The sequence below is a fragment of the Agrobacterium tumefaciens genome (assembly GCF_009649785.1).
GTDB classification, from domain to species: domain Bacteria; phylum Pseudomonadota; class Alphaproteobacteria; order Rhizobiales; family Rhizobiaceae; genus Agrobacterium; species Agrobacterium tumefaciens.
The window spans coordinates 112,189-166,949 of sequence record NZ_WJOK01000012.1; the positions used below are offsets into that span (position 1 = coordinate 112,189).

Sequence of the window (54,761 nt, forward strand, 5' to 3'; positions counted from 1 at the left end):
ATCGAGGCTCGGAATGAGATTGAACTGCTGGAAGATTAAGCCCACCTCCCGGCGTCGGAAGCTCGCTCGACCGGCCTCGTCGAGATCGGTTATTTTCCGACCCCTCACCGTGATGATGCCACTGTCGGGCAAATCAAGGCCGCCGGCCAGATGCAAAAGCGTACTCTTTCCGCTGCCGGATTCCCCCGTAAGGGCAAGACTTTCGCCGGCTTCAAGTGAAAGGTCGACGCCGTTCAGGACCGGGATATTGCCTTCGGCTGTCTGGTAGGATTTCTTGATGCCGGAAAGTGAAAGGACCATGGCTCTTCGATCTCTGCTTCGTCCTATATGGACCGATATGCTGGCGGATCTCAACCGGTTTAGATACCGATATTCCAAGCGCAGCCTTAACGATCGCACTGTTTCTGGCTGTAAAGTCGCCCTCCCCTCTGACGTCTCCCCCCTCCCGTTCCGAGCGTGAGATGGCACCCGACACAAAAAACACTCGTCGTAGCCTTCCGACAGTCATGGCGGCTCCAAGGGGCCGGATTGACCGACGAACTACATGATCAACGTGACGGTCTATGTCGCAGCGCCTTCGATCATTTCTGAGCCGGGCAAAAGTGAGCGGCGTGGCGCTGAAGGCTGCCGAGGCAAAATTTCCTCAAAACTTGGGAGTATCCATGTCAGTCACGGGCATCCGATCACGTTGGCTCACATGACAGGCGCATACAGGCTTCACCCTGTTGAAGAATTGTCCTATGCTGTGGAAACATGACAGGCGGTGTGCATCCGGACGGCGAGGGTCGCCAAGGCAGTGTCCGGCCACAAGCAACTTCTAAACTCGGCCGGACTCTCATTGGAGAGTCGTCATGTCGGAACAATCTTTTGCAACGCCGTCCTTGCCGTTCGTACGTGTAGAAACCTGCGACGGAATACACGCCGCTGTCGCCTTTGAGGTGATGCGTGACCACTATGGGGTTTATGCTGCGACAGCCGCGGCATGGTGCGCCATAGAAGCACGTGGCGACGGTAAGGATGACCATTATCGTTTCTGGTTTGGTCTTTTTTGCGATCTTCGCAAGGCGTCCCCGGTCTTCTCTCTTCAGTTGCCACCAGCCTTCAACATTCCAGGAATTTCTGAGTGCTCCGGAATTCCGTCCGCGGAGAACAGGTGTGACTGCCTCTCGGTGCTGCTCAAATCCCGGCATGTCGGAAACGCAATTATTCGCGAAATACGATCAATAATAAAAAACTAATATTGGATTTGGCGCGGCAGCGTAGCCAATGTCTGCCAGCAAATTGCGAAAAATCAATCCATTACGAGGGCGAACGATGAAACGTGGAATCCTGTTTGTTACATTTGTAGCAGCAACCGGCCTGGTCAGATCTGCAGACGCAGAGCAGTTGATCGTCAACAGCTACGGTGGACCTTACGAAGATATCATCCGGGATAGGATCATCGAGCCCTTCGAAAAAGAATTCGGCGTGAAGGTTATCTACGACGCGGTTGGATCCGCGTCGCAAGACTACGCGAAAATCAAGGCGACGCGTGGACGACCGGGCTTCGATGTCGTCGTCATGACTGCCTCGCAGTCTCTTGATGGCTGCCGCGATGGTCTTCTGGAGAAGTTTTCGCCGGAAACCGTACCCAACATTGCGAAACTCAACCCTGAAATCAGCAGGATCGCCGGCCCCTGCGGTGCTGTCCACGAAATTCAGTACCTGTCGCTTCTGTGGCGTAGTGACAAGCTCAAATCCACACCAACCTCCTGGTCGGCATTTTTCAGCGAGGAACTGAAGGGCAAGGTTATCCTTCCAACGTTCCAGAACATCATGGCTGCCTATCTCATGGAGATCATGTCGGTTGCGAACGGTGGCGATCTTATCGACAACGTCGATCCCGGCTTCGAGGCGATGGGCAAACTTGCAAAACAATCGATCGGCTTCGAACAGTCTTCCTCAATCATGGAGAATTACATGAAAGAAGGCCAAGTCTGGGCCATGCCATTCTGGAACGGGCGTGCGCAGTTGCTCGTCGACAGCGGTTTACCGGTTGATTACGTAAGGCCCACGGAAGGGACGATCCCGCTCGTTGCGACATTGAATGTGCCGATTGGCGCCCGCAATAAAGAAATGGCGAACAAATTCGTCAATTTCTTTCTCGAGAAATCCAGCCAGGAGGCGTGGGTCACGGGCTACAATGTCGGCAGCGCCCGCACTGATATCGATGTTCCCGATGATGTTCGCGCCCGTCAGATCACCACCGAGGACGATCTAAAGACCCTTCTTCTCCCTGATCTTTCCACCGTCGCAGCCAAACTGCCGGAATGGGGAGCTCGCTGGGAGCGTGAAGTGATCGCGGCAGCGAAATAAGGGAGGGCACAATGACAACGCTGGAACTCCTGTCGCCACTTGAACCTGCACGACGCCGGGCCTTTACGCTGCGGCCCTATCTTTCTCTAGTGCCACCTGCAACGGTACTTTTGATCTTCTTTGCTGTGCCAATGGGCATGATGGTCGGGATGAGCTTTCAAGGAGCCGATGATGAGGCGTGGACAACAGCCAACTATCAGCGGTTTTTTTCCGACGATCTGATGCTGGCTGGTCTTGGCCGGACGATGCTCATGTCCGGTCTGGTTGCCATTTGCGTGACCGTTATGGCCTATCCGCTCGCATATTACCTGGCACGTTCGACGTCACGCTGGCGCACAGTCGTGTTTGCACTTGCGATTGCGCCCGAACTTGCCGGTGTTGTGCTGCGCACTTACGGCTGGCTGGTAATCCTGGAGGACCACGGCTTTGTGAACTCGATGCTGATATGGGCAGGGTTGATCTCTGACCCACTGCCACTGTCGAGAAGCATGTTCGGCGTCGTCGCTGGTCTGACGCATGTCGTTCTGCCCTTCGGGGTTCTTTCCTTGCTGACAAGCCTGCAAGGCATCAATCCCAATCTCGAAAAGGCCGCGCAAGTCCTGGGGGCCTCGCGTCCGGCCGTGCTGCGCCATATCGTTTTGCCGCTTTCCATTCCAGGCATCGTCAGTTCGCTGCTCATCGCTTTCACGATGGCTGCTAGTGCCTATGCGACCCCGGCACTCCTCGGCGGTGCGGGCTTCAAGGTACTCGCAACGATGGTCTACGAGCAGGTCCTTTTCTACATCGACTGGCCGTTCGCTGCGGTGATGGCGAATGTGTTGCTGGCGGCAATGCTTGTCGCAGTCTTCATTGGCTCTCGCATTGAAGGGCGCCTCCATAACAAGCTGCATCTCTAGGAGAATGACGTGAACCGGTTTTTGTCGATTACCTTCAAGACTTCGCTGGCGCTCATCCTTGCATTCATCACGCTCCCGCTCCTGGTGGTGCTGGTGGCATCCGTGAGCCCGACCGCAAAGATCGTTTTTGCACCATCGCTCTGGACAACGCAGTGGTATGGCGCGCTCTTGACCAGCCGCTGGATCGACCCGTTTTTGCTCAGCGTCGAGCTCGCGCTGATTGTAACGGTTCTTAGCGGACTGTTCGGGCTTCTGGCAGCCTTCGCGGTCGCCTACGAGAAATGCCCGGGCCATGCCGCTATCATGTCCTTCCTATTGTCTCCGCTTTCCGTCCCGCAGATCGTCAAGGGGGTGGCAATCGTCCTGTTCCTTTCGTCGACCGGGTTTTATGGTCTTCTCGGAACGCCCGGCCTGATCATCGCACACGTCATACTCACCTTGCCATTCGTTGTGCGGATGATCGCAGGTGCAATGTTCAATTTCGACAAACGGCTTGATCTTGCGGCGCGTGTTCTGGGTGCAAGCAAGCTGCAAAGGATCCGCTATATCCTGCTGCCCTTGATCAAGCCCGGCCTTTTTTCAGGAATGACCTTCGCGTTCATTCTCTCCTTCAACAACATTCCCCTGTCGGTCTTCCTCGTCCGGCCTGGCGAAACGACACTTCCCATTACCGTTATCAATCACCTTGAATACAGCCTCGATCCGGTTCTGGCGGCAGTCAACGTCACCTCCCTCTTCTTTATCCTCGCGGCCGTCTTTCTCTTCGAGCGGATCGGCGGTTTTTCGACACAGATACATGGTGGAAGCAAATGAGCACAATGGACATAGAACTGATCGCGATTACCAAGAATTACGGTGCCAACCGCGTCGTCGACAATATTGATCTTTCGATCCCGGCAGGCGAATTCGTCAGCATCCTGGGTCCGTCCGGTTGCGGCAAGACAACGACCCTGAACATGATCGCGGGCTTCTCGGATCCTTCCAGCGGAGATATCCGGATCCGGGGGCAAAGCCAGCTGGGTGTCCCCCCGGAAAAGCGCGGGATCGGACTGGTTTTTCAGAACTACGCCTTGTTCCCGCATATGACGGTTGCCGAAAATGTCGCCTTTGGCCTGAAAATGAAAGGTTGCCCACGAGATAAAACCGAGGCCGAGGTGCAGTCGGCCTTGAAACGTGTGCATCTCGAGGGTCTCGAACAGCGATATCCCAAGGAATTATCCGGCGGTCAGCAACAACGCACTGCGCTTGCCCGAGCGATCGCGCCGAAACCGTCGCTCCTTCTTCTAGATGAGCCCTTGTCTAACCTGGACCTCAAACTGCGAGAGGCGATGCGTATTGAGCTCAAAGAAATCCAGGAGGAGCTCGGAATGACTTTCATTTATGTCACCCACGACCAGGACGAGGCAATGGCGATGTCTGACCGCATCGTGGTCATGCATGGTGGCCTTGTGGCGCAAGAGGGTAAGCCGGACGATATTTATGACCGTCCACAGTCGCGTTTTGTCGCTGATTTCATCGGGAAATCAAATCTGCTTCCGATCGTATCCCTGAGACGGGATGAAGCAGCGACGATTGCTGTTGTCGAGGGCGGTCTTGAACTGATCGTCGTGTCGCCGGAAAATCCCGATGTCGTCCGGTACTGTTGCCTGCGACCGGAAGCCGTCCGTCTCACGCCCCGGGGAACCGAATTACCCTCCCCTGCCAATACGTTCAATGGAACCGTAACCAGGATCGTCAACCTCGGGGCGTATCGTGATTGCTTCGTCACCCTGACGAACGGGACCGTTCTCAAGTCACTCGTGCGATCGACGCGGCTGCCCGATTTGAGGGTCGGTCATCCTGTCCGTCTCTCAATTGATCCCGAGGCTGTACAGCTACTTGAAGATTGAATTGATCGTGTATTCCTATCAATGCACTGAAATTGATATTGGAGATACGAAGGTCAGTAACGCTACTCTTCCCTTGCAGAGATGGAAATTTCCAAGGAAGGAACAGGAAATGCTCAACACTCAAAGAATATCGGCCGTACAGGACGGAAGCAACGTTTGTGCCGACATCGTCGGGTTCGACTTCAACAACTATGACGAAAGGGACATTGAAGAAGTTCGCAAATACTGGCTGCACTACGGCGTTCTTCGTTTCAAGGCCGCTAACATCACTGACGAGCAGCAAGTCGCTTTCTCCCGTCACTTCGGCGAGTTCGTCATTCACCCCAAGCAGTTGCAGGAGGGTGGACATCCGACACACAAGGAAATCCTTGTTATCGCCAATACCATGAAAGACGGCAAGCCTTCCGGTGCCATGGGCAACAGCGAGGCGACCTGGCACACGGATACCTGGTTTTACGAGCGCCCGCCAGCAGGTGCAATCTTGCGTGCGGTGGAGGTGCCGGCGGAAGGTGGGGACACCTACTTTCTCTCCACCTATCGCGCCTACGATGCATTGCCGGAAGAGTTTCGCAAGGCAATCGATGGCAGGCAGATATTCTTCCAGAACGTCTACGACAAAACCGGGAAATTGCGGCTTGGCAAGGTGAAGCCTGCCAGCAAGGATTTCCGGGAATGGAACGGTATTGTCCATCCGCTGGTGCGCACTCACGCGGAAACCGGTCGCAAGGCGCTTTATCTTGGTGGAACGGCTGAAGGTGCATGGATCGTCGGGATGCCACTTGATGAAAGCGATGACCTGCTGAAGCGCCTGTGGCAGCACACGACCGAAACAAGCGAGGTTTTTGTCCAGAAGTGGACGAGAGGCGACATCATGATGTGGGACAATCGTTGCACCATGCATCGCCGGGATTCTTTTGATCCCAACACGATCCGGATCATGCACCGGACCACGACCTCCGGCGAACGTCCGGTCTGATCGTCTCAAGCTTAAGAAAAGCGACCTTAATCATGCAAGAGTACCGGATAGAAAAGGGAGGGGCTCCCCTTCCAACGGACCTTTGTGTCCTGCTGCAGGATGTTGAAACTGCAACGATCGGACATACCGAGCATTTTGGCTTTCTCAACACAGGCATCCGTCCGGTCCTTCCTGCGAAGGTCATCGGGCAGGCATTGACCGTCGCGGCACCAGGCCGCGACGGAGTGATCATCTATAAGGCGATCGACCTCATCCGGCCCGGCGATATTCTCGTTATCGCGCGGGTTGATGGGGACGATATCGCCTGTGTCGGCGGCGGCGTCGCGACAGCAGCAAAAGCGCGTGGCGCTGCTGCAATTATCGTGGACGGACCATGCACTGATGTCGAGGAAATCGTCGCGTCAGGCCTGCCGGTCTGGTGTTGCGGAGTTTCGGCAAAAACGACGAACCGGGCATTCCGGACTGGTGGCTCCATCAATGTTCCCGTCGCCTGCGCCGGCACCGCGGTGCTTCCCGGTTTCGCGGTCCTCGCAGACACTTCCGGGATCTTCGTCGCAGACCGTTCACGGATGCGCAGCCTGGCTGAGGCGGCGCTGAAGCGTCAAGAACGGTCCGCTCGGCTGCGTGCCCATCTTGCGGCAGGCCATTCAATCTTCGCGTACGATGAGGGGCAATCCCAATGAAAATATCGCTCATTCAAATGAACTCCCAGCCGGACCGCAGGGCAAATTTGCGTCAGGCGCAGGCTTTGATGCTCAAGGCCGTCAAGGAGGAGGTGCCGGATCTGATAGTCCTGCCGGAACATTTCGATTGGTCAGGCGGTACCGCCGCGGAAAAGCTGGCGGCGGCAGACTACATGCCCGGTGGTGCAGCTTACCGGATGGCGCAGGAATTTGCTTGCCGGCACGGATTATGGCTCCATGCCGGCAGCATGCTCGAGCGTGTTCCCGGGGAAGAGCGAATATACAACACCACCGTTGTGTTCGATCCCGAAGGCAGGGAAGTCGGCCGCTATCGCAAGATTCATCTTTTCGACATTGTGGCTCCCGACGGCAAGGCCTATCGCGAGTCCGTCACGGTCGCACCAGGGCACGACCTTTTTGTCTACGAGGCTGGTGGCTTCCGGATCGGAGCCGCCATCTGCTACGACCTCCGGTTTTCCCGCCTGTTCGATCAACTTGCCGAGAACAAGGTCGATCTGGTCATTCTGCCGGCTGCCTTCACGATGCAGACCGGAAAGGATCATTGGGAGGTCCTTTGCAGGGCACGCGCCATCGAGTTCCAGGTCTATTTCGCCGCGTGCGGCCAATGGGGCAGTTACCTTGCCGCCGGCGGCGAGACCCGGCAGTGTTTCGGCAACTCTCTGGTTTGCGATCCGTGGGGACAAGTCATCGCCCGCGCCTCGGATGGAACCGGCATTGCAACGGCACGGCTGGACATCCAACGAATAAATGATGTGCGCCGGCTTATTCCGATGGAGCGCCATCGTCAGCAGTTTCCAAGCGCAGCATCCCGGGCAGGTCTTGCTGAAACGCCGTCACCAACAGCTCAACATCTAGTAGTCGAAAATGCTGCCTGCGACGGGCTATGTTCGACTTGCCGCAGCAAGACAGACCTGCCTGCCTCGTGTGAATAGTCGAGAGAGCGCCATGACGACCCCCGCAACGCAGACCCTTGCCGAATGCCTCGTGAATGCGTGTTTTGAGAACCTTCCGCCGGACGTGGTAGAGAAAGCAAAGCTCTGCCTGATGGACTCGGTCGGATGCTTTTTCGGCGGTCACCAAACCCCGGTCGCTCCGGGCCTGGAACAGCTTTCGGCGGACATCGCCGGAGGTTCCGCTAACCCTCCCGGTCCGGACCCCGCCTGGCACGCATTTCAGTACGCGACTCTGGCCAACGCCCTTGACCTCGATGACATCTACTGGAAGGGGCATCCCGGGGCGACAGTGGTTGCTGCCGCTCTCGCAGTTGCCAACCGGTCGCGCTCCACAGGGCGCGACCTGATTGCTGCAATCGTCGCCGGTTACGAGGTGGGATGCCGCATCGGCATGTCGCTCCGCCACAACAGACCGCGCAAGACCGTCCATGGCCATGGCACCTGGCAAATATTCGGCGCAGCCGCCGCGTCGGCGAAACTGCTGAAACTCGATCATAAGCAAGCGGCCCATGCCCTGGCAATCGCGGCTGTCAATGCACCTGTGGCGTCGGTCATGAAGACCGTTTACGGGGCCGCACCGACAATGGCGAAAAACAATTTTGCGACCGCAGCAATGGGTGGCGTCAACGCAGCCTTTCTTGCTCGTGCCGGATTTGAAGGGCCTCTTGACGTTTTCGAAGGAGACACCGGTTTCTGGCGGATGGCGGGAGCCGATGGCGTCGACCTGTCGCAGCTGAAAATCGGGCCCGGTATTCGCTACGAAATACAAGACGTCGGCTTCAAGGCGTTCAGTTGCTGCAGGATCATTCAAAGCAGCGTCGAAGCTGCTGTTGAGGCATTCGCCGTCGCGGCTGTTCACGGCAACGGTCATGACGTCAGGGAAGTCGAGGTCTTCGCTTCCGAGATCGTCTGCCGTCCCCCGTTCAATGATCCCCAACCCCGCGACATCTGGGCGGCCCAGTTCAGCGCACCTTTTTCAATCGCCATGGGCGTGCTCGGACACGCTGCCGGTCCGGAATGGTTCGAGCCTTCCCGTTTCCTGGATCAAACAGTGCGCGAGCTGACGTCAAAAATCCAGCTCTTTCCTCTGAGACCCACGGATCGATTGAGCCATCATCACGGGGCAAAGGTCCGTCTTCACCTGCTCGACGGCCGCGTGGTGGAGGCCAATGTCGAGGTTGCAAAGGGCGATGCTGCCAATCCACTTTCGCCTTCGTTTCTGGAGAAGAAGTTTTTGCGCCTGTCGGCGGGGCGTTTGCATGGGAACGCAAAACTGGAAATGCTGCAGTTCCTCAAGCAGCTCGAGTTGAAAGACGACCTGCTGTTTCTGCTGGACACGATCCGCACACCAAGAGGCGTGCCTCAGTCCATGGACAGCCCTATGTAACCGGAATGAATATTGTCGCATAAAAGATAGCTAATCTTGGCTTTATTTCCCGCTGATTCCTGCTGAAATCCTCTCGTTCGGATGTTCGAGGAGGAACTCGCATGAGTGGAGGAATTATCAGTCCAAGCCTGTCAGACATACCGTGTTACTGCGCGACAGATATCGCCGGGAACGAGGCTCTCCTTGATGGCAAGATCGTCCATGAGGTTGCCGGCAAAGCATGGGACGACATTGCGCGCGGTTCCGCGTACGGCACGAAATCCGTGCTGTCCATCACCCCCGGAGAGATTGACAGGCATCCCTTGATCAAGGATGCAGTATCGCTGGAGGAGCGTCTTGGCTGGAAGTTGTCCTGCCTTTCAAGCGTCAACAGCCGCTATGGGGCAGTGAAAATCGTGGGCGCGAACGCCCTCAATCGCCAGCTCGGTCTTCCACGGTCACGGTCCACGATTGTCCTCCTGGACAAATTCACCCTCCTTCCTCTTTGCCTGCTCGATGGAACCGACATCTCCGCCGCCAGGACGGCGAGTTATGCGACGCTTGTTCTTGAACGACTGCTCGCGCGCCGTCGAGATATGTCTATCTTCCTGTTCGGCGCCGGACCGATTGCTGAAAAAATCGTTCTGGCGCTTGATCGATGCCACGGGGAAAAGATTTGCGAAGTCTTTATCCGTAGCCGCACAGTTGACTCAGCCATACGGTTCGCGAGATCGCTGGAAAAGACGGTAACCTTCGACATGATTCCCGTTCGGGACAACGCCGATCTCGGTCGATGCGATTTTGTGATTACTGCATCAAACGCCAAAGCTCCCGTCTTCGAGGCCAGTGAGATAGGCGACGCTCCCGTGCTTCATCTGGGTGGAGATGAAACACCCACGGGACATTTGGAACGGGCGCTGCGGTGCGGTAGCGTTCTGTGTGACGACGTGGAGATGGTGTCGCGTCGTGGTTCGCAAAGCCTCGCGCTTCACTTCTCGCGGAAAGGAACGACGCTGGAGCAATTGGGACCACTTCTCGGCATCCGGTCAATTACGGCGGTTCTGGATCCGTCTGAGATCGCACAGGAAAAACCTGTCCACATCACCTGTGTCGGTTTGCCCATGCTGGACCTTTATGTGGCCGCACATGTCTATGAGGCTTTGTCAGGCGTCACTGATGATAACGCCGGCGGAGCGACGGTTGTTGAAGCGCCCCACTGAGAGATGCTCCCATGTATATGACGAAGCTCCTCGCCGAATGCATTGCTGACGGTGTTTTCCATACCGTGCCGGTAGAGGTGAGGAACAAGGCACTGTGCTGCCTGCTCGACGCCGCGACCTGCGCTCTCGCCGGCAAACATACCACCGGATCGACAAGCGCCAGACTTGTTGCCAGCCGAATTTTCGGTCTCGGAAACGCGGCCCTTTGGTTTTCGGAGCATCGCTTATCGACCATCGGCGCCGCCTTCGCCAACTCGGCTTCTGTTTGCGCCCTTGATTTTGATGATGGTCATCGTGCCGCGCGCGGACATCCAGGTGCTGCGGTGATCCCTGCTGTTCTGGCCACCTCCGCGGACGGGGCAATCGACGCGGACGAATTCGTCGCTGCGATCGTCGCCGGCTACGAGATCGCCATTCGGATCGCCGCCGCACAAAATCTTGAGACCATAAAAAGTCGCCAAAGCGGTCTCTGGGCCGGCTATGGTGCGGTCGCTGCAGCCGGCAGTATCAATCGCACACGCGCTGATCATCTTGCCCAAGCCTTGGCGATCAACGGTGTATGGGCCCCCAATCAGGCGGCAAATGGAAGTTCCGGCTATTCGAAGCTCACCGGGAATCATGCGAAAGAAGGAATCCCGTGGAGCGTCCTCACTGGCCTCACCGCACTCGAATTGGCCGAAACGGGGTTTACGGGCCCAGAAGATATTCTCGATCACGCTTCCCATTTTGACAGGGATCGTATCGAGAACGGGCTTGGTCTGACCTGGGAAATCCTGGGGACCTATTTCAAGCCGTATTCCTGTTGCCGCTATATCCATCCGGCCATCGATGCAACGCTGGACCTCATGCAAAGCCGGGGACTCGAGCCGGCAGACGTACTGTCAATCGAGGTCCACACATTCCAGTGGGCTCAGCGGCTGCAAAACAAAGTCATACCGAAAACTCTCGTGGAGGCTCAATACAGTTTGCCTTTTTGTCTGGCAGCGGCCGTCCGTCGTGGCGCCTCTGCGCTGGCGCCCATCGATGAGCGACTTCTCGATGACCGGGAAATCTGTTCCCTTGCCGGTGCCGTTACCCTGGCCCTCGATGAACAGATCGACGAAAAATTTCCGTCAGAAACGTTGGCTAGAGTGACATTAACCACTCCTTCGGGCGAAATAACCTCCACCACCGTTATGCCGCGTGGCGATGCGGGCCGACCGATGCTTTGGGACGACCTTGGGGAGAAGTTCCATGAGGTGTGCAAGGGCAAAATGAGTGCAGCGCGTGAGGACGTTTTCGACACGGCGATTGACCAGCTCAAGTATGGTGATCCTCTGCCGTTCCTGCGAGAGATTTCGGCCGACCTGTGATTATTGATCGCTTCGCTTGGCCGTAGAAGCGCCCGAACTATTGCCTTTGATCGTTCCATTCCAGACCACCACCTTGCCACGGATGATGACGTGACGGACGCGGCCCAGGTTGACACGATCGACGATCGCGAGATCGGCGCGCCTGCCCTTCTCGATCAAACCGCGATCGCTTGCCAATTGTGGAAAGGCGCGTGCGACGTTCCCGGTCGCCAATGCGACAGCTGCAGCCGGTGACATCTGCTTCTTGTTAACAATGCGCTGGATTGCCACGAGGATGCTGTCCCAATGGCCGCCGGCATAGTCAGTCGAGATCGTATCGACGCATCCGGCCTCGATCAGGGCGTCGAAATTCGCCGGATTATTGCGCCAACGAGTCTGGATGCTGTCAAGCGTTGAGACATCGATGGTGACGCCACGCCGTCGCAGTTCGTGGGCGAATGACACGGATTCATCCGGCAGAAACATCGGATGGTTCGTATGACCCGCGACGATGTTTGCGTGGGGGTATTTCTCAGCGACTTCGATCAGACGTTGGACCGACGGCGCAGAATTGTGAAAAATCGCCGGGAAGCCCACACGCGCGGCTTCTCGCGCCACCTCCTCAAAGCCTCTCAGCGCGAGGTCGACCGGTGGCATTACGGACGCGAGAATGACCTGACGGACGGTTCGCACGCTGCAGACATCGGACAGACCGCATTCGTTGAGTATCTCCTGCAATTCGCGATCGGAAACTCCATCCTCGACTTTCAGGTATCGGCCGACCACGGCATTTCGCAACTGGCGTGAAACCAGAGGTGATACCTCCCGTCCCGTCGCCCGTTTCATCGCCTCGGGAATGAACCGATATTCCTGTGCACCGCCTCCCAGTGTCTGGCCCCCGCCAACCTCGCCAAGGGCTTTTGCTCCTTGAGACAAAGCATCATCGATGGATGCATGTCGATGTCGTTCGGAAAGACCGGCACCATCGATTGCCAAGGCGGCTTCGATATTGGAAGGGGTATGCGCTGTGGAGATATGGACATCAAGCGGATGTGGATCGACCTCAAACGCCTCATCAGGCAACGCCAACCCGCATACATTCAACAATGTCGACGTCCCTTCGAGAAGGTGCCTGTTCCTGTTCCAGACGATCACGTCCCTATCGACAGGAGACGACCCGCTCGGCATAGATGGCCCGCACACGCAGCCATGGGCATGCGCATTGATAACGCCCGGGATAATCGTGTGGCCGTGAGCGTCGATGACGTCGATCTCATCAGGATTGATGGATATATCTCCTGGCTGGACGAAAACAATTCTGCCCTCTCCGATACCGATGGATGCATTTTCATGAAATGTCGCGCCATCTCCCGTTATCACGGAAGCACCGCGTATGATCCTGTCGAGCCGATTATGAGACATTGCGATCGTCCCCCAAACCGTCTGGAGCCTGACGCGCATGGGATTCCAGAATGTAGCCGACACCCCGGACGGTGCGGATAAGATCGGGTTGCCCGTTCCCGTTCAGTCTCTTTCGCAATCGGCCTATGTGGACGTTCAGTGTGCGCTCTTCGACATGATGCAGACCTGGCCACACCGCACTCATGAGCTCCGCCCGCCGGCAAATTTCGGTCGGTCGCTCCATTAAGTACGACAACAGAGCAAATTCCAGTGGTCCCAAATGGACGTTTAGACCGTTTCTTGAAACCCGATGATGCTCGAAATCAATCTCAATGCCGCCATAGGACAACTGCCCTGATCGCACTCGAGGCAGTGCCCGGCTGAGCGTACGCTTGCGCAGATATTCAAGCAGCTTGACCGGCGCAAATGGCCGGACGAAACATTCTTCGGCGCCGGCGCGCTGCATATCGACATATTGCCCCTCGGCGCCCGCACCAATGATCGCGAGCACGGGGACGCCCGCCGTGCGATGATTTCCCTTGATCCTGTCACAGAGCTCAACCGCGGGAAAGGGATCAGGTCTGCAGTCAAGCAGTATAGCCATGACTTGGTGATCGTCGGCCAGATGCGACATTTCTTCCACGCCTCTGGCCATCCGAACCTGATAACCCTCAACTTCCAGAATATGTGAAAGGAGGAGGAAGAAGTCCGCATCAACCGAACCGATCAGGATCAATTTTTTCATCAAATGTCCTTTGCGTCGGCAGCACCCTACAAAAGCAGGGCTGTTACCTCCTGCATCGAAGCAACATACCTATAATCGACACACTACTTTCTCTCATTTTCGATGTGAAATCGACTACTAGAAGTAGTAGTCGCCAAAAGTGATGCGTTGTGGCACATTTGAAATTTATCTTTGTTATCAGGGGAGACGGTGGCCGCCGACACAGTTTGGCTACTCGCAGGACGATCATTGCAGGGACGGACATTTGACCACATCGAAGAGCGGAAAGACCAGGGATGGCTTCGTATCGAACGCTTGGCAGCGAGATCGGAAGCGTAGCGTCGCAATCGTTGAATTATCATCGCATCATCCAAACAGCGATAAACGCCTGTGCGAAACGGCTATTTTGCGTTGCCGAAGTAGATGCCTCCACCAACGGGCAACAGGCATCCGGGCTACCACGCCATCGCTGCGGTCTGGTTGGAAGCTACATAGGCCGCAACGGAAAGATGCTGCTGCCAGACCAAGACGGTCGCTCGGCGTGACTCCTGACGGGCGAGCTATCAGCGACCGAGCGGGACGCTGACCAAAGCTAAAAAATGTTGATAAGGCGTCGGTTTCGAAGCGATCGTTCCCCCCAACGTCGAGCCGATAGCCGAACAATAAGTCTGGACGCGGTACAGCCTGCCACGGCTTCAACCGAAAGACGAGCGGCAAAATCATGAGGATGTCGGTCGTCTAAAACGCTGGCGCGTTGTCGTTGAGCGCCCATGGGGAACGAGGTGCTTGTCGTCTGCGCCGTGAGACTCACCTCACAACGAAAAGGATTACGGCATGAAATCAGTGTCTGCGAATCTCGCCAAGGCTATCGAGACAATCACAGATGCCCCCACAGTCTACGAGGCTCTTTTATGTGTTCAGGGAATTTACGACGTCGATTTCGTCACCTATCATCTCACCGCAACTGTGATCAGCGACCTTGATGCGCCGTTTGTTCAATCAACTTACAGTCCGGAATGGATCGCACGGTATTTCCTGAAGCGATATGTTCAGGTCGATCCTGTTGTGCAACAGGGCTTTTTGCGGCAGCTTCCATTCGACTGGCGTGAATTCGAAATGACGCCCGAAATCGCAGCATTCTTTGATGATGCCCGGCAGCATGGCGTCGGAGAGTTCGGTTATTCGATCCCCATTACTGACAGGGTCGGCCGGCGGGCGATTTTCTCCCTCAGTGCGGAGCACGACCCGAAAGGCTGGGACAGACTTGTTGCAGGAAATATGTCAGACTGGATCGAAATCGCCTATCAGATCCATATGAAGGCGATCACGGAGATTCATGGCGGAGAAGACCCTGTTCCGGGTCTCAGTGCACGCGAGCGGGAGTGCCTGTCATGGGTAGCACGCGGAAAAGATCACAAGGATATTGCACTCATTCTCGGAATTTCCGAGCATACGGCAAGAAGCTACCTCAAGTCGGGCCGGTTAAAGCTTGGATGCGCAACTATTTCATCCGCCGCAGTCCAGGCGATGAAGTTCAGGCTGATCAACATCTGATTTAGCAGCACGAACCGGGACTTTCACCCTAGTGGCACAACAACCAAAGACCTTCAATTTTCGGCGCAATACCTCAATTGATTGTACCCATCTGTAGCGATGGCCAACTCGGGATTTACGTGCATCCTATTCCGACACATGATCGGAGATTGGCTCGTGTTCCTTCTTATCCAACCCTATCAATATTATCGGTACGCAGGCCTGCTGGAGCAGTCGTTCCGATTGCGGAAGCGGGTTTTTCACGATTGTCTTGGCTGGCAGGTCGATGTGCATCACGGTCTTGAACGGGACGCGTATGACGAGTTAGGCGCTGTGTACCTGGTCTGGTGTGACAAGGACGCGCACCATCTCTATGGCACGGTACGGCTCATGCCGACGACAGGGCCGACATTGCTGCATGATGTGTTCAGGCGAACTTTGCCGGCAGAGGATCTGGTGTCACCAGCCACATGGGAAGGCACACGAATGTGCCTTGATGTCGACCTCCTCAGAGCGTCTCAACCGACGCTCAGCCCATCAAGAGCGTTTGGGTTCCTTTTGCTGGCCCTGTTCGAATGCGCCTTTGCGCATGGCATCAAAACACTTGTGTCAAACTACGAACCGCCAATGGAGAGAGTATATCGGCGAGCCGGATTGATCGTGGAGGAGATTGGCCGTGCTGACGGTTATGGCCGGCTTCCGGTGTGTTGCGGCGTGTTCGCTGTTTCAGAGGAAACTCTTCAGCAAATGCGAACAGTCCTTCGAGTTGCACGACCTCTATACAGGCGATTTTTGCCAGCGGCGTCAGAAGCGGCCGCAAGACAAACGCCTCAAGGCTCGGACCACATCAAACCTCTTAGAAAAACGGAGCTCTTCTGGACCTGCAACGCAGCCCGCAGCCAGACGTGTCTCTCACGGATGGGAGGAAAATACCTCGGATGAAACTCTGGCTACACAAATTGATCGATACGACGTCCATGATGAAAACCAGCCAAGCGACTACAGAACTACTCGATCACCTGACCCAAGAGCTGGGGTTTGACTATTTTCATGCGCTGACTGTCCGTCATCCCGGGTTTGGGAACTCCATCCTGTCGAATGCTCCCGAGGCGTGGCTGGACCAATATCGGCAGGAGCATTTCGACAGGATCGATCCAATCCTGGACCGCACCCGTGAAATAATGGCACCATTCGTCTTTGATTTTGAGCATGAGAGAAAAGTCGCGCGCGGACCCGACCAGACCTTCTATTCCAGTGCCGACGAGGCGGGCATCAGGGCCAGCATATGCATGCCCGTGATGGCGCCTTTCAGCGATTTGTTTACCCTCTCACTTTTCACCGGCGATGTAACGTTGCCCCACAAATACCAACTACAGCCTGTTCTGAGTGCAAACGCTGTGGCATTACTCCACATGTGCGTGGAGGCAACCGAGGCGGCATCGATCAGAGCACCGGCCATCGAACTGACGGCGCGGCAGTCAATGGTGCTCAAGTGGGCCGCCGAAGGGAAAACGACCCAGGAGATAGCCCTCCTCGAAAACATGACACACCATACGGTCAATTTTCATATGAAGACCATTCGACGGAAACTTAAGACCGTTACCCTTCCCCAGACAACCGCATTGGCCACAAAGTTGGGATTGATCTAAGATTAGGGCTTCAGGCAAACCACTAAGATTGAATCTTCAATAGTAGAAGGCATTGTATTTATAGGGAAATAGCTGTCGCCGGCGTGGGCAATGAACAGCAGGACGACCTGCCCCAAATTCGTGGTAATTCAGTCGGCGGCGTCTCGCAGAACGCCGACATTTGTACAGCGCTCTTGCTCCAGATTTCCACACATCGGATCGCACTTCAGCGTCTCTTGCACCATCATCGACAGACCGGGAAAGCCTTTGCGCATGTCCGTATGGCCGGTCGCCAACCAGACCTTCACACCAGCAGGAACCGGGATCATCGCCGACCCAGCACACAATCGAGAACGCGGCCAAGGGCCTCAGTGTCTATGTCGCTGTCCACACGGACACGGCGACCGCGGCCCAGCTCAATCATCACATCGCTACGCTTCCCGCGGGGTTGCGGTGGGGCCGGCGTTTCCGTGGCGGTGGGCTGGATTGCCGTCGCAGCCTCCGACACGATCACAGGCATCAACGTGCTCGCCGACTCGAGCCTCGGTTCCTCGATATGGCAAAGCTCTTTGCGCCACCGAAAGAGCTGGCTCACGTGGATGCCGGCCGATCGCGCAATCTCGGAGAGAACTGCCCTTGGCTCAAGGCAGGCAGCAACGAGCCGCTCATTATCCTCGCGAGACCAGCGCCGACGGCGCTCGACAGACGTGATCACTTCAATTGGATGCTTCGTCATAGGACTACTCCTAGTGTTTGCACTAGGACTTCGGATGTTCGCATCAACCTCGAAATGCGGCCCTCACCGGGGGCTTACCCTCTCTACGAGATTTTAAGCACATGGTTCGGCAGCGCCTTCGCAACACTGTTGACGACGGCCTCTGTAAATTGCCTTGGCCTCAGTGAGCGATTCTTTTTGCTCATAAGACGAACGTAGGGTTGTGGCTTCCGTTGAATCAGCGTGTATTTCTGGAGGTGTCCAATAACTCGCCAGTTCAATTGGTGGTAACGTCGTTAATCAAGCAGGTGATCCTTTGAGCTCTTTCAAAAACCTATGGCGGGAATTCTTCAAAGCCAAACCTAGGGTAAAGTTGGATAACCGATTTGTCGATTTGGCTCCTACCGACGATGCTGATCGAACTGGCGTTTACTCGTCCGCGCTCAACGCGGCCATCGGCAGGGAGAACGTATTCAACATCGCGCTCACTGGGCCTTACGGGTCTGGTAAAAGCAGCGTGATAAAGACATTTCTTAAGTCGTACGAAGGAAAAGCACTACCCTTATCACTGGCTTCCTTCATACCTGAGGCGGAAACAGAAGGAAAAACAAAATTAAGCAAACAAGAAATTGAGCGAAGTATCCTGCAGCAATTGTTATACGGAGCAAATGCAAACAATCTACCACATTCACGCTTTAAACGGATTCAGACGCCACACAGACTGTCGATTCTAAGCGCACTGGCGCTTTGTGTAGGCTTATTCTGTGCTTGGTATCTTTTCAACAACGTATCAATCATAACCAACGGAAAATACTTCACGCCATGGAAAATTTCGAACTGGTTTAATTATGTGGCTTTTGTCAGCGGGATTGCCTGCATATGGTGGCTCGCTTATGGAATATATGTCAAAAGCTTTGACGTCTCTCTTAAAAGCGTTTCGCTTAAAGACATACAGATCGCTCCCAAAGCACTTGATCAAGAATCAATTCTCAACAGGCATCTTGACGAAATAATATATTTTTTTCAGTCAACGGAATACGATCTAGTTATCATAGAAGATTTGGACCGGTTCGAGGAGCCGCATATCTTTGTGACTTTGCGCGAGATTAATGCGTTGGTGAACCAGAACTCAGGCATACGCCGCCGCATCCGCTTTATATATGCTCTACGTGACGAAATTTTTGTTACAACAGATCGGACGAAGTTCTTCGAATTTATTATTCCAATAATACCTGTAATCAATCATTCTAATTCAATAGATAAGGTTTTGACACATGTGAATCGAATTGGACTTGCGGGGCAGCTTGACCCTCGTTTCTTGCGTGATGTCTCGCGATACCTGGATGACATGAGGCTTATTGCTAACGTATTCAACGAATACATCGTATACTACAGCAACCTGACTGCGCAACAGAATGAAGGGGTAATCGATGCCAATCGGCTGCTCGCCATACTTATTTATAAGAATGTAATGCCAAAGGACTTTGCTTCCCTCCACAAACAGGACGGCCTACTAATTAAAGCATTGCGCCTATACGAAGATATCATCGCTAAAGCAGAGAGCCAAATACGACTCCAAATTAACGAAATACAAGGCGAAATTGATAGAGTTGAAAATCACACACTGGATGACATCAGAGACCTTCGTAGAGTTTTTGCTATAGGCATCATTTCACAACTTCCACCACATACAGCGACCATCGCCACAGATACTGGACAAATCGGCATCGGAAAGCTTCCTGACCATCCCGATTTTGAAAAAATCCTCTCAGGGAACACAATATCAATTACCAACCAATATGGTCAGCCGAACTCGGTCCAGTTATCGAGCGTCGAAAAAGCAATTAACTCCAGCATGACGTACGCTGAACGAAAGAATGCCATTGAGAGTCAAGCGGCGGATTCTAGAGCGAGGATTTCTGAAAAGTTAGAGCAACTGAAACGCGAGATTCCGCTCTTGCGCATGAAGAAATTCCACGAGATTCTTAGGACAGGCTCCGCTTTAATCGACGAGACATTTGGGGAGGCGAGCGGAAATCGAGATCTTCTAAGATATCTTATCTTAGAAGGATATCTTGATGACTCATATCACCAGTACATTTCGCTATTTCACGGCGAACGCCTTTCCCCCCATGATCATCAGTTTCTTCTTCAGATCCGCGCCTACAAAAACCCCCGTCCAAATTTCCAATTGAACAATATTCCTGAAGTATTAGCATCGATGAGGGAAGACGATTTCGGCCGTGAGTACGTCCTAAATTTGAATATATTCGAGTATATGCTGGAGAATTGCGGCGAAAATGCCACCCGTATTGATCGGGCAATCGCATTTGTGAAGGAGAATTTTGATGAATGTGAGGAGTTTTTCACAGGTCACTATGCGACTGGAAAGTTCACCGATCGGCTCATCTCAATGCTTTTGGCTAATTGGTCTGACTTTCCCTTGGTCGCTCTAGAAGGCTCGCAAGCTGTGGCTCATGCGGCGCGTATTCTTGCATTTGCTCCTGAGGAGTTCTTCGCTTCAGAAAGCAAAGGCCGCGCTGCGCTATCTAAATTCCTTTCTGAAAATTTGAGCCTAGTTCTCGACCAGAATGTGGACTTCGAATTCAAACGCCTTAAGGTATGTAATGTTGTTGTCACAAGTCTAATAAGCATTTCTGACTACAGCGGTGCTTCCGAGTTCATTATAGCTGAAAAGCTTTATAGAATTTCGATCGAGAACATCAGGCACATTATGGCGTATTCCATCGGATATTCTAACCTCAATGATCTTGAGACGCGAAATTATACCGCGGTTTGCAGGGCTAACGATAGCGGACTTCGTGCCCACATTGATGCGAATTTTGGTGCGTATCTCACGGACGTGTTGCTGAGCTTAAAAGAAAACACGTTTGAGGATGCAAGGGCCGTCGTTGAAGTGCTGAACCATGAGGAGGTGGATTTTGATAGCCGAGCCCAGTTCCTCGAGATGCAATCCGCCCGCATTCATTCGCTAAGCGACGTTCCGGAGGGATTTTACGAAGTGCTCCTTCTCACTGAGAAAGTCGAGAGTACGTGGGAAAACTGCCTAAAATACATCAACAGCGACATCTATGACGATGAAGTGCTAACCTCCTATTTGCAGCGCGGGAATGCAGCTGAGGTGCTTTCCGAAACTCCAGTAGCAGACGGAGAGCAGTGGCGTAAACTTCGACAGTTTCTGGTCAACAACGAAGCGTTTGACGATGAAATATACCGTTCATACATTAGCAATCTTCCGAACCAATTCACTAAGCTGCCGAGCGTCGGCTCTGAAAAACTCAGAATCCTTATTAAAGCACGCAAAATCTCGTTCTCAAGTGAGAACTTCGAAGCGATGGACGAAGGCATAAAACCCTTCTTTATCGCAACGAATTTCAACAGCTACTGGAGCGACCGCGATGAGTTCGAGATGGACGACAGTTTACGCGGGGAGCTTTTGCAAGAACGCATATCAGAAGCGCAAAAAATGCTCGTCATTTCTGAAATTGATCCGAATTTCATAGTCGGTCATCCTGAGGTCGCTGCATTGGTAGCGCCCGTCTTGAATGGACAGCCTATTCCGCGAAAGCCTTACCATCCTGATTTCATACGAGCTATCATTGTAAATTCTCGGAAAGGTAAACCCCAAATATCTCTGTTCAACAAATTGCAGGAAAGTCTATCCCTGGAAGAAGTCCGCAGCATTCTCGAGGAATTGCCGTCTCCATATTGCGACGTAGTGACATCCGAAAAAATTCCAAAAATAGAACTGACGGACACCAATATGCAGTTTGCGTCTTGGCTTAAAGCGCGGAAAGTAGTTTCCTCGTATAGCGTATCAATTTCTACAGGGATTATCCGGATCAACAAGTTTCGAAAGTAGTCGTGACGAAAATGCCGTCCGGAGGGCTTTCACCTTTATTTTTTTGGCGTTAGCGTTCTGCGTTTACCTTGAGCATTTCATCGCCACCGCGCCAGCCTGAACAATTTCCTCCTGACCAAAAACCTCGATCCATTCCGGTGTGGTGGCTTGGAATATCGGGGGGGGCTCTCTTGAATTCGGCGGTGATCTTAGCTGTCTCGGCCTGCGTGGCAGCTTCGTGATTGATCTTACTGGTAGGGCTGCGGCACAGATTCACGTTGAAGTGTGCGTAGCGGTTGCGATCTTGGCGCGGTTGGCAGCGTCGGCTGGGTGAATCTTCTTCGCCATGGTGTTGCTCCTTTTCGGACGGGGAGTGTTATTGCCACGACAAAAAAGAGCAAGAGCGAGGGGCTTTGTCAGAAGAACTAGGCTCGGGACTCGTTAAATCAAAGCCAGAAGATGACGGTAGCTGCGATGCATATGCTTGAGAAGAAAGTGTGGGGGCAGCGATCGTATCTGGTGTGAATTCGCCGCCAGTCTTTGAGCCTGCCGAACATGTTTTCAATCTTGTGGCGCTTTTTGTAGAGCGTGGGATCATGCGGGATAACGACCTTGCGGCTTGCTCTTGAAGGAATGCAGGCGGTAATCTTGCGCTGCGCCAGGGCCTCTCGAAACCAATCGGCGTCGTAACCCTTGTCCGCCAGCAAGGTCTTGGCCTTTGGAAAGGCTTCGATCATCCGTGCGGCACCTTTGTAATCGCTCATCTGCCCCTCGCTCAAAAGCAAGATCAGCGGCCGACCGTGACCATCGCAGACAGCAGCTTGGAGTTCAGGCCGCCCTTGGTTCGTCCGATACGTCGGGGAACATCCCCTTTTTTAGCAGACTGGCTGCGGTGCGATGGGCTTTCAAATGTGTAGCATCGATCATCAACTGCTCCGGCTTGCCGCGTTTGGCAGTCAGCTCAGCCAAAATCCGATTGAATACGCCGAGCCTGCTCCAGCGGATGAAGCGGTTATAGATCGTCTTGTGCGGACCATACTCTCTTGGCACATCGCGCCATCTCAGCCCATTGCGCAAAACGAAAATGATGCCGCTCAAAATCAACCGATCATCAACGCGTGGCACGCCGTGCGACAATGGAAAATACGGCTCAATGCGGCGCATCTGCGCATCTGACAGAAGCATCAAATCACTCATAACAGCGTCTCCTTTCGATCACAATGAATCAACAAGGGGAGGCCTACGCAAGCTATTTAATAGGTCCTGAGCCTAGGCTGACGGATGGCAATAAAAGACTAGGGATATTAGGAACCTAATTTTTACAACTTTTAGTTATGGATGACGAAACTATTCGCATACGCCTACCCGAATGAGTAAACAAAAAAGCGCAATAAAATGCAGTTACATCTTACAGACCTAGACGCCCTAACACTCACAGTTCGCCAACCTCTATCTCGATCCTATATTCAGGAAGCAATACAGGCATACAGGTCGGGCAGCTACAAAGCTGCAATCGTCGCCGTTTACGTGGCGGTAACGTTTGATATTATCAGCAAAATCAGAGAGCTGGGAGAAGGTGGCGACGCAAAGGCGCTCGCTTTTGTCGCGACGTTTGACGCAAACGTCCGCGAAAACAACACTAAAAAGCTCTTGGAGATTGAGGGAAAGCTCCTCGATACCGCCGAAGCGGAATTTGAGTTCTTGGACCCTATCACAAAACGTCATTTTGATCGGTTGAAACAAGACCGCAATCTCTGCGCTCATCCTGCTTTCACCGCTGATGGGCAGCTTTTTATGCCGGAACCGGAGTTAGTCCGGCTATATATTGTTGAAGCCGTTCGGAACCTACTTTCTCAAAGGCCAATTCAGGGTCGCGCGATTATCAACCAGTTTGATCAAGAATTTAAAAGTGCTTCCTTCCCGACAAACGCCGAAGAAATCGTGCGGTTTGTCCGAGGACGTTACCTCGAAAATTCAAGAATAGGCGTTCACACGTCCCTCGCTGCCGTATTTGCTAAGGCTTTGCTAAAAACCGCCCCGGAGGGGTGGAGTTCTAAGCTTCACTTGCTTCCTCTGGCTCTTCAAGCTGTAAAAGACACCGATGCTTCAGTATGGTCTTCGACAACGTTGCCGTTGATCACCAGATTGATTGACGAGGCCAGCGACGAAACGTTACCGAATTCGTTTGGAATTCTCGCTCGCTTCAAAGATGTGCGAGATACCCTGTCGCAGCAGACATGGACAAGACTTCACACCTTCGTTGAGAATTGCCAACTCGATGAGAACGACGTGCGAGTTTTCGGGGCTGCCGTTATCCCAGAATTTGCGGCGAAAGCCGCCGCGCGGCTGACGAAAGCAGATTTGTCAACGCAGGTTGCAGTATTTTCCCGTTTTCCGTTGCCGGTTTATTGGCCTATTGCCTTGGCCAAATTACGCAGTGCAGGATCGTTCAGAGGGGCCGAGGCGCTTTTTAGTGGGTGCATTTCTCCGTTTGTACAGACAGCTGATCCATCAAAGACGGTTGAGCTTTTCGAGACGGTGGTCGCAAACAATCAGATACTCTATGCGGCCGGTATTCCGTCTGGATTGGAGCTGTTTGTAAGCCACGCGGCTCAAAAGCATCCCTTGCATTTTGATCACCTTGAAGTCTTCTTGTCTGCGATAACCAAACATGAAGTGCGAGGCATGTATGAGTGTGTTCTTGGAGCCTCTGGTGTAGTTGTACCTCCGCCCCCTCCGCAAAATAACGAGCTATTGTAACAAATTAGTAGCGCTGCGCTCCACGCGCCGCCGTTTACGCCTCTACTTCGACGAAGATACGGGGCGGCAGGCGGGCTTTCGGTTCGAACGGACGCTATTCCCATCGGCAAATAAACTCACCGCATGGTCGAAATCCATCTTGCGGGAGTTGGATATATAGATAGGTTGCCGCTATGACTTCGACACAGCACAACGCTCTGGCTTCGGACGCAATCGGCGTAGGTTCCTACACCGCGCCGGAGGCTGCGCGCCTGCTGCGAACGACCCCGCTTAACGTGAACCGGTGGCTACGGGGATACACCTATAAGCGTTCGGGCGAGGTGCGGCACATGCCGCCGCTCTGGACGACACAGCATGCCTCCATCGAGGACCATCTTGAGATCGGGTTTCGCGATCTGATCGAGCTTCGCTTCGTCAAGGCTTTTGTTGACGCAGGTGTTGGCCTTCTCGCCATCCGCAATTGCCTCGAATACGCGCGGGAATGCGCAAAGGATGACCGCCCCTTTTCCACACGCCGCTTTCAGACTGATGGCAGGACGATCTTCCTCGAAAGCATTGAACGAGCGGGCGAACAGGTCGCCGAAACCAAGCTGCTCGATCTCAAGAAAAAGCAATACGTCTTTAAGCAGGTAATCGAGCGCACATTCAAAGACCTCGACATTGAAGATGCCGCGGTTGCGCGCTGGCGTCCGTTCCACGGAAAGAAATCCATCGTGATTGATCCGGGCCGGGCGTTCGGTCAGCCAATCGTCTCTGATTTCGGCGTCCCAACGGTTGCGCTGGCCGACGCGGTAGAAGCGGAAGGCTCAGTCGAGGAAGTCGCCCGGATATTCGACGTGACGGTCGCTGTTGTTCGCGATGCGGTCCAGTTCGAAACTGATTTGAAGAGAGCAGCTTGAAGGTTCTGATAGATGAAAACCTTCCCCCTGCTCTTGCACGTTCTCTGAACGCACTATTCGCTGGAAAGCACGAGATAATCCACGTCCGCGAGCGATATGGTCCCGGCGTAAAAGACTTGCAGTGGATCACCGAGTTGAGCGCGGAGGGACGCTGGATCATTATCTCGGGTGATCGCCGCATTACCCGCAACAAAGCGGAATACAACGCCTTCCGATCCTCCAATCTTGTCGGCTTTTTTCTTTCAAAGGGGCTGTATAAGTCACCGCTCACCAAGCAGATGGAGCGGTTGCTCGCCTTGTGGCTGACGATTGAGACGCAATCGGCGCTCGTGCAGGGCGGCGCAATGTTCGAGCTGCCAATTAGCAGCACGCGCCTCAAGCAGATGTAGTCAGCAAGCGGGCACGCGCTTCGTGCGCGCAGACCGCGCCATACATGGCTGCTCGAATTCGCTTCCCAGATGCCCCGGCGCTCGGCCTCAGCCGCTACTTGCTCCCTCGCATACCGGCCTTTGAATACCGACCCAATCGACGGCATGCACCCGTCGAACAGGCCAGTCATCGACCGGCTCGCGGTCGTCCCGGAAGCAATCGGCGACAATTCTTCCATAGCGATCCTGATCGACTTCGACGCAGGTGCCTGTGCCGCTGCGGCCATCGTCGCTGCGACCTCGGACTACGAGCGCGAAACCGCTGTCGATACGCGCTTGACCTTGACCTGTTTGCCATCTTGAAGTGTCAACTATGGCGGCGAGCATTGGGCACTTTTGGATAAAGGCTAACGATCGCACAGAAAACCAGAGGGCAGAGGACGTAAGAAGCCGCTGATTTCGTTCAAAATAAGCGGCCCGGCTTGGCATGCCACTCCAGACCATTTATGCCGCAGAAGGTCTCTATTTCGACTGTTCTTATAACCATATCCCTGGCAGCAGAATCACGGGAATTTTTGTAGAGGGACGGGCTAGGCATCTCATGCACCTGGAAGCAGATGCCAGCCCCTACGTCTACGTGTAGCGTATTACTTGCCTTGGTGGCTGGATGGCAGTTCCATCTCAATCATCACGGTCGATGGGCTTCTGCGAACGTCAGCTTCTTCGCTTTTCTGCCGGAGACCGGACAGTCAGAGGACGGCCCTAAATCAGCAACGCTGCGCGAGCAAGCGCGGCTCCGTGCTGTATTCTTCGCAAGAAATGCGCCGGTCAGCGTCTGACCAGGTCGCTCGCACAACTAATCCCGACAGTCCATGATATTCAGACGAAACAGCCCAGCCGTCAGCTCCTGTCTTCCACGGCCTGGTGCAGTCTTTCGATATGCTCGCGGCAGAGCGTCTCGATCAAGGCGTGAAGTTCTGCGGTTCGCTCCTGAAGCCAGGCAAGCGCTTCTTCGGAAACCTCGAAACGCTTTGAGTAGCGCGCCTTGACGTAGGCTTCGTTGAGGATGTTGTACCACGTGGTAAATCGCTGACGATCACGCGGCCAGATGTCGATCAAACGGTGATCGCGACCTTCGGAAAGCCCACGCAGGAATTTGAGGTTGTGCGACGCAGGTGAATAGTTTGTCAGTGTCAGGAGATAGCAGTTATAAGCGCTCTCCACTGCCTGATGTAGATTAAACGCGGCTAGATGTAGGTTGCCTTTCGCAACGAGATATTTTGCTACGTCGGCGAAATCTCGGGCATCCGGGAAATGCCGCTGAAAATGCCCGTCGGCAACCCTGAGTGCATCGGCAGGGCTGAGCGGTTTCGCTTCAGCCAGCGGCCTGTCGTCGAATTCATAAAGAACAACACCTTCGCGTGCGAGATCAACGAAGAAGTATTGGCCATCGTGCAAAAAATTGCTGATCTCGCGTGCGCCATGCACGATGAGACTGACAGGTGTCTCGATCTCCTTGTCCCACATCAGCCGATCTGTTGTCTTGTCCCAGTATCTGGGATCGGCCAGTTCCTTGTTGCTGACGATGACAAGAATGTCGAAGTCCGAGCGGTAGCCTTTCGACGTATGCGGTTCATCCACCCATGTTCCACGGGCGTAGGAACCAAACAGGATGATTTTATAAATCCGCCCGTCTTTCTTGGCCTCGGACTTCGAGCGCTCGACAATGCCAGTGAACTCTTCGTGGATGATCCGGACGACCCTTTCCAGTTCGCGCTGCTTTGTCTGCGGAAGATGTCCGATATCCGATTTCATGGCCTCACCATCGATTCTTCTGGGTAGATATTTTAGCCGCTATCGGCAGGCGATTGCTACTCCACATTGTTGTAGTCCCAATCCGCCTGCATCCACATTATGCGAGGCTCAACCGCGCTCAGCAACCATTAATCGTACAAACCTATCAATGTCGCATCTGGACCGAGGCGCTGAACCACTTTATCCTTCCTGGTATTCGAGGCGTTCCTCGATCTTAATTGCGCCCTGGCGGAAGGAACTGAAATGGATCTGCGCCAAATGAGCACATTCGTTGCCGTCGCGGAAGAACTGCATTTCGGGCGCGCCTCCATCCGGCTCAACCTTGCGCAGCCTGCCGTCACTGCCCAGGTCCAGGCGATTGAGAAGGAACTGGGGGTTCCATTACTCATCCGTTCCACACGCCGTGTTCAGCTTACTCCCGCAGGATCGGTTTTTTACGAACGTTGCGTTCAACTGCTTCGCGACGTCGACGAAACTTGTGCGATCACACAGGCGGTTGCGGGCAAGGCTGCCAGCAAGATCACCATCGGCACAATTCACCCGGCAACCTTCGGTGTTTTGCCCGATTTTCTTGCCCGAATTGGCCGACGTTATCCGGATATTCGCATTCATATCCGCAACGGCACAACCGAATCCATCGTACGGGACATTGAGCGCGGGCAGGTCAATATCGGTTTCGTTCGGCCCCTAGATAACAGCGGCGCATTGCGATGGCAGGCAATAACAGAGGAGCGCTATTTACTCGCCGTCTCCAAAGAAAACGCTTTGGCTGAGGCAGAGACCGTCACGCTGGAAGACCTGCGCCGCCAGAAGATCATTTCCTTCTCGCGTTCGAACCTCTCCTACACGGAGCGGTATTTTCTCGATACGTTCCGCGAGCATGAACTCTCCGATCGGATCGTCTATACCTGCGACGACACACTTTCACTGATCGCGCTCGTCTCCGCAGGCGTCGGTGTTGGCTTCGTTCCGGAATGGGCGGCAAACCTGCCGAACAGAAACTTTCGTTTGAAGGCAGTGGAGGAGATTGATCTGCGTATCGGCCTTGGGCTCGCCTGGAGCAGCCAGGACCCGACCGCCAATCGTGATGACATCATCGAGATCGGCCGCCAGCTCGCATCCAATATGGCGAAAGGGCCGGCTCGTAAACAGCACCGCAACTGAACATCCGAAGTAGCATGCGGCAGACCGGGGTTTCTGGTTGGCTGAACAGTCGTGAACGCACTGCTACGTACGGACCTTATTCTCGCGCAATACAGCAAACAGGAAGTCTGTCGACGTAAATCACCGCGCGACATCTCAGGGATCGGTGACCTTCAGATCGGCGGCATCGAAAATGTTTGTGACGCGGGTGTTGACCGTCAAGCCCCGCGCAACCGCGGTAGCAGCGATGTTACTACCCACCGGCCTTTACGCACTTGCTGTCTCGTTTGCCCGGCCATGAACTGCCAACCGTTGGGGCCCAAAGAGCCGCCCGTTCTGAAGAATCGGCAGAACCTCTCTTTCCAAGCCATCCTGATAAATTCTATCCCGCCCGCCGCACGGTTTAGCCGCGAGGTACGCCGATCGCATTAATACCCCTCATATGAGGGAGCGCCGTTGTGGGTATTTCCCATCAACCGGACCAACTGCATGTTGTCCTCCATACCACCGCTGGTCGTCGCTTATATTTTATGTTGGGCAAAGCTGAGGGAAGACACTTCTGAGGAATGATAAATGGGGTATCAAAATGTCTCAGAGGCCTTCATTGAGCTAGAAGCTGCACTCACCGTAGCGAAGAAAATCTGCACGCTGAGCCGAGATATCTGCTCGTCGATCACCGACAGGTGCAACGGCAGGCAACTGAATTTCGAAAATGGGTGTGCCATCATCACGGTCGTTGACGATGGTCTCATTGTAAGGGTCTCCGCCGGAGATCTGCTCACGTTCTACGGCATTCAAACGGTGATCGAGGGTCGCTTGTGGGAGATAGCACCCAGCGCCGCAAGATCAATGACATGGCTACCAGCACGAGAGTCCCGCTCCGGGCAATTCCCTAGAACCGCGACAACGGGCATGAGAGAATGACGGTCGCTAGCTCCGTTGGATCAATGCGAAAAATTTCCAGGTCGTAGCTGTCGAACCACCGTTTGTACCAGCACCATGCAATGTGCGCCTGGGTACCCCCGTGCACTGCTGCGGGCTGCCCCAATCACTCTCGAGCAGACCGCGGAACCTCTCAAAGTCGAGGGGTGGGGCTGGGTGCAACCCTCCCTCGATGCCTCGGACATGTATGTACGAGGATCTTTATCTTCCGATTTCGCTTCCAAGACGATCAGCGGCTTGCCGTCGTCGCCCAGCAACAAAAAATAGATGAATCCCTTCGCGCTTTTCTCAAAGTCCGCACCGAGACTTTGGATGTGCTCAGGCTTCAGCATGACGTTCGGCTCGAGAACGACATTCGCGGGACCGCTCTCTTGTCACCGAAGAAGCGCCAGCCAGCGGCCTCCAGCAGCCGATTGATTTTGATCCTCGCCGTCGCTTCCTTGCGTGGTACCAACGCCCATCCCCCGAGAAAATTCAGCTATCATTGCGCCTTCGGAATAAACCCCACAGTAAATCCGAACAATCGGCCAATTTTCCCTAAAGTTTCGAGCGTTGGGTTCGCCGTCCCGGCTTCGATCTCAGCAACTTGGCGCCTGGTGAGCGATAGCGTCTTAGCGAATTCGTCCTGCGTCAAACCAAGCCCTCTTCGGATTTCAACAACAGCCTCAGGTAACCTCAAGTCGCCAGTCCGAGCGCGTTCCGCCAGTGTTCGCCGGTTCTCAAGAATTTCCTCTTTCGTTGGCTTTCTCCATCGAGCCATTTAGCTGTCCTCCGGCATCACTGGCACGCCGCCAGAACGCTCTCCGCGATTTCAATGCAGCGTCCCATTGCACGCTCCAGAATTTCCGCAGACCCACCCATATCTTTCGCCATAGCCGGCGTTTGCCGGAGGTAACCGGCAAACACGGAAAGCTCAGCTGCGAGCGCATTCTGCTCATCAGGATCGTGGATCAGTTCAGCGCAAATGCGTTTCCAATCGGGAAGGTGATCGCGACCACCGTCCCTCATCATGGCCCAGCGGGTGGAACGAACGATCCCCTCTTTGGCGAGCCGCATTGGCGCGAAATCAAAGAGCGGAGACAGGCGGATCGTGCCGTTCTGGTGCTTACTCAGTGCAGAATTTCGGCCGTGATTATCGGGATTGCCGAGCGCCAAATTGGCGATGTCCCGCTTCAGGTATTCGACAATGTCCGCGAAGGGATTAGCAGAATATTCGCGCAAAACGTCGATGTAGGCCTCGTGCGAGCCGACATGACCGAAATCAGCAACGCCGATCGCGGATACCAGGCTTTCTTGTCCCAGCCTAACGGTTCCGCCACCTTCTTTTTTCTTCCGGTCGAACCGAGGAATGATCAGGACACTTTCGGCATAGGTCGAAGGTTCGTGTACATTCAGGCCGATCTCTTGAGCGATCCGCGAATAGAGGGCTTCGCCTTCGAGTATAAGGCGGTCCACAGGCTCGCTGCTGCGGACCAGCTTGACAATGACGTGGCGCACGGCCTCATCATCAGTCACGAAGCTGTCGGGATAATAGAGACCGTCATTCGCTTGGGTCATCGAGACCTTAGGCCATTCGCCTTGCAGGCCGCTTGAGCCAGAGGCGAGCATTCCGAAGCGATCGGCGACTTCCATGAAACGATCCGAGCGCTCAAGGATTTCCGCTTCTGTAACCCCTTGGCGCTCAACACCGCGCAGCCGTTCCGTCTCGGCCTCCGCCGCTTCTTTGATCCGGATATTGCCTATGCCGCCCGTCGCCGATCGCAGAAGCAGCGGTAGATCAGAAGCGCGCGAGCCTTCAGCAAGACTGAGATGCTCGGCAAGCTTTCGCCTTGCATGCCCCTGGGGCATAAGATCCAAGAGGAAGGGCGGCCAGCTGCGGCTATATCGATTTTCGAGATCAACGGGATATCGGACAGATAACGCGCGATGGTCGCGAACCGTTTTGCCACCAGCGAATTCCGCAGATGCAACTGTGACGAAATAGTCGAGATCATAATCGACGATGGACGCGCCCTGGAAGCCGGCCGCGTCATCCTTAAGTTCTAGCGTCGCGGCGTGATCCCACTGGCCATAAAAATGGGTTTGGAGCGTTAGGCGCATTAATTGACCCTTTCAATGGTTCAATTAATGCATATTTTCAATTTATTCAACCCATCAAAGTGGGTTTAATAACTGCCCTTGGAACTGCCAGCTACTGAAGCGGTCATTAAAACTTCTGATCCGGCTGACCATCTTCCGGCCACGCAACGCATTGCCGTAAGCGAACAGCATGAGGGACAAGCTCAGCACAGGTGTTAGCCATTCATTGGTTAAAGAGGATAACGCCGCGGGCGCGGTCGAGTACACGCCGGTGGCGCTCCGCTACGATGTTCTGGCTTGCCTGCATGCGGACAACCTGCTGCAGCACCTTCAACTGTTCCCGCATTACCTCGAACGCACGGCGCTGAGCAGGCGGCACGCGATTGATAACATCCAGCTCTCCACGCAGGATGGCATTGCGGCCGAAGCGCTCGTCGAGGGCGCGGCTGACGGTTGCAAACTCCTTACTAATGGAGGGATCGAGCGAGCCGGCAGCAACGTCGAGCCTGCCGTTCTTTTTCTTCATCGCCACTGAGAGTTCTCTCAGTGCATCTTCGGCGGACGGCGACAGTCCCGGGATGGCAATGCTCATGCGCTGGCGCTCCTCAGTGATCGCCTCCCTCTCTGCATCAAATGCGGCCCTAAATGAGGTGGCCAATAACCGCACACGGCTTGCCGCCTCCGGGACGGCACGGAAAGCCTCCTTCCGCTCCTGGCCGACAGCGAGCAATTTGTCCATGATACGGCCGGAGCCTCGCAACGCGCCGTAGGCAGCGGGATCATTGCTGATGGCCGCAGCGATCCGCTCACCGGCAAAGCCCTTCAGGATCAGATCTTCAATCTTTCCGACAGCACCTGCCGGATCGCGCCAGATACGCGCTGCCGCGTTCGCAAGGGCGGCGCGATTTTGACTGTAGTGAGGAACAGCTCGCGCCCTCTCCCGCGCCTCGTGGTCGATCGGGGTTTCAAACTCTGTTACAGCTGCAAGCATTGGCAACACCGGCACCGTCTCTTTCCCAGGCACGACGCTGGCGCCGGTAACGATCCTGGAGCGATCTTTCCTTTCGGCAAGATGCTGTTCTTCGGCAAAGCGGCGTATGGCGGCAAAAAGACGATTGAGCTTTTCGCGCCGGTCGAGGTCAAGGTCGTCCGGCATGCGCTCGATCATGTTGCGCTGGGCAACAGTGTCTGCCTTGTCGGTGAAGGCGGACCAGCCGAAGCGAGCGTTGAGAGCGTCGTTGACCCCCCTCACCTCTTGAACAAAAAGGCGATCCTCCGCCGCGTAGGCGAAGGCCGTCTTGTAGGCATCCTTGCCAACGCGCTCGCGTACGGCTTCGATTTCGGCAAGGCGCGCCATAGCCGGTTTGGAAAGCGCTGGGATCGACAACGACATATGCGCGCGCCGATGCTCCTCTCGCATGCCGAAGCGTTCGACCTGGCGGCGGAACTCTGTGGCATGGGAACGCGCCAGCGGCAGCAATTCGGACAAGGCCGACACCGCCGCATCGCGCTCGGAGCGGGCCGCGCGGCCATCGACAAGAAGATTCGATCCACGCAGACGGCCGAGACGCTGCGGCGAGGCCTCAAGATCGTCGGCAAGCTCGCGGGGCGCAATCCGCGCGTCGGAGGCAAGCGCGTTCAGTCTTGCAAGCGCACCTTCGGGATCGCGATAAATCTTTTGCAAGACTGGGCGAAGAATGGCGTCGCGTTCCTTCCAGTGATCTGAGCGAAGCTGCGCGCGGCGGGCATCCTCGCCGACACTACGGGAAAACAATGTTTTCGGCGGGATGAGATATTGTCGATCCGTCGGAATTTTTGCCGTCCGGGTTTCGGCTCGTTCCTCACTATAGGAAACACGCTTCTCGCTTTCGATCGCGAAGCCGAGCGCCACGCTCGCCCGCTCCCAAAGCTTCGCCACTTGCTCGCGCTTCTGCGCCAGCCACGCCAGCTGCCGCGCCGCTCCGTCCTCCATCCAGGCTGCGACCCCAGAGAGCGTATCGATACCGCGACGCTGGGCAAAATCGCGGGCGTGCGCCCGGTAGCCGGCCTCGCTCTCGAAATCGAGGGTCGTCGTCTTGGCGCCGGAGCGGCCAAGACGCTCCACCAGTTGCTTGAACAGTTCCGGCCGATGGCTCTCCTCCTCGAGGCGCTGCCGGCGAACCTCTGTCGTTTCAATCCGTTTGGCAGTCCAGACGTTTCGATGGACCGTCCGTTCCTCGAGCCTCTTCTTTCCCGTTTTTTCGTCGATGACGGGCACCATCACCGTCACCCGTTCGACACCGTCCTTGCGCAGCGTCACCGTGTCGCCTTCCGACACGCCGGCCTCCTCCAGGGCCTTCGGAAGGCTTACGCCCCAGAGCCGATGCACGCTTCCGTCGTCCGTTTTCACATCGGCGTAGGGGCTTTTATCGGCATCCTCGTCTTGCGGCCTGAACTTCGCATTGCCGGTTCCGACCAGCTCGCCCGTGACGCCTGCGGCGTGATCAACCCGGGATATTTTGCCCCATCCCGGCTTCGGCTCAAAGTCCTCGCGAGCGGCATAAAGATCGGCCCGGTCGCGATGGCGTGTCATCGACACGTACGTCAGGTGCTGATCCATCAGCCCGGTTGCGAGCACGAATGTCCTGTCGACGGTCGCACCTTGGGACTTGTGAATGGTCGCAGCATAGCCGTGATCGACACTGCGATAGCTGTCTTCGCTGATGATGACATCCCGGCCATTATCGAGACGGACCGATAGTAGTGGGCCGCCGTGCGTGTCGCCGGTGGAGACGACCGTGCCGAGCATGCCGTTCTTGACATATTGAGGCCCAAGCCTTTGCGCGCTCGGCTCGAGGAACCGGGCGTTTTGGAGGAAGATGATCCGGTCGCCGACGGCGAACTCCCGCACGCCTCGCTCCGTGTAAAATTCACGAGAGACGGTCAGGGCGCCTTCATCTTTCATGACGTTGCGCAGCGCTTCATTGAGCCGCCTTACGTCGTCATTGGTATGGGCGAGAACGAGCAGTTCGTCACCACGCATGCGAACCGACTGTTCTTTATCGGCATATTGCTGGATGAGATCGCGGCGAGCGCTCGTCCAGTCAGCAACGATGCGCTCCACAGCTTCAGCCCGGCTCTCCGCCTCGACAATATGCCCCCGCTGCGCATAGGCATCCAGCCCCTCCTCAACCTTGCCGCGGGCGAAAAGACGGGAGGCCTCTCGCGCCCACTCTTCACGCTGGCGCCGCACACCTGCAAGTTCGGCAGAACCGATCCGTTCGGAAATCGCCCGAAAGGCTGCGCCGGCCTGGATCGGCTGAAGCTGCATTGCATCGCCGACCAGAACCACCTTGGCTCCAGCCTCCTCGGCGCGCTTGAGCACACGCGCCATCTGCTGCGACGAGACCATGCCGGCTTCATCGATGACAAAGATGTCCCGCCGGTCGAGGAGATCGCGTCCTTTCTCCCAAGCCATTTCCCATGAGGCGAGCGTGCGCGATCTGATGCCGGAACTATCCTCAAGCCCTTCGGCCGCCTTGCCAGCAAGCGCCGCCCCGAAGACGCGGTAGTTGTCGCTCTCCCAGGCGACGCGCGCCGCGGCAAGCAGCGTCGATTTTCCCGCACCGGCATGCCCGACCACAGCGGCGATGCCAGTGTCGCCGGCGACATGATTGACAGCCTCCACCTGTTCGCGATCAAGCGTGAACGGATTTTCCGGATTGCCGGTTTCTATGGTTCTGACAGCCGCCGCAATTTTCGCGTTGGCGACGCCGAAGCCCTTGCGCCGGGCCAGAACTTCCGCCGACTGCGCCATGTCGTATTCGGTGCGCAGGATATCGCGTGTGGTGAAGACCGCAGGTTCGGCCACCTTGCCGGTCTGCAGGTTCGCCTGTTGCGGCTTCAACAGTACGAGATCGTTAGAGGCCATCAGCTTGGAGCGTATGTTGGCGAAATCGGCCGGATCGTCGACATAGCGGTGCAGTGCCTTGGCGATGTCCCGTTCATCGAAGGTGGAGCGCTCGTTGCCGAGTTGTTTCAGGAGTAGGTATGGATCGGCCAGCAGCCGGTCGGCCATCTCCTGCCGGCGCGCGAGATCGGCCGGCGCGAAATACATCGCGACACCCTTGCGGGCGAGCGCTGCCTTTTCCGGCCCGAGATGTTTCTGGGCAATCCCGTCGAGCCCCTGTTCGACATAGGAACGCCCGTCGAGGCGGATCTCATGGCCGGCAAGCGCCAGATGCCGATTGGCCGTATCCGCCCAGGCGATCTTCCAGCCCTTCATGGTTTCCTTGTCGCCGGCCCAGAGCCTGTAGACGATCTTGCCCTTCGGTCGGTCCGGGGTGACGACCCGCAACGGCTCGCCGTCGGCGCCAAGCACCGGCACTTTCTTCGGCCCGAAACCCTGTTCCGTCAGAGGTCGAAGCGCGGTCATCAGGTGGATGTGTGGATTGCCTTGCCTGTCATGATAAACCCAGTCGGCGATCATGCCCTTGGACGTAAGGTTGTCCCGGACGAACTCGCGCACAAGGGCGATGTTCTCTGATCGCGTCAACTCTTCCGGAAGCGCGATGATCAACTCGCGGGCAAGCTGCGCGTCGGCACGAGTTTCGAATGCGTCCACTGCATTCCAAAGCGCCTCGCTGGCCGCAACGACGCTCTTCCCATCGATGGCCGCGCGCAGCCAGGCCGGTACCTGGTCCGGCAGCGCCAACTCCTCGTGTTTCAGTTCGGCGCCGCCGCCACGGTAACCGAAGGAGGTTCCGGCCTGTTCGTCCATCATCCGCGCCCGATGACGATAGGCGGCGGCCGAAACGATACTGCGTCCCGCTCCCCTGCTGATCACCTGCGCTCTGACGAACATGATCGCCACTAACGTCTCCAGTCCTTCCAGGCACGTCGCGTCAGCGACGTATATTGCGCCCTCAAATCAATCGGCCTGACAAGACCGATGCTGCTTTTCCAGAAGACGGCCCTGCTGGGATTTCCAATATCGACGTTTGTGGGCTTGTGTACGGTAGCGCTTTTGACTACTATTTTCTAGTCAGTTAAATGACGGGATGAAAATTTCCAAAGACGTTGAGAGGACTTGCCTATGGCCACTAAGCCCACGCTCATGGATATTGATGCTCAAATTGAGAAGCTTCGCGAAAGAAGAAAAACTTTAATAGTAAAATCAGCTGATCGTTTCGCGCGTGCGGCAACGAAGTCGGGATTGGCAGAGATGGAGATCGCTGACGAGGAGGTGGATCGCATCTTCGACGAGATCGCAGCGCGATTTCGCAACGGCGAGAAGAAGCAGGCCGCTGGCTCACCTTCTTCGCCGCGTGGACAGGCAAATGGAGCGACTGGTTCGGAAACGGAGCCTCCACATGACATCTGACCGAAAGAAGGGAGCGAGAGAAAAGTTCTTGCTCGGTGACATTGTCGTTCGCGCGGGCCTGTCGGACGCCGATCGGGCTTTCCTGCTTGGCGGACTTCTCGAAATGAAGCGGGTCGTGCCGGGGACACCTGAACATCGGCGTCTGTGCGATATCGGAGAGCTGGCCTTCAGAGAGGCGGCATCCAACGGCGGGTTAGAACGCTTTTTGAAGGTGGCGGAATGAAGGGAAAGGCCAAACAGCATCCGAGCCTGTTGCTTATCACCATTCCCATCGCCGTCACCGGATTTTCCTTTTACGTCGCCCACTGGCGTTGGCCTGAATTGGCCGCCGGCATCACAGGCAAGACGCAATACTGGTTCCTTCGGGCGTCACCGTTGCCCGTCCTTTTGTTCGGGCCGCTGGCTGGATTGCTGGCAGTTTGGGCGCTGCCCCTCCATCGGCGAAGGCCCGTGGCATTGGCAAGCTTTCTATGCTTTTTCCTGGTGGCCGGCTTTTACGGGATGCGCGAGTTCGGTCGGCTTCAGCCGCTCGTAGAGAGCGGTGTGCTGACCTGGGATCAGGCGCTATCATTCGTTGACGTGATTGCGGTCGTTGGCGCAGCGATGGGGTTCATGGCGGCCGCGGTCGCGGCGCGCATATCCAGCGTCGTGCCCGAACAGGTGACGCGCGCCAGGCGCGGAACATTCGGAGATGCAGACTGGCTGCCGATGTCGGCGGCGGCACGGCTGTTTCCCGATGATGGCGAAATCGTCATCGGTGAGCGCTACAGGGTCGACAAGGAACTCATCCATGAGCTGCCGTTCGATCCGAACGATTCGGCTACCTGGGGACGTGGTGGCAAAGCCCCGCTGCTGACCTACGCCCAGGATTTCGATTCTACCCACATGCTTTTCTTCGCAGGCTCTGGTGGCTTCAAGACCACCAGCAACGTCGTGCCGACGGCGCTCAGATATACGGGTCCGCTCATTTGCCTGGATCCGTCCACCGAGGTGGCCCCGATGGTCGTTGACCATCGAAGAGATAAACTCGACCGAGAGGTTGTTGTGCTCGATCCGGCAAATCCGGTCATGGGATTTAACGTGCTCGACGGCATCGAGCACTCGCTAAAAAAGGAAGAGGACATTGTCGGCATCGCGCACATGTTACTCTCGGAAAGCTTGCGCTTCGAATCGTCGACTGGCTCTTACTTCCAATCGCAGGCGCACAATCTGCTGACTGGTCTTCTGGCGCATGTGATGCTGTCACCGGAATATGCAGGACGACGAAATCTGCGCAGCCTGCGCCAGATCGTCTCCGAGCCGGAAACCTCCGTGCTCGCCATGCTGCGCGACGTACAGGAACACTCCGCGTCCGCCTTCATCCGCGAAACGCTCGGCGTCTTTGTTAACATGACCGAGCAAACGTTTTCAGGCGTCTATTCGACGGCATCGAAGGATACGCAATGGCTGTCGCTCGATAATTACGCGGCACTGGTTTGCGGCAACACGTTCAAATCGAGCGAGATCGCTGGCGGAAAGAAAGACGTCTTTATCAACATCCCCGCATCGATCCTGCGGTCCTATCCCGGTATCGGTCGGGTGATCATCGGCTCGCTGATCAACGCGATGATCGAAGCGGATGGTGCGTTCACTAGGCGAGCGTTATTCATTTTGGACGAAGTCGATCTGCTTGGCTACATGCGCGTGCTTGAAGAGGCGCGCGATCGCGGTCGCAAGTATGGCGTTAGCATGATGCTGATGTACCAGTCCGTCGGGCAACTGGAACGGCACTTCGGAAAAGACGGTGCGGTGTCGTGGATCGACGGCTGCGCTTTCGCGAGTTACGCCGCGATCAAGGCACTGGATACCGCCCGCAACGTCTCTGCCCAATGTGGAGAAATGACTGTCGAAGTCAAAGGCAGTTCTCGCAATCTCGGCTGGGGTACGAAAAACAGTGCGTCGCGGAAATCCGAAAGCATCACTTTCCAGCGCCGGCCGCTCATTATGCCGCACGAAATCACACAATCGATGCGCAAGGACGAGCAGATCATCATCGTCCAGGGCCACAGTCCGATCCGCTGCGGACGGGCGATCTATTTCAGGCGGAAGGACATGGATAGGCACGCCAGGCCCAACAGGTTTGCCAAGCTGGGACCTTGACGGCTCAGGCGTTTTCTTGCGGACCATATTCGACTTCTATTGGCCATTTCGTTGCCTTCATCAGCGCCAGTGCCGCGTCGATCGCCTTCTAGCGCTTCGATCAGGTCGTTGTGTCTCGTTGAAGGATGAGCATGGACACCGAAGCATTGACGATGTGCTAGCTCAACCCGTCCTAGTGCCTCTCCAGTGTAGATGACAGATGCTCCTGTATCGTAGTCGTCGCGGTCGCCGCAATGGATGCCATTTGATCCTCCTTTTTCGAAAACGTGCGATGCCTGAACATGGACCGACTGACGATTGAAAGCGAGGACAGCTCGCCATCTGATTTACCGGCTGTGCTCACCTCGACGATCGCGCCCGGGCGTATCGTTCAGACCGGGAAGCTTGATGCCGTGAGGATGATCGGACACTGCCGAAACCGCAACAGGCATCCATCACAGAAATGAATCGGAAGCGACCTTTCGATTCATAAGTCTCGTTGGACCAGATCGCGAGCATCGCCGATCATGCGGGGATGGGAACACACCACTACCAGCTTTATTGCCAGAGGATCGACGCCAACAGGAACATGGCCCGATATTACGCGCTTGCGATCCGGCCAACCCTTTTTGGCGAAATAGCCGTCGTGCGAAGCTGGGGACGGATCGGCAAGGCTGGCGGGGAGATGACCGAGGTGTTCGGCAATGAGAATGATGCGATATCGCGCTTTCTCGAACTGGTACTGCAGAAGCGCAGAAGGGGCTATCAACCGGCAAGAAACTGTGGAAACCCCTGCAGGAGCGCCACTCTGAGGACAACGCCGCATGACAACGTAACGATCGCCTGAAAGGGTTTTCCCGTCTTTAACGAGGAAACCGTCATGACCACAACCAATGAAATCGCCGAAAAGATCGCATCCGAACAGAACCTGACCAAAGCCCAGGCGAAATCGATCGTCGAAACCGTCTTCGCGTCGATCACGACGGCAGCCACGTCCGGAGCGGAAACATCTATCCCAGGATTCGGCAAGTTCAAGATCAAGGATACCCCGGAGCGTGAGGCTCGCAATCCGGCAACCGGCGCCACCATCAAGGTTGCCGCTGCGAAGAAGCTTACGTTCCAGCCTGCCAAAGCACTGAAAGATGTGCTGAACAATTGAGCCGAACCGCGGTAAGCGGGGTCATCAGGGGGAGCCGCCAAAGGCAGACGGCGCAGCGTCATCGGCGCTGCTTGCCATCACGCTTAAAGCTGATCTCGATCTCGATGGCAATCGGACGGTGGTGGCAGCATTGCGGGTGTATGCCACCCTCAGAAGGGCGGCACGGCGTCAACGGAACCGTCCTGCTCGGCCATGATAACGGCCAGTTCGGCCAGAGCCAGTTCCAGCTCCGCGGCAATCTGGCGACGCTCGTCTGGGTGGCAATGGTTCATCTCGACGCGCAGTTCTTCGATATGTTGTTCCAGTAGCATCGTCATCTCCTTGACGTTTGAGAAAGATGACGCCGCGGGGCGTGAGGAAATGACGGGGTCAGGGATCGCGTCGGCGACCGCCAGAGGCGGCGAGTGGGGTACCGGTTTTGTTGAAGCGCAGGGAACCGGAGCGGAAGCAAAATCGGGGGGCCACGCGAAGTCCTTGAGGCCGGCATTTACTCGCGGCACGATTGGTCACTCTGAGCAGACCCCGCCTCTCCGTATCGCGACCAGAAGAAGAAGCGGGCTAGATGCCCGGTTCCTTGTTGGTTTGAACAAGGGAAAAGCCCCGCCGTTTCCGGCAGGGCTTCGTCTTTGATCAGGCGTCGCGCTTCGGGCGGTTCCAGACCAACGTATAGTCGCCTTCCCTCTCGGTCGGCCAAAGTGCCGCATTGATCGGGGCCGGAAAGCTCGGATCGTCGAGCTTGACCGAGATGTAGGGCTCTCCGTCGCCGGAAACCTGGCTCCAGGCGGCGCCGACTTCGGCCGCTCCAGACATGATCCGGAAGTCGGGAGCGTCGCGGGATGTGCGTTCGATCGGGTTCAGGCGGGCCTTCATGGAGACCGTCAGAGTGCGTACGTGGCCGAGGATGGTGTTGCCGTTGGTGGTGAATTCGCCGATGATTGCCATTGTCGTGATCCTTTCGGTTTGATCGGGCCGCGACCATCGCGTCCTCGATGACTGTCGATTTGATCGGGGACGATCGGACCGCATCCTTAAGGGACCGGAATGCAATGGAGGGCGGCGGGAGACGGCTTTCTTGGACCGCGAGGAATGCGAACGCAGGTCGCAGGGGAAGAAAGGGGGCGATGCCGTTGCGGGAGAACGATCGAGGCGCAGCCGCTCTTCGATCAGACATGTCAAATCGAGGCCGCGTTGGCCGCGCCCACTTCCTATGCCCGAATGGATGGCAGCAATGGCCACATCGATCGTTTGGGCATTGCCGGGCCAATGCGACAAGTCCGAGGAGCGTCACCGAACTTTCCGTGTCGATGGCGGCTCCGGTTTTCGATCGGGCACATGTCGCCCATGCTTGCTCGTATCCGCAAGAATGACCTGTTGCTGATGCAGGACGCATTAGGGCCAGTCGCAGCAAAACTGGCTCGCGCCCGCACGGAACAAGATCGCCTTCGCTTTCCTCCCGAACGGTCAATCCGCGCTGCCCGGATTCAGATTTTGGGAGCAGTACCAAAGGACGCTCCAAAAAGAGAGGGGCGCTATTACACTGCCTCCCTCGTCGCGCAGGCATCCGCCCTTGGCTGAAGACCGTGGAGATAATTGACCGCCCGCTGCGCATGCGCGGCCGCCTGGAAAATTGCCCGTTTGTCGTTGGCCAGCACCGAGAGCCATGACTGCAGATAGGACGCGTGATCCGGCCGCGGCTCAAGTTCCGGCGCGATACCGAGGTCAGCGCAGAGGAAGCAACTGCCAAGTTCGGCAATGAGTTCTTCCCGCGCTCGCTCCGTCCGGTCCTTGGCATAGCGCGACAGGTCGCGTCCCACGCGATGTTCTGCCGCCGTCCAGTGGGTCGCCTCATGGCTGAGGACTGCCGCATACCCGGCGGCATCGCGGAAGGCTTCGAACGGTGGCATCTGGATATAGTCCATGGCCGGAGAATAGTATGCCTGTTTGCCGCCGTGCCGAATGACTGCGCCGGTATTGCGGAAGAACTCGTCAGCGTGACCGATGCGCTCGATCGGGCTCAGGAGCGGTTCGGGTACGCCATGATAGTGGTCCGGCAGGCCGTCGATCTGCGCCACGTTGAACACCGTGTACGATTTAAGGAACGGAATATCGCGCTCCACCTCGCCGCCATTGCTGTCGGTCTCCGACTTGGTGAAGCGGCTTGCATAGATGACCGTCGTTCCGGTTTCGCCCTTGCGAACAGCTCCATCCAGCTGCAAGGCCTGTTTGAACGTCATCCATGTCGGCGAGACATAGCCCCTCGCTGTGCTCTCCGACCACAACAGCAGCACGTTGAGACCGCTATAGGCTTCGCCGTTGTGGCGCAGCGGCCGGTTGATCCGTCCGGTCGTATTTGCGGCCGACCAGGGCTTCATCCACGGACGGACGCCTTTTTCCAGATCCGCAACGATCCTGTCGGTGATCCGCGCATAGAGATCGGCGCGCTCACCCTGCCCTTTTCTTTTCATATCCTTGAACCTCCGTTTTCGGAGGTCGCGACCATCGCGACCCCGTTACGTCGGTCAAAAGCCGGGCAGATCAGGGATGAGCGCACGCGGAACGCGCCGTAACAACGTGAAGGAGGGCGAAGCCCTTGCGCGAGACCCTCGGCCCGGCAGACCGAAGGCGGGACGGGGTCGCAATGGACAGATTCCCGATCTTGATCCGCAGCCAATACGAGGGCTTCGCCAGCAGGACCACTTTCTGCCGCACGGTAGCCGATGGAATCTTAGCAACGGCGCGGTTGAGGTTGGGACCTTCTGTCGACGCATTGAAGTCGCGTCCCGTCGTTGATCCGAGGCGGTGGCCGGCACAGGCCCTCGTGACTTCGAGCTGACGAGAACACGACACCTTCGTCGACGTGAACAAAGGCGGGGCCGGAGCCCCGCCGTGATGGATGTTATTCGAAGGCTGACAGCTGGACTGCTGCCGCCTTGCGGTCGAGCGTCTGGCCGGGATTTTCGACCGGCCGGTCGAAGGGTTTCCATGTTTCGCCCACCACCTGCTCATAGGCTGCGACAGCGCCGACCGCCGCCATTCTGAGCGCATGTGCCTGGATGCCCATGTCGGCTGCGAATTCGCGCTTGCGCTGGGCGGCGCTCTCATAGCCGACCGGACCGTCGAGATCCTCGTCGCGGGCATCCGCAGCGCTCTTGGCGGTGGCGTTCCGCGCCTCGGTGACGGCGCGGGAGTAGAACTGGCCGGCGCCATGGGCCGATCCGACATAGGCCCCGACGATGCGCTGCAGATGGATCTGCATCGCCCGGTCGCCAAGGCCATCGGAAAGTGCGGTGGCGGTTTCGACGATCAGGCGCTCGTGCATGCCACGGATGCCATCGCTGTCGACAATGGCGATCCCGAAGCTTTCGGCGATCCGAAGCGCCTGTGTTTCATCGGGGCATGAAAGGCGGACCATTTCGAGGGTGGCGCCTCTGCGCAGCGGCACGACGCGGGCGGATTGGCGGATTGATTGACGGGATTGAGTTGCTGACTTTGCCATGGTGGTCTCCTTTGCTTCGCCGAAGTGTCGGCCCCCTGGCCGTTCTGTCCTTCGGTGCGGTCGAAAGGAACAGGCGCAATCCGGGCGGATCAGGGCCCGGTCAGGCCAGATCGAGCGAAGCAGGCAGGCGGTCAAGCAGGGGTGACAAGCCCTTGCGAAGCCCGCGTGCCTGCTTTGTCGAGAGCGGCATGACCGGCCGCCCCGCGGCGCGACAGCGGCCTTGAACCGAACGGGCGCCGGTTCAGACGCCACGAAACCGAAGGACGGAACGGCCAGAGGCAAACCTCGGATGCCGAAGCTGAGAGGAAACCACGCTAGACCTGCGCCAGGCCGCGCCGATCCAACGTCCAAGCCGCAGCTTGCCCAGTCATCACAACCGCCGACGTCACTATCGGCTCGTGGTCCCGTTTGGCCTGAGCCACCCGGCAGATGTGCACGGGCACGCAATGATGCGATTGCATCCTCCTGTCGCGCGAGCGTTCACGAAAGTCCATCGACGGAGGAATTATGCCGCATAACCGAGACAATCGTCCGCAGTGCGCGACCAAATATGTTCCAGCTTCTCGTCGTGCTTCATCACAAGGGAGGGCCTGGATTCGCGTTCGATGACAGCGCTTTGCATGCGTTCGGGCGAGCTCTTGTCGGCCAGGTCGCAATAACCGCGGAAGTGCCAGAGGCACCCGTCGACCGGCAGAGAGAAGAGGATGCTGGTGACCAAACCGTTCGGGAATTCGCGCATGGCGAATATCCCGGCCTTGATCGAGAGCGGCGGCAGTATCTCAAACGTGTAGTCGTGGGATGCGTCGGCGATCTCGAACCATTCGCCGCTGTAGAGCGCGCTGTCGTCCCACTCCCATACATGCTCAGCCTCGTTCGGTAATGATCGCGCTGATGTGGCACCCATGGCTGCACGCCAACTCTACTGTTTTCCCAAAAAATGCTGCGGGGGCCCTCGAGGGACGCCAAGCGGCGCGGCTCCCGGGATAGCGAAAAATCACTGAAAATTCCTGCTCTTCACCTTCAGCGTATCGATATGAAGATCAGGCGTGAACATATCCCGCGGGACGACCGGCCTCGGCCGATCGCGCGAATCCGGCCCACCGCCCCCATGGGCAAACTCATCGCCTCGTCCCGTTGGCAGCCTGAATTCGACATCCCGATCGGCCAGGCCAACGAGATCGCCTGACAGATCGAATAGTTGCTGCGCGACGAGGTGCACGACCTCCCCTTCCCGCTGAATCCGCCCATTGATTGCCATCATCGAGGATCCGAGCACCACGCTCCTGCGCTTCTCGAACAGTGACGGCCAGACGACGATGTTGGCAGGGCCTGTTTCGTCCTCGATGGTGATGAACATGACCCCCTTGGCAGACCCGGGCTTCTGGCGCACCAGCACCAGACCTGCAGTATAAACCCATCGCCCATCCCGAGCATTCATCGCCTCCGCACAGGAGATGATGTTGCGTGCCGACAGGTCCCTGCGCAGGAACGCAACCGGATGCTGCCGTAGCGTCAAGCCCGTATGGCTGTAATCTTCGATGACGTTGTGCCCGTCCGTCATCTGCCGAAGGGCGACCTCCGGCTCCTGCTGCTCAGCAATTGCCGCCATCTCGCGCTCAGTCGCGGCGGCAAACAACGGCAATGGCTCATCACGCAGCGCCTTGATGGCCCAGAGCGCGTCACGCCTCTCGAGTTTGAGCGATGGCAGAAAGGCATCGGCCTCTGCAAGCTGGACAAGGGCCTCCGTCGGGACGCTGGACCGGCGCCACATGTCATCGACGGATAAGAAAGTACTATTCATGCGTGCCGTCACGATCCGCGCTGCGTCAGCGACAGCCAGTCCCTTTACCTGCCGAAACCCAAGCCGGACAGCATGCCGATCAATGCTGCCGATCTTTTCCAGAGTGCAGTCCCAGCGCGAGCGGTTGACGCACACAGGTCGCACCTCGACGCCATGCTTGATCGCATCGCCGACGATCTGGGCGGGCGCATAAAAGCCCATCGGCTGACTGTTCAAAAGCGCCGCGCAAAAGACATCCGGATAGTGGCATTTGATGTAGTTCGATGCATAGGCGATCAGCGCGAAAGATGCCGCGTGACTTTCCGGAAAACCGTAGCTGCCGAAACCTTCGAGCTGGGAAAAGGTCTTTTCGGCGAACTCCGCCGAATAACCGTTCTTGACCATGCCGGAGACGAGTTTTCCCTTGAAGCGGGAGACCCCGCCGGTGAACTTGAAGGTGGCCATGGATTTGCGCAGCTGGTCGGCCTCCCCGCCAGTAAAGCCGGCGCAGACCATGGCGACGCGCATGGCGCTCTCCTGAAACAGCGGCACGCCCAGCGTCTTGCCGAGCACGGCCTCAAGCTCAGGTGTGGGATACTCTACCGGCTCCTTTCCTTCGCGGCGGCGAAGATAGGGGTGCACCATATCGCCCTGGATAGGACCGGGTCGGACGATTGCCACCTGCACGACCAGATCGTAGAAGGTGCGGGGTTTCAGGCGCGGCAACATCGCCATCTGCGCGCGGCTTTCGATCTGGAAGGTCCCGAGCGTATCGGCTTTTCGGATCATTGCGTAGGTGGCTGCGTCTTCCTGCTGGATCGTAGACAGATCGAGATCCTCGCCCTTATCCTCACGGATGAGATGAAACGCCTTTGCCATGCAGGTGAGCATGCCGAGTGCGAGCACATCCACCTTCATGAACTTTAGCGCCTCGACATCGTCCTTGTCCCACTCGATGATCTGGCGGTCCTTCATCGTCGCCGGCTCGATCGGCACGAGATCGTCCAGTCGGTCATGGGTGAGGACAAATCCTCCTGGATGCTGGCCAAGGTGGCGTGGTGCACCCATCAGCTGCTGCGCCAGTTTCAGGGTGAGCGCTAAGCGCCGGTCGTCGGGGTTGAGATTGAGCTCGCGGATGTTTCGGTTGGGCACTTCCTCCGACCAGGACCACATGCCTGATGACAGCGCCTTGATCACGTCTTCCGGCAGGCCGAGCGCCTTGCCGACATCGCGGATCGCTCCCTTGGCACGATACCGCGTAACGGTGGCGCAGAGGGCTGCCTTGTCATGTCGGTAGGTCTTGTAGATCCATTGGATTACCTCCTCGCGCCGTTCATGCTCGAAGTCGACATCGATATCCGGTGGCTCGTCGCGTTCCTGGCTGACGAAACGCTCGAACAGGAGGTCATTGGTCGAGGGGTCGATCGATGTGATGCCGAGAATATAGCAGACAGCGCTGTTGGCCGCCGATCCCCTGCCCTGGCAGAGAATGCCCTGGCTTCTCGCAAAGCGCACGATCGAAAACACCGTCAGAAAATACGGCGCGTATTTCATGGTGCGGATGAGATCGAGCTCGTGCCGCACGGTCTTCAACACATCCGGCGGCAGCCCCTCGGGATAGCGGTTGGGCACACACTCCCAAACGTAATGCTCGAGCGATCCCTGAGCATCCTTGCCCGGCACGATCGCCTCTTCGGGATATTGGTAGGTCAGCTCCTCGAGAGAAAACGTGCAGCGCCGCACGATCTCCATGGTTCGCGCCAGGGCCTCCGGATAGCGCGGAAATAGGCGAGCCATTTCTTCCGGAGGCTTCAAATATCGGTCGGCATGCCTCTCGCGCTCGAAGCCGACATCGTCGATCGTGGTATTGTGCCTGATGCAGGTGACGATGTCCTGCAACTGCCGCCGACCCGGCTCATGAAACAGCACGTCATTGGTGACGACGGTTTTGACCCTGAACCGTGCCGCCATGTTGGAAATCTCATGGAGCCGCAGCTGGTCATTGGGGCGTCGGCGCAGACAAAGCGATACATAGGCGCGATCACCAAAAACGTGCGCCAACTTGCGAAGCTGTGCTGCGCATGTGGCGTCCGGCAAATCCGGCACCAGAATGCCGATCATGCCTTCCGAGTAAGCCATGACATCGTCCCAGTGCAGAATGCAGTTCTTCTTGCCGCCGCGCGACTTGCCAAGCGTGATCAGCCGGGTCAGCCGCGAATATGCCGGACGATCCATCGGATAGACCAGCAACGACATACCGTCGGCGAGGTCGAGGCGACAACCAACGACGAGGCGGAGACCTGTCGCGCGGGATGCTTCAAGGGCGCGGACGATGCCTGCGAGCGAATTGCGATCGACGACGCCGATCGCACTGATCCCAAGGAGTTTTGCAGTATCAAACAACTCCTGCGCCGACGAGGCACCACGCAGAAACGAAAAATGTGTCGTGACCTGGAGCTCGGCATAGCTCATGCGAATATCCCGTGGCAGAACCAGCGGTGTGACCCGGTTTGCGGATCAATACCGTCGCCAGAGCGGAACACCCAAAGACGCTCACCGGATTCGTCCTCGATGACAAAGTAGTCGCGCACGGCGTCCATTTCGGCATCTCGCTGCCACCATTCCCCGAAAATGCGTTCCGGGCCGTCGGCACATTTGACCTTGCGGCGTTTGCCACGCCAGACGATGGAGACTGGGGGCCGGTCCGGCATCAGCGCGATCGCCTCGATCAACTCAGGTCTCGGCAAGAGACGAACGGGGCGTCGCCAATGGCTGACCCAGGCAACGGCGATCGGTTCGGCGACGGGGCTGATGCGCTGGACAGAGCGTTCCGGCACATCGGAGGCGACCGGTGCGACGCGATAGACCCTCTGCCCCCGGTTTCCATAGAGGTCGATCAGCGGCGTGACATCAGTGACCTCATCCTCGACCAGAGCAGAGGCTTTCTGAGCCTCCTCGAGAGGCTCGGCTATCACGGCGAGCAGGATCAGCTTTTCGATCCCGAAGCCCGGCTCGATCTTTTCCGTCCGGTCCCGAAACAGTTTTGTCAGCCAGGCGACATCGCGGGCGGGCCTGGCGGTTCCGGCGCGGATGGCCTGTCTCGTGCCATCGACCTTCTCGACGATCAGGTCGGCACGGCGAACGCCAAGCCCGCGCTTCTGGAGTTCGTCAACGAGTTGGACGACCAGACGGCCAACATATTTATTGATTGTTTCCGCAGCCCCGATCGGTTCGGCAAAGGCCTTGGAGACTTCAACCAGCTCTGCGGTCCGGATCGGTTCGATCGGCTCGGCGACACGACAGAGCATCTGGTCGAGACGGCGGCCGACCTCCGGACCGAAGCGCAATGTCAGCGGAGCCCGCGGGGTGTTGGCAAGCTCGCCGATTGTCTGGAAACCGAGAATGCGCAGATCAGAGACGATCTTTGACGGCAGGCGCAGAAGCGAAATCGGCAGTTTTTCGACGGCACGGGCCGTCTCGCCCGGAGGAACGACAATCGTTTCGCGATTGATTGCGCGGGCGCAAGCATGGGCAGCACCCCAGCTGTCGGCAACCGCCACGCGCGCCGTCAGTTTTCGGGCAAGAAACTGGTTGGCGATCTTCGTCACCATCGGCAGTTCACCACCCTGCAAATGATCGGCGCCTTCCGTATCCATGACGATACCATCAATCCCGTCGACGGCGACGATCGGCGAATAGATCGTCAGCGCCCAGAGCGTGATGCGCTCGAGCGCGGCTTGATCGGCTTGCGAATCTGCGTCAACCAGCATCAGGCCGCGAAACAGAGACTGCGCCTTTGCCGCCGCCATGCCGGCATGCACGCCCGCCTTTCTGGCAGCCGCATCGGCGGCAGACACCCATCGCTTCGAACCGCTTCTCGCGATCACGGCGATTGGCTGTTCAGGCGGAATAGACGGATCGGCCCGACGAATGCGATCCGTCGGCAGATCCAGAAGATAGATCGAGACGACCCTTGTCATCGCACGCCCTCACAAGAAACTCAGCACACTCACCCGCTTTCACGCGCATCAATTCCAGAAACCATTGAGGCCTGCCCACCCCCGGTACCGGCAAGTCCTCTGACGGCATCACGCTGACACGCCATCGCGTGGTCGAGGCCGTCGGCTGCCCAAAGTCATTGGCCTCCGTCTGTCGCCGCCATCGGCGGACCGCGAGCGCCATGGTCCCGGTTCGCTCGGCTGCAAGCTGCAGACGGCGGGAACTGACCATAGGCAGGCGAACAAGTTCACCGACGACGGCACCAAGTCCGCCGAAGGAAAGGCCCTCCTCCATATTGGCCAGCACATCCTCTTCCTTGTCGGATTCAACAAAGATGACGCGGTCGGGATGCAGGCCCACATGGGCAAGAGCCGGAAAAAAAAGATCCGGCCGCGTCAGACACCAGATGACGGGGCCTTTTGTTCTTGCGGCAATGCCGGCAACACAAAGGGCGGCCGCTGCACCATCGACAGTACCGGAGCCACCGCCTGCAAACTCGTGCAGCGCGCCATAGGCGAGGCCCCCGCCAGGCAAGGCCGCATCGATCTCGGAAACGCCAAAAGAAAGTGTTCCGGCCCGCTTCGCGGATACCCCTTCCATCGACGCGATGCGGTCTCGCAAGTCGCAAATCACCCTCTGACGGGCAGCACTCATCGTTCACGGCTCCCTTCAAGGTCGCGTTCAAAGGATCGACATTATGTCGTACGGGCTATATGTTCATTGTTTGTTCTCGGAATGCAAAAGAGTCAAGCACCACATGGTTGAGGAATATTATCCCAGTATTAGCAAAGTCGAAGATTCGAAAAGGATTCAAGGAGGTAAGGGAAAACAGAAATTTTTGCAGCCCTTGCGTCCGTCGGGTTCAAAACGGTGGATAGCGGGGATAGATGAACGGCGTCACAATCTTCTTAAGGTTTTCGTGCTGAACTCGTTTGCATGACGAAGCCACCGAGATCAAAGCCGCTCCTTCGTGATACCGAAGCTCCGCTACGGTCAAAGCCGCGTCGGAAGCGCAATCCCGCACAGCCACAGCTGCTGTTTGATCCGATGCCCGATCGCGTCGAGCCGGCGCTCGCCCAATTGAAGGCGCACCCTCCACAAGGCGACCAATGGAGCTGGGAGCTGAAATGGGATGGCTATCGCCTCGCTATCCATATCGAGCCGACAGGGGTCCGCATCCTCACGCGTGGTGGCCATGACTGGACGCACCGGTTTCCGGCGATCGAGCAGGCTGCCCGGGCGCTTGGTCCGGCAACGATGATCATTGATGGCGAGGCGGTTGTGCTTGACGATGAAGGGCGGCCGGATTTCGGGCTGCTGCAGAAATCGTTGGGTGCGTCTGGAAAGACGGCTGGCAACCGAGCTTCGGACGCCATCCTCTACGCGTTCGATCTTATTTATCTCGACGGCCATGACCTGCGCAACGTGGAGTACCGTTCGCGCCGGCATCTTCTCGAGGATACGCTGAAGGGGCACGACGGCGCGATCCGCCTTTCGGAAACCATTGACGCCGATCCCGCGATCCTGCTGGAACACGTTGGCAGCCTTGGCCTCGAGGGCATCGTCGGCAAGCAATTGGATCAACCCTATCGCTCCGGCCGGACCGGCGACTGGGTCAAGATCAAGTGCGTTAAGAGCGAAGCCTTCATGGTTGTTGGCTACGAGCCATCGACGGCATCGTCCGGCGGCTTCGGCTCTCTGGTGCTTGCTGCCTATCGCGGTGACGAGCTCGTTCATGTCGGGAACGTCGGGACGGGCTTCAGGCAAGCCGAGATGAACAGGCTGCGCAAGATGCTCGACAAGCTGCGCTGGAAACGGAAGCAGCCGCCTGTTCCCTATGCCGAAAAGGCAGACATCGTTTGGGTCGAGCCGACTTTGATTGCCGAGATCGAGTTCCGGGCCTGGACGGCGGACGGCAAGCTACGCCATGCCTCCTACAAAGGCTTGCGGGAACGGCAAGACAATGCCGACGTTTACAAGCTCGACTAGCGACGCAGGCGGAACTCACCACACAACTGCATTCGGTCGCAACGGAGGAATTGCTGCCATGTGCAATCTATATCGGATGGAAGACAAGGACTGGGTCTCCAAATGGGCTCAGGACGCCGAAAGCCTGATCAACCTGATGCCAGCCTATCAGATGAACCCCGACCAAATGGGGCCGATCGTCCGCAACACGACGGACGGCAAGAAGCAGCTTGTGCATGCGCGATGGGGATTACCTTCCCCTCGCTTCGCCTTGGAGAAAGCGGCCAAAGCCAAGGCCGAGAAGCTCGCGGCCAAGGGCAAGCCATTTGATCTCGAGGAGTTGATCCGCATGGAGGCCGACCGCGGCACGACAAACGTGCGTAAGCTCAATTTCCCGCACTGGACGCGATGGTTCGACGTCGAACACAGATGCCTTGTCCCAGTCACCAGCTTCGCCGAACCGGATCCGGCGAGCAGAGAGGAAGGCGGCAATGTGCCCAATGCCTGGTTTGCCCGCGATGACGAGAAATCGCTGATGTTTTTTGCCGGCATCCATGTGCCGCAATGGAAGAGCGTCCGGAAGGTTCGGGACGGACTCACGACCGACGATCTCTATGGTTTTCTGACCACAGACCCCAACGATCTCGTTAAACCGATCCATGAGAAAGCCATGCCGGTTCTGTTGCTGACGAAGGAGGACACGGACATCTGGATGCGGGCGCCGTGGGACGAGGCAAAACATCTTGTCCGCCCGCTTCAGAACGATGCGTTGATTATTTCGTCGCGAGAACCGTACGGGTCCACCGTCGTGTCGAAATCGGGAGAACCGGTTGACCAAGACTGATTTATGTAGTGTCTGATCAGGCGGCACTGGTGCCGAGAGGCCGTGGCTGCTCGTATCCCTTTACTGGCACCTGTTACAAGGACGATAGATCGAGACGACATTTGCGAAGAACTCCCTTAAATAGCTGCTAGCTAGACAGGTCGTGGAGATCGGTAGTGATCGCCGCACCGACTGAAAACTCCGAAAACCGGACATCCAGTCCGCCACGCTCAGGCGTACATGCAGTCAACCCAACGAAATAATGGGAAACTTTAGGAAACGGAGCAAGCCGCAGCAACGGCCAAATGCTCCCATTGGAGGATGCCTGAATACGCATCGTGCCTTCCTTCAATGTGATCCGGATATAGAAATCTTCAAGCTCCTTGAAGGGCTGGGACACTGACCAGTCGGATTTTCCATCGGTGATGACTGTGCTGAGAAACCGTTCGCCATCTGTAAACTCAACGCCTGACTTCACCCATCGATTTTCATCAATGCGCACCATAAGACCGGCCTGATCGTAGAGAGACCGGAATTCGCCTTGGACGCGGACACTCGCTGTGAAACCATCCACGACCATTACACCTAGGAAATGGCCACTGTCGCGCGTGAAGCCGTAATGCGTTTCACGCCAGAAGTCAGTGTTTGCATCGGTGGTTAAAGAGAGACCCGTCTCGGTGGCTTCCCACACTACAGGTTTATTCAGCCACTCAGCTTCTTTGAGATTAACGTCCACGGCACTGTCTCCAGAATTGCCCTCGCATCACTGCTGGTGGGGCTATTGCCCGACTCAACGGATACCCGTGATCATAAACCTGGTAAAGTGAGTGTTGTCCTGCTGCCAGTTTCGTGGACACCAAGTTAAGGTGCTTCCAACGAAACTGGAGTGCATAAATGCAACGAAGGAAGTCCAGCCGCGAGTACAAGCTTGAGGCAGTGAAGTTCGTTAGGTAGCGTGAGGCCACACCGTCACCGAAGCGCTCGGCAAAAATCTTTCGATGGCAGTTGGTAGCACTATAGACAAAGCGCCTGACGGTCAGATGCAATTCGATCCGTCGAGCCGTACACGGCAGATCACCGATCACCGGAGGGGAACGGCTATGAACTCGACGGGAAACGGTCCCGCAGTGGGGATATATGGAGTCCGTTGACGCGGCGGACGCAGTGACAACGATCGCGTCGGTGGCATCATGCACCGATTCAACGTTCAAACCGGCCGGGAGCAGATCGGAAGTCGAAACTGGGCTCGCATGGCGCTGATTCTCCTTCGAAAATCACACCAATTGAATCCGAAACATCATCGAGAATGAGTCAGTGCCCAAAAAGATCCCGCGGCCATAGTCGCGACGCGCTGCGTGAAGGACAATGTATTGCGAAGATTGCCAGACATGTTCGTCACCCCTCTGGCATAAACTATGCCACGCAAACGATTTCCGGTTGCGTGGCATAGTCCTTGATTAGCGGCGGGGATATCCCCCGCCGATGCTCATGTCGTTGACCGATCGCCGATCAAAACTCCTGCCAGTCGTCCTTTGACGTATCGACAGCAGCGTTACCAGAGAATGCGGATGCAATCTTGCGGCCAAGCGCGCGTACGGGGGGTGCCACGTATCTGTCGTTGCCGCCGGCATTGCGAACCGGAGCGGGCTGGCTCTTCTGCTGATAGGCGGTATCGGCGAGCTTGAACTGCGCGAGAAGCTGGTTGAGCGAAGCTACCTCCTTGGCCAGATTGTGGCTGGCGGCGTTGGTCTCTTCCACCATGGCAGCATTTTTCTGCGTGTCCTGGTCCATCTGGTTGACCGCGGTATTGATCTGCTGGAGGCCGGAGGATTGCTCCTGCGCGGATTCCACGATGGAGACGACGTGCCGGTTGATTTCCTGCACTTCCGATACGATCGTCGCCAGTGCCTTGCCGGTGTCGCCCACCAGCTGAACGCCCTGCTGCACCTGATCGTTCGAGGTGGTGATCAGCGCCTTGATTTCCTTGGCCGCATTGGCGGAGCGTTGCGCCAGTTCGCGCACCTCCTGCGCGACAACGGCAAAGCCCTTGCCCGCCTCGCCCGCACGCGCAGCTTCCACGCCGGCATTCAGCGCAAGAAGGTTGGTCTGGAAGGCGATTTCGTCGATCACGCCGATGATGTTGCTGATCTCGTTAGCGGATTTGGAGATCTGCTCCATGGCGACCACGGCACGGCGTACCACTTCGCCGGATTGTTCGGCACCTGCCTTGGCGCGGCTGACGATCAGGCCGGCCTCCTGCGCTCGCTTGGTGGAATCCTTCACTGTCGTGGTGATCTCTTCCAGAGCGGCAGCGGTTTCTTCCACGGCTGCTGCCTGCTGTTCGGTACGCTTGGCCAGATCGTCGGCGGCCGATTTGATCTCGTTTGCGCCCGCGCCGATGCCACCGGCATTCTGCGCAACCCGGGTCAATGCCGATTGCAGCTTTTCGGCGGACATGTTGAAGTCGTTACGAACGCCGTCGAGTGTCGCCGTGAAC

Annotated in this window: 48 protein-coding genes and 1 pseudogene (1 of these 49 running past the window's edge); 29 read left to right on the forward strand and 20 right to left on the reverse strand. The window is 56.7% G+C overall.

Translation table 11 applies throughout. The features are described 5' to 3' along the window. A protein-coding gene (locus GH784_RS14735; RefSeq protein WP_065660657.1) for an ABC transporter ATP-binding protein crosses the window boundary here: on the reverse strand, positions 1–300 show its 5' portion. 360 nt of this gene lie to the left of the window's left edge; the window shows 300 of its 660 coding nt (coding positions 1–300); its start codon is at positions 298–300; its stop codon lies off the left edge, out of view. Positions 301–544: 244 nt separating this feature from the next. Between GH784_RS14735 and GH784_RS27275 the strand changes: the two genes are divergently transcribed. The 12 genes from GH784_RS27275 (at position 545) to GH784_RS14790 (ending at position 11,711) form a co-directional block, all read left to right on the forward strand. Further along, complete coding sequence (locus GH784_RS27275) at positions 545–757, forward strand: hypothetical protein (RefSeq protein ID WP_139104333.1); 213 nt, start codon at positions 545–547, stop codon at positions 755–757. A gap of 94 nt (positions 758–851) precedes the next feature. Beyond that, positions 852–1,238, forward strand: a complete 387-nt coding sequence (locus GH784_RS14740; RefSeq protein ID WP_139104332.1) for a hypothetical protein — start codon at positions 852–854, stop codon at positions 1,236–1,238. A gap of 76 nt (positions 1,239–1,314) precedes the next feature. Beyond that, the gene (locus tag GH784_RS14745; protein WP_153793536.1) at positions 1,315–2,355 is read left to right on the forward strand and encodes an ABC transporter substrate-binding protein; all 1,041 of its coding nucleotides are present in this window, start codon (positions 1,315–1,317) and stop codon (positions 2,353–2,355) included. Positions 2,356–2,366: 11 nt separating this feature from the next. Continuing rightward, the gene (locus GH784_RS14750) at positions 2,367–3,251 is read left to right on the forward strand and encodes an ABC transporter permease (protein WP_194842968.1); all 885 of its coding nucleotides are present in this window, start codon (positions 2,367–2,369) and stop codon (positions 3,249–3,251) included. 9 nt (positions 3,252–3,260) lie between these two features. Then, entirely contained in the window at positions 3,261–4,064 is an 804-nt protein-coding gene (locus GH784_RS14755) for an ABC transporter permease (RefSeq protein WP_035200942.1), read from the forward strand. After that, a complete protein-coding gene (locus tag GH784_RS14760; protein WP_194842969.1) occupies positions 4,061–5,140 on the forward strand; it encodes an ABC transporter ATP-binding protein in 1,080 nt (359 codons plus the stop codon). Before GH784_RS14755 ends, GH784_RS14760 begins: the two co-directional genes overlap by 4 nt. Positions 5,141–5,249: 109 nt before the next feature. Further along, complete coding sequence (locus GH784_RS14765; RefSeq protein WP_003517335.1) at positions 5,250–6,116, forward strand: TauD/TfdA dioxygenase family protein; 867 nt, start codon at positions 5,250–5,252, stop codon at positions 6,114–6,116. A 32-nt stretch (positions 6,117–6,148) separates the two neighbouring features. Further along, positions 6,149–6,799 (forward strand): RraA family protein, encoded by a 651-nt coding sequence (locus GH784_RS14770; RefSeq protein ID WP_112182993.1) that lies wholly within the window; start codon positions 6,149–6,151, stop codon positions 6,797–6,799. After that, on the forward strand, positions 6,796–7,752 hold the full coding sequence (locus tag GH784_RS14775; protein ID WP_153793537.1) for a carbon-nitrogen hydrolase family protein: 957 nt from the start codon (positions 6,796–6,798) through the stop codon (positions 7,750–7,752). Before GH784_RS14770 ends, GH784_RS14775 begins: the two co-directional genes overlap by 4 nt. A 13-nt stretch (positions 7,753–7,765) precedes the next feature. Then, positions 7,766–9,160: an MmgE/PrpD family protein gene (locus GH784_RS14780; RefSeq protein WP_153793538.1), complete on the forward strand. Its 1,395-nt coding sequence runs from the start codon at positions 7,766–7,768 to the stop codon at positions 9,158–9,160. Positions 9,161–9,261: 101 nt separating this feature from the next. Further along, a complete protein-coding gene (locus GH784_RS14785; protein ID WP_113049194.1) occupies positions 9,262–10,359 on the forward strand; it encodes an ornithine cyclodeaminase in 1,098 nt (365 codons plus the stop codon). A gap of 11 nt (positions 10,360–10,370) precedes the next feature. Beyond that, positions 10,371–11,711 (forward strand): MmgE/PrpD family protein, encoded by a 1,341-nt coding sequence (locus GH784_RS14790; RefSeq protein WP_153793539.1) that lies wholly within the window; start codon positions 10,371–10,373, stop codon positions 11,709–11,711. Here the strand turns inward: GH784_RS14790 and GH784_RS14795 are convergent, their stop codons facing one another. Both GH784_RS14795 and GH784_RS14800 read right to left on the reverse strand, forming a co-directional pair. Next, positions 11,712–13,112 carry an amidohydrolase family protein gene (locus GH784_RS14795; RefSeq protein ID WP_065703094.1) on the reverse strand — a complete coding sequence of 467 codons (1,401 nt, stop codon included), beginning with the start codon at positions 13,110–13,112 and terminating at the stop codon, positions 11,712–11,714. After that, complete coding sequence (locus GH784_RS14800; protein ID WP_065703092.1) at positions 13,102–13,836, reverse strand: response regulator transcription factor; 735 nt, start codon at positions 13,834–13,836, stop codon at positions 13,102–13,104. The genes GH784_RS14795 and GH784_RS14800 overlap by 11 nt, the downstream gene beginning before the upstream one ends. Before the next feature lie 813 nt (positions 13,837–14,649). On the opposite strand from GH784_RS14800, the gene GH784_RS14805 reads away from it, so the two are divergent. The 3 genes from GH784_RS14805 to GH784_RS14815 all read left to right on the forward strand — a co-directional run bounded on the left by GH784_RS14805 (position 14,650) and on the right by GH784_RS14815 (position 16,997). Then, on the forward strand, positions 14,650–15,369 hold the full coding sequence (locus GH784_RS14805; protein ID WP_020811874.1) for a helix-turn-helix transcriptional regulator: 720 nt from the start codon (positions 14,650–14,652) through the stop codon (positions 15,367–15,369). A 156-nt stretch (positions 15,370–15,525) separates the two neighbouring features. Then, positions 15,526–16,290, forward strand: a complete 765-nt coding sequence (locus GH784_RS14810; protein ID WP_065703236.1) for an acyl-homoserine-lactone synthase — start codon at positions 15,526–15,528, stop codon at positions 16,288–16,290. After that, positions 16,287–16,997 (forward strand): autoinducer binding domain-containing protein, encoded by a 711-nt coding sequence (locus tag GH784_RS14815; RefSeq protein ID WP_153793541.1) that lies wholly within the window; start codon positions 16,287–16,289, stop codon positions 16,995–16,997. Before GH784_RS14810 ends, GH784_RS14815 begins: the two co-directional genes overlap by 4 nt. A 128-nt stretch (positions 16,998–17,125) precedes the next feature. Here GH784_RS14815 and tnpB read toward each other — a convergent pair whose 3' ends face one another. Both tnpB and tnpA read right to left on the reverse strand, forming a co-directional pair. Next, the gene (gene tnpB, locus GH784_RS14820) at positions 17,126–17,305 is read right to left on the reverse strand and encodes an IS66 family insertion sequence element accessory protein TnpB (RefSeq protein ID WP_112354567.1); all 180 of its coding nucleotides are present in this window, start codon (positions 17,303–17,305) and stop codon (positions 17,126–17,128) included. Continuing rightward, positions 17,302–17,712: an IS66-like element accessory protein TnpA gene (gene tnpA, locus GH784_RS14825; RefSeq protein ID WP_112354566.1), complete on the reverse strand. Its 411-nt coding sequence runs from the start codon at positions 17,710–17,712 to the stop codon at positions 17,302–17,304. The genes tnpB and tnpA overlap by 4 nt, the downstream gene beginning before the upstream one ends. Positions 17,713–18,007: 295 nt before the next feature. Between tnpA and GH784_RS14830 the strand changes: the two genes are divergently transcribed. Then, positions 18,008–21,574 (forward strand): YobI family P-loop NTPase, encoded by a 3,567-nt coding sequence (locus GH784_RS14830; protein WP_153793542.1) that lies wholly within the window; start codon positions 18,008–18,010, stop codon positions 21,572–21,574. 425 nt (positions 21,575–21,999) lie between these two features. Here the strand turns inward: GH784_RS14830 and GH784_RS14835 are convergent. Continuing rightward, positions 22,000–22,750: pseudogene (locus GH784_RS14835) on the reverse strand (IS5 family transposase). Positions 22,751–22,948: 198 nt separating this feature from the next. On the opposite strand from GH784_RS14835, the gene GH784_RS14840 reads away from it, so the two are divergent. The 4 genes from GH784_RS14840 to GH784_RS14855 all read left to right on the forward strand — a co-directional run bounded on the left by GH784_RS14840 (position 22,949) and on the right by GH784_RS14855 (position 25,943). Then, positions 22,949–24,313 carry a hypothetical protein gene (locus GH784_RS14840; protein ID WP_153793543.1) on the forward strand — a complete coding sequence of 455 codons (1,365 nt, stop codon included), beginning with the start codon at positions 22,949–22,951 and terminating at the stop codon, positions 24,311–24,313. A 173-nt stretch (positions 24,314–24,486) separates the two neighbouring features. Then, positions 24,487–25,212: a DUF433 domain-containing protein gene (locus GH784_RS14845; RefSeq protein WP_112354560.1), complete on the forward strand. Its 726-nt coding sequence runs from the start codon at positions 24,487–24,489 to the stop codon at positions 25,210–25,212. Continuing rightward, entirely contained in the window at positions 25,209–25,601 is a 393-nt protein-coding gene (locus GH784_RS14850) for a DUF5615 family PIN-like protein (RefSeq protein WP_112354559.1), read from the forward strand. Before GH784_RS14845 ends, GH784_RS14850 begins: the two co-directional genes overlap by 4 nt. 120 nt (positions 25,602–25,721) lie before the next feature. After that, the gene (locus tag GH784_RS14855; RefSeq protein ID WP_153793544.1) at positions 25,722–25,943 is read left to right on the forward strand and encodes a hypothetical protein; all 222 of its coding nucleotides are present in this window, start codon (positions 25,722–25,724) and stop codon (positions 25,941–25,943) included. 537 nt (positions 25,944–26,480) lie between these two features. On the opposite strand, the gene GH784_RS14860 is transcribed toward GH784_RS14855, so the two are convergent. Further along, positions 26,481–27,395, reverse strand: a complete 915-nt coding sequence (locus GH784_RS14860; RefSeq protein WP_153793545.1) for a nucleotidyltransferase and HEPN domain-containing protein — start codon at positions 27,393–27,395, stop codon at positions 26,481–26,483. Between the two features lie 243 nt (positions 27,396–27,638). Between GH784_RS14860 and GH784_RS14865 the strand changes: the two genes are divergently transcribed. Next, positions 27,639–28,559 (forward strand): LysR family transcriptional regulator, encoded by a 921-nt coding sequence (locus tag GH784_RS14865; protein WP_153793546.1) that lies wholly within the window; start codon positions 27,639–27,641, stop codon positions 28,557–28,559. A gap of 552 nt (positions 28,560–29,111) precedes the next feature. After that, entirely contained in the window at positions 29,112–29,462 is a 351-nt protein-coding gene (gene rctB / locus GH784_RS27790) for an SMa0974 family conjugal transfer regulator (RefSeq protein WP_436628396.1), read from the forward strand. Between the two features lie 499 nt (positions 29,463–29,961). Here rctB and GH784_RS14875 read toward each other — a convergent pair whose 3' ends face one another. The 3 genes from GH784_RS14875 to traA form a co-directional block, all read right to left on the reverse strand. Then, on the reverse strand, positions 29,962–30,240 hold the full coding sequence (locus GH784_RS14875) for a helix-turn-helix transcriptional regulator (RefSeq protein WP_003517384.1): 279 nt from the start codon (positions 30,238–30,240) through the stop codon (positions 29,962–29,964). A 17-nt stretch (positions 30,241–30,257) separates the two neighbouring features. Further along, on the reverse strand, positions 30,258–31,580 hold the full coding sequence (locus tag GH784_RS27680; RefSeq protein WP_153793547.1) for a type II toxin-antitoxin system HipA family toxin: 1,323 nt from the start codon (positions 31,578–31,580) through the stop codon (positions 30,258–30,260). 202 nt (positions 31,581–31,782) lie between these two features. Next, complete coding sequence (gene traA / locus GH784_RS14885) at positions 31,783–36,411, reverse strand: Ti-type conjugative transfer relaxase TraA (protein WP_323131476.1); 4,629 nt, start codon at positions 36,409–36,411, stop codon at positions 31,783–31,785. A 222-nt stretch (positions 36,412–36,633) separates the two neighbouring features. Between traA and GH784_RS14890 the strand changes: the two genes are divergently transcribed. From GH784_RS14890 to GH784_RS14910, 5 genes are all read left to right on the forward strand, one after another. Beyond that, the gene (locus tag GH784_RS14890; RefSeq protein ID WP_153793548.1) at positions 36,634–36,921 is read left to right on the forward strand and encodes a TraC family protein; all 288 of its coding nucleotides are present in this window, start codon (positions 36,634–36,636) and stop codon (positions 36,919–36,921) included. Next, on the forward strand, positions 36,911–37,144 hold the full coding sequence (locus GH784_RS14895) for a conjugal transfer protein TraD (protein ID WP_111808296.1): 234 nt from the start codon (positions 36,911–36,913) through the stop codon (positions 37,142–37,144). Before GH784_RS14890 ends, GH784_RS14895 begins: the two co-directional genes overlap by 11 nt. Then, on the forward strand, positions 37,141–39,060 hold the full coding sequence (gene traG, locus GH784_RS14900; protein ID WP_153793549.1) for a Ti-type conjugative transfer system protein TraG: 1,920 nt from the start codon (positions 37,141–37,143) through the stop codon (positions 39,058–39,060). Before GH784_RS14895 ends, traG begins: the two co-directional genes overlap by 4 nt. A 514-nt stretch (positions 39,061–39,574) precedes the next feature. Continuing rightward, complete coding sequence (locus GH784_RS14905; protein WP_112153498.1) at positions 39,575–39,886, forward strand: WGR domain-containing protein; 312 nt, start codon at positions 39,575–39,577, stop codon at positions 39,884–39,886. A 33-nt stretch (positions 39,887–39,919) separates the two neighbouring features. Further along, positions 39,920–40,198: an HU family DNA-binding protein gene (locus tag GH784_RS14910; protein ID WP_112153481.1), complete on the forward strand. Its 279-nt coding sequence runs from the start codon at positions 39,920–39,922 to the stop codon at positions 40,196–40,198. Positions 40,199–40,347: 149 nt separating this feature from the next. On the opposite strand, the gene GH784_RS27160 is transcribed toward GH784_RS14910, so the two are convergent. The 8 genes from GH784_RS27160 to GH784_RS14950 form a co-directional block, all read right to left on the reverse strand. Beyond that, the gene (locus GH784_RS27160; RefSeq protein ID WP_194842970.1) at positions 40,348–40,509 is read right to left on the reverse strand and encodes a hypothetical protein; all 162 of its coding nucleotides are present in this window, start codon (positions 40,507–40,509) and stop codon (positions 40,348–40,350) included. Positions 40,510–40,828: 319 nt separating this feature from the next. Further along, positions 40,829–41,140: a DUF736 domain-containing protein gene (locus GH784_RS27165; protein ID WP_003517402.1), complete on the reverse strand. Its 312-nt coding sequence runs from the start codon at positions 41,138–41,140 to the stop codon at positions 40,829–40,831. Between the two features lie 590 nt (positions 41,141–41,730). Beyond that, the gene (locus tag GH784_RS14925) at positions 41,731–42,663 is read right to left on the reverse strand and encodes an ArdC family protein (RefSeq protein ID WP_112153483.1); all 933 of its coding nucleotides are present in this window, start codon (positions 42,661–42,663) and stop codon (positions 41,731–41,733) included. 431 nt (positions 42,664–43,094) lie between these two features. Then, positions 43,095–43,694: a hypothetical protein gene (locus GH784_RS14930; protein WP_076846236.1), complete on the reverse strand. Its 600-nt coding sequence runs from the start codon at positions 43,692–43,694 to the stop codon at positions 43,095–43,097. Between the two features lie 505 nt (positions 43,695–44,199). Beyond that, on the reverse strand, positions 44,200–44,598 hold the full coding sequence (locus tag GH784_RS14935) for a DUF1419 domain-containing protein (protein WP_112153484.1): 399 nt from the start codon (positions 44,596–44,598) through the stop codon (positions 44,200–44,202). 90 nt (positions 44,599–44,688) lie between these two features. Further along, positions 44,689–47,946 (reverse strand): error-prone DNA polymerase, encoded by a 3,258-nt coding sequence (locus GH784_RS14940; RefSeq protein WP_153793550.1) that lies wholly within the window; start codon positions 47,944–47,946, stop codon positions 44,689–44,691. Continuing rightward, positions 47,943–49,454 (reverse strand): Y-family DNA polymerase, encoded by a 1,512-nt coding sequence (locus GH784_RS14945; protein WP_194842971.1) that lies wholly within the window; start codon positions 49,452–49,454, stop codon positions 47,943–47,945. The genes GH784_RS14940 and GH784_RS14945 overlap by 4 nt, the downstream gene beginning before the upstream one ends. After that, positions 49,375–50,127 (reverse strand): ImuA family protein, encoded by a 753-nt coding sequence (locus tag GH784_RS14950; protein WP_111835370.1) that lies wholly within the window; start codon positions 50,125–50,127, stop codon positions 49,375–49,377. The genes GH784_RS14945 and GH784_RS14950 overlap by 80 nt, the downstream gene beginning before the upstream one ends. 282 nt (positions 50,128–50,409) lie before the next feature. On the opposite strand from GH784_RS14950, the gene ligD reads away from it, so the two are divergent. Further along, positions 50,410–51,462 carry a non-homologous end-joining DNA ligase gene (gene ligD, locus GH784_RS14955; protein WP_111802442.1) on the forward strand — a complete coding sequence of 351 codons (1,053 nt, stop codon included), beginning with the start codon at positions 50,410–50,412 and terminating at the stop codon, positions 51,460–51,462. A gap of 58 nt (positions 51,463–51,520) precedes the next feature. After that, entirely contained in the window at positions 51,521–52,285 is a 765-nt protein-coding gene (locus GH784_RS14960; RefSeq protein WP_153793564.1) for an SOS response-associated peptidase family protein, read from the forward strand. 127 nt (positions 52,286–52,412) lie between these two features. Here the strand turns inward: GH784_RS14960 and GH784_RS14965 are convergent, their stop codons facing one another. Together GH784_RS14965 and GH784_RS14970 are read right to left on the reverse strand one after the other, a co-directional pair. Next, positions 52,413–53,000, reverse strand: coding sequence for a DUF1349 domain-containing protein (locus tag GH784_RS14965; RefSeq protein ID WP_065704121.1), 588 nt, complete (start codon positions 52,998–53,000; stop codon positions 52,413–52,415). Between the two features lie 773 nt (positions 53,001–53,773). Then, positions 53,774–54,761, reverse strand: a 988-nt coding sequence (locus tag GH784_RS14970) for a methyl-accepting chemotaxis protein (RefSeq protein WP_194842972.1), incomplete at its 5' end; no start/stop codon positions are given.

Excerpts from the sequence above, each read along its gene's own strand:
- GH784_RS27275 (WP_139104333.1), top strand. The coding sequence starts at position 545 with ATGATCAACGTGACGGTCTATGTCGCAGCGCCTTCGATCATTTCTGAG.
- GH784_RS14740 (WP_139104332.1), top strand. The coding sequence starts at position 852 with ATGTCGGAACAATCTTTTGCAACGCCGTCCTTGCCGTTCGTACGTGTA.
- GH784_RS14745 (WP_153793536.1), top strand. The coding sequence starts at position 1,315 with ATGAAACGTGGAATCCTGTTTGTTACATTTGTAGCAGCAACCGGCCTG.
- GH784_RS14750 (WP_194842968.1), top strand. The coding sequence starts at position 2,367 with ATGACAACGCTGGAACTCCTGTCGCCACTTGAACCTGCACGACGCCGG.
- GH784_RS14760 (WP_194842969.1), top strand. The coding sequence starts at position 4,061 with ATGAGCACAATGGACATAGAACTGATCGCGATTACCAAGAATTACGGT.
- GH784_RS14765 (WP_003517335.1), top strand. The coding sequence starts at position 5,250 with ATGCTCAACACTCAAAGAATATCGGCCGTACAGGACGGAAGCAACGTT.
- GH784_RS14770 (WP_112182993.1), top strand. The coding sequence starts at position 6,149 with ATGCAAGAGTACCGGATAGAAAAGGGAGGGGCTCCCCTTCCAACGGAC.
- GH784_RS14775 (WP_153793537.1), top strand. The coding sequence starts at position 6,796 with ATGAAAATATCGCTCATTCAAATGAACTCCCAGCCGGACCGCAGGGCA.
- GH784_RS14780 (WP_153793538.1), top strand. The coding sequence starts at position 7,766 with ATGACGACCCCCGCAACGCAGACCCTTGCCGAATGCCTCGTGAATGCG.
- GH784_RS14785 (WP_113049194.1), top strand. The coding sequence starts at position 9,262 with ATGAGTGGAGGAATTATCAGTCCAAGCCTGTCAGACATACCGTGTTAC.
- GH784_RS14790 (WP_153793539.1), top strand. The coding sequence starts at position 10,371 with ATGTATATGACGAAGCTCCTCGCCGAATGCATTGCTGACGGTGTTTTC.
- GH784_RS14795 (WP_065703094.1), bottom strand. The coding sequence starts at position 13,112 with ATGTCTCATAATCGGCTCGACAGGATCATACGCGGTGCTTCCGTGATA.
- GH784_RS14800 (WP_065703092.1), bottom strand. The coding sequence starts at position 13,836 with ATGAAAAAATTGATCCTGATCGGTTCGGTTGATGCGGACTTCTTCCTC.
- GH784_RS14805 (WP_020811874.1), top strand. The coding sequence starts at position 14,650 with ATGAAATCAGTGTCTGCGAATCTCGCCAAGGCTATCGAGACAATCACA.
- GH784_RS14815 (WP_153793541.1), top strand. The coding sequence starts at position 16,287 with ATGAAACTCTGGCTACACAAATTGATCGATACGACGTCCATGATGAAA.
- tnpB (WP_112354567.1), bottom strand. The coding sequence starts at position 17,305 with ATGATCCCGGTTCCTGCTGGTGTGAAGGTCTGGTTGGCGACCGGCCAT.
- tnpA (WP_112354566.1), bottom strand. The coding sequence starts at position 17,712 with ATGACGAAGCATCCAATTGAAGTGATCACGTCTGTCGAGCGCCGTCGG.
- GH784_RS14840 (WP_153793543.1), top strand. The coding sequence starts at position 22,949 with ATGCAGTTACATCTTACAGACCTAGACGCCCTAACACTCACAGTTCGC.
- GH784_RS14845 (WP_112354560.1), top strand. The coding sequence starts at position 24,487 with ATGACTTCGACACAGCACAACGCTCTGGCTTCGGACGCAATCGGCGTA.
- GH784_RS14860 (WP_153793545.1), bottom strand. The coding sequence starts at position 27,395 with ATGAAATCGGATATCGGACATCTTCCGCAGACAAAGCAGCGCGAACTG.
- GH784_RS14865 (WP_153793546.1), top strand. The coding sequence starts at position 27,639 with ATGGATCTGCGCCAAATGAGCACATTCGTTGCCGTCGCGGAAGAACTG.
- rctB (WP_436628396.1), top strand. The coding sequence starts at position 29,112 with ATGGGGTATCAAAATGTCTCAGAGGCCTTCATTGAGCTAGAAGCTGCA.
- GH784_RS14875 (WP_003517384.1), bottom strand. The coding sequence starts at position 30,240 with ATGGCTCGATGGAGAAAGCCAACGAAAGAGGAAATTCTTGAGAACCGG.
- GH784_RS27680 (WP_153793547.1), bottom strand. The coding sequence starts at position 31,580 with ATGCGCCTAACGCTCCAAACCCATTTTTATGGCCAGTGGGATCACGCC.
- GH784_RS14890 (WP_153793548.1), top strand. The coding sequence starts at position 36,634 with ATGGCCACTAAGCCCACGCTCATGGATATTGATGCTCAAATTGAGAAG.
- GH784_RS14895 (WP_111808296.1), top strand. The coding sequence starts at position 36,911 with ATGACATCTGACCGAAAGAAGGGAGCGAGAGAAAAGTTCTTGCTCGGT.
- traG (WP_153793549.1), top strand. The coding sequence starts at position 37,141 with ATGAAGGGAAAGGCCAAACAGCATCCGAGCCTGTTGCTTATCACCATT.
- GH784_RS14905 (WP_112153498.1), top strand. The coding sequence starts at position 39,575 with ATGGGAACACACCACTACCAGCTTTATTGCCAGAGGATCGACGCCAAC.
- GH784_RS14910 (WP_112153481.1), top strand. The coding sequence starts at position 39,920 with ATGACCACAACCAATGAAATCGCCGAAAAGATCGCATCCGAACAGAAC.
- GH784_RS27160 (WP_194842970.1), bottom strand. The coding sequence starts at position 40,509 with ATGCTACTGGAACAACATATCGAAGAACTGCGCGTCGAGATGAACCAT.
- GH784_RS27165 (WP_003517402.1), bottom strand. The coding sequence starts at position 41,140 with ATGGCAATCATCGGCGAATTCACCACCAACGGCAACACCATCCTCGGC.
- GH784_RS14925 (WP_112153483.1), bottom strand. The coding sequence starts at position 42,663 with ATGAAAAGAAAAGGGCAGGGTGAGCGCGCCGATCTCTATGCGCGGATC.
- GH784_RS14930 (WP_076846236.1), bottom strand. The coding sequence starts at position 43,694 with ATGGCAAAGTCAGCAACTCAATCCCGTCAATCAATCCGCCAATCCGCC.
- GH784_RS14935 (WP_112153484.1), bottom strand. The coding sequence starts at position 44,598 with ATGGGTGCCACATCAGCGCGATCATTACCGAACGAGGCTGAGCATGTA.
- GH784_RS14940 (WP_153793550.1), bottom strand. The coding sequence starts at position 47,946 with ATGAGCTATGCCGAGCTCCAGGTCACGACACATTTTTCGTTTCTGCGT.
- GH784_RS14945 (WP_194842971.1), bottom strand. The coding sequence starts at position 49,454 with ATGACAAGGGTCGTCTCGATCTATCTTCTGGATCTGCCGACGGATCGC.
- GH784_RS14950 (WP_111835370.1), bottom strand. The coding sequence starts at position 50,127 with ATGAGTGCTGCCCGTCAGAGGGTGATTTGCGACTTGCGAGACCGCATC.
- ligD (WP_111802442.1), top strand. The coding sequence starts at position 50,410 with ATGACGAAGCCACCGAGATCAAAGCCGCTCCTTCGTGATACCGAAGCT.
- GH784_RS14960 (WP_153793564.1), top strand. The coding sequence starts at position 51,521 with ATGTGCAATCTATATCGGATGGAAGACAAGGACTGGGTCTCCAAATGG.